Raw genomic sequence first — 55,357 nt, 5'->3', positions numbered from 1 at the left:
ATCGCTACTTCCCGACCGCACCGTTCGGTACGCGCTCAACCGACTCGAGGACGTTGGCCTCATCGGCTCGCGGTACAGTTTCCGCGATGCACGCAAACAGGTCTACTTCCTCAAGCGCTGACCGGCCCGGCTCGCACGCGTGACGATCATAGACGGTCCTGTGCGAGAGCGCTAACCGGCCGACGATAGATCCTTTTTCGCTCGCTCACACTGTCGAGATATGCACGTCACGCGGTGTCCAATCCCGGTCGCGACGCGCGCACCGGGTGGGGAGACCAACGCCTACCTCGTCAGCGCAACCGAGACACGACGCGACGAGGCCGGCCACGAGCCCGCGATACTCGTTGACCCCGCGGCGAAAACCGACGCGCTCGACCGACTGCTCGAGGCACACACCGTCGACCACATCCTCGTTACGCACACCCATCCCGACCACGTCGGCGGCGTCGAGCCGTACGCGGCCGCAACTGACGCGACGGTGTGGGCTCGCGACGGTCGCACCGATCGATTTCGGGACGCGACTGGCCAGGAGCCCGATCGCACGTTCACGCCCGGCGCGACGATCCCGGTGGGCGACGAGCGCGTCCGGGTTCTGGACGCGCCGGGACACGCTCCCGACCACGTCGCGCTCGAGGCCGGTCGCGGCGGCCCGATCTGCTGTGGCGACTGCGCCGTCCGCGAGGGCAGCGTCGTCGTCGGCACGCCAGAGGGGGATATGCGTGCGTACATGACGACGCTGCGTCGACTCCGGGCGATCGACCCACCGACGTTGTATCCCGGTCATGGTCCCGAGATCAACGCTCCTCGTGCAATCCTCGAGCGCCTGCTTTCCCACCGGGCCGAGCGCGAGCAGCGAGTGCATGCGGCAGCCACAACTGGTGCCGATACGATCGCGGAAATCATCGAAACGGCATACGACAAAAACCTCGCGGGCGTACGTGACCTCGCGCGGGCAACCGTCGCCGCCCACCTCGAGAAACTCGCCGTCGAGGGTCACGTCACGTGGGATGACCGGCCGGTATCGCCGTTCGCGGACGACTGACTTTTCCCCGTCGACACCGACCATCAGGTGTGCAATCGCTCGAGGACGAACTCGACACCGCTCGCCAGCTCGCCGTTGCCGATCTCGCAGACGCGATCGAGTCGATCGGCTTCGAGTGTACCCGCTGTGGAGCCTGCTGTACGGCCGATGACGAAGACGACCACACCGCGACGGTATTTCCCGACGAAGTGCGTGACCTCCAGCAGGCAGCCGCGACCGGCGACGAGGAGCGCGAGTGGCGCGACGTCGCCCGCCCGATGCCCTACGGGCTTGCCGAGTCCGAGGACGGCGACCTCGAGGGCGAGACCTTCGAGTGGGCGCTCCAGACGGACGGCTGTGGCGACTGTGTCTTCTACGAGGAAGACGACGCGGGACGTGGTTCCTGTGTCGCTCACGACGACCGCCCACTCATCTGCCAGACGTATCCATTCAGCATCGCGCTCGCGGGCACCAGCCAGCCGATGGGCGAGGCTGTCAGCGAGGAAGGCATCGTCCGTGCCCACGAATGCGAGGGGCTCGGCCGCGATATCTCCCGCGACGACGCCGAGGAGTTGGCGCGAGCGCTCAAAGAACGCGCGATCCGGGAACTCGAGGAAGCAATCGCCGTCCGAGATCGCTACCGGCCTGCCGATCCCGGCCCCGGCGAGGTCGTCGTCCACGATTCGGAAGGAGCGAAACGGATGGATGGAACGCCGCTCGAGGACTGAGACGAGTCTGATAGCTCTGTTGAAACCCAATTATTTAGATAGTATTTGTGGTAGAATAGCCGTCAGGTAGCTTTGCGTATCTATCACGGGGCCGTTCTCCAGAAAGACTACAATCCGCGTACATGGATAATTAGGTATGTCTCCTCTCTATCCTCCTGTCCCTGGTATAGATGCCCTTGTCCCGCCGATAGCGCTGGGTATTGGTGTACTTGCAGGGTTTTTGGTGTATCGACACTCTACCCACCATCAGGTACAGTCTCCGCTTCTGTGGGGTGGATTCGTGGGTGTCACCTTCTTCCTCGCCCCAATCATCCTTATGCCGTTCCTCATCCCGATTTACTACTCGCTGTTCATCCCACCCGGCCCTGGTCTTCTCGTCAGACCACTCCACGCACTCGCTACAGTTCTCGGTGGAGGGACACTTGCCGCGATGGGGGCTGTTCTTGTCTATTTCGGACAGTTGGCGCTTACCCGCCGACAAAGTACTGGTTCACCGTAATCCGAAAAGCACCGCCGCTGTAGCTATCAATTAGAGTGATCGGTCGATGTTATGAGTGACACAGGGAATAGTGAGTGCTCGAAACTGTTTCCACCACCTATGAGACGGGCTGCGATAGGTCGGTCACGTACACCAGTTCCACGAAGACGTGCATGAGTGACCACCTCCCCGTCGTTCACGGGAGATTCTCTCGCCTAAGAAAGATCGTCAGGACTCGAGTGGCAAAACCGGATAAGAACTGGTGACTTTACTGTAGTGGCAGCCACTGTACGGCGCGCTCTGCGCGCCGTTTCACCGAGCGCGCCGGCGGCGCGCTCGATCTTTCCCGTGAACGAAGTGAACGGGAGCTCGGGAGAGTTCTGCTCTGCCGGTGTTTTTGGTCGAGATTTTTTGCCCGGGTTCGAGCGCGGCCGATGGCCGCGCGAGGACTCGGGTAAAAAAGGTCGTTGTTAGAACGTCTCCTCGATGATCTCGCCGACAGCGAAGTTCGACTTGACCTCGGTGACTTCGATCTTGACGCGTTCGCCGACGTCTGCTCCGGGAACGATGATGACGTAGCCGCGTTCGACGCGGGCAATGCCGTCGCCCTGTTTGCCGATGTCTTCGATCTCGACGTAGCGCGTTTCGCCGACATCGACCGGCGGCTGGGGCTCCGATGGCGCACTTTTGGGAGTCGTAGTCGTCGTCCCCTCGTCGCCGCTCGTTTCGTCTTCGCGCGAGATGAGCGCGACACGATAGACCTCGCCGGGATCGATGTCGCCGGTCTCGACTTCCTGCCGCGGTACCTCGATGACGTAGCGATCCTCCTCTTCCGATACGTCCGTACTGAACAGACACAACAATTTTTCAGAGATCTCCACAGGTAGACCCTCTATTTCACCTCTGATTCCCATCCATAATAGAACTACCGACACAGAACTGCCAATTGACGGAAAAAGCGTCCGTTCATGGGCCGAATCAGACGCGATTGCGGTCAGTTCACGCGTTCGAGCGGCCGGGTTGTAACGAACTGGGAGAGATCGACCGTCGTGTCGACCCTGGCGTCGGCGACCGACTCGTAGGGGCGATCGACGACGATATCACCGGCGGTACTGGAGCCGATACCAGGGATGGCAGTGAGTTCGTCCATCGACGCCGCATTGAGATCGAGCGGATAGGGGACGGCCGTCACCGAGCGGTAGCCGTGATCGACGACCGCGACGTCGATCGTCTGGCCGAGCGCGCGCTCGCCCGGTACGCCGACGAGCAACGGATAGGTACCGAGCTGACGGCCGAAGGTCGTTCCGTCCTGATGGTACTCGAGATGAACGTCCGGCAAGACGGTGCCGGGGGGAGCAACCCGCTCGAGCATCGGGTTGTCGATCTCCTCGCGAACCTGCGTCTTGTAGCGTTTGAACAGCTTTTTGTGTTCGTTGGCGATCTCGGCTCCTGTGTCGGACATGTCGGTGCCGTCGAAGGCCATCACCTGCCGGATGTTGATCCGCCGGAGCATGTAGCCCTCGTCGTAGACCCGCCGGAGGAACGCCATGTTGCGCTCGTAGGTCTCCTCACGTTCACCCTTGAGGCCGTGCAAGAGGTTGATCCCGGGGAGCAGTTTGGGCAGCCGTCGTGGGGCGTCGTCACCGAACGTTGGCGCATCTGTCGGTTCCTCACCGGGTCGCCAGCCGCCTTCTTCGTTGACGATCCGGACCGCTTCAAAGCACTCCTCGGCGGAAACGTTCAGGTTGTTCTCCTCCTGGACCACTGGATCAGCCGACTCGAGTCCGAACGCGGCCGTGTCGCCGGGCGTGTTGTGCTCGGCGATGATCCGGATCCCCTCGCGGCTCTTTTCGGGCCACTCGACGATCGTGATGGGGTTCATATTGTCCAGATGTAGCGTCTCGAGGTCCGGGGCAACCTCGCGGATCCCGCTGTAGAGTTGGCGCAGGGCGTCAGGGTTGGGCGCTTCGCCGTCGCCGCCGTAGGCGAGGATGTCGGCCTGTCGGCCGATCCGGAAGTGTTTCACGCCGTAATCGGAAAGCGCGTCGACCTCGCCGACGACAGTCGGTGGCGGCCGAAACGAGGGATTGCCATAGAGGGGTTCGGTACAGAACGAACATCGGTAAGCACAGCCCCGCGAGGTCTCGAGTTCGGCGATGAGGTGATTGGGATGGTTCGGGTGTTGGTCGACCACGAACGCACCCTCTTGGGCCCACCGCGAGACTTCATCGACATCGCGCATGCGGTTGTTGAATCCCTCGAGACCGCTTTCGACGAGATCGAAGACGGCAGCCTCGACGTCGCCTTTGGCGACGAAATCGAAGTCTAAGTCCTGCCGTTCAGTCTCGGTCGCGCCGGCGTTTTCGTCGCCGACGCCGAACTTGACGGGGCCACCCATCAGGCTCGTGCCGCTTGCGGTCCAGGCGAGCTTGCGAACCTCGTCGGGCTCGGCCGGCGTGCCGCCGACGTACTTTCCGGGGACGGTCATGCCCCCCAGATAGATCATGAGATCGGCCTCGTCGACATCCCGCCAGCGGTTGGTGTCGTCGCGAAGCCCATCGATCGTGTGGTACGTGATCTGCTCGCGGGGAACCCCCGCATCGACGAGCGCCCCGGCCGTATACCTAGGGTACGTCGAGATATATGGCGGCACCCCGAAGTGAGCGGGCTCGTCGACGTAGCCGTCGACGATCGTCACCGACAGCGTCTCGGGGTCAGTCATGGCTCCCGATAGCGCCTCGAGTGGTAAAACGGTGACTACACGCGCGAGCACAACCATCGCCAGTTTTCCGCCAACCACGGTGTTGATAGGCGTCGTGGCGCTAGTCCTCGCTATGCCAGCGACAGAAGAGTTCGTTTGTACCAACGAGGACTGTTTTCTCGATCTGTTCGAGAATCATTACACCTACGACGTGCCTGACGACTTCGAGATTTCGGCGCTGTCGTGCCCGGTCTGTGGCGGCACTGACTGCCTCGAGCGGGTCGAGCTGTAAGTGAACTATCCACATGTCAGACGTTTCTTTTGTACGGAACAAAAGGGATATCTACGGGGCGATCATAACCGTTCACACGGTCATGTCTGCCATGTACTGTCAGGCCCTTCTCTCGGTCTCCGTAACCGCCGCCCACGCCGCACGCACCGTCCGAGGTGACACCCTGTGAGGTTCAAAGACCTCGGAAAATCGGTCGGCAACACCCTCTACCGTCAGGTCGGCCGTGCGAGCGGTCGCGTACAGAACCACCGATCGCTCCCCGTCGATATTCTCGAGAACGACACCGCCTATCGCGTCGTCTTCGATGCGCCCGGTGCCGAATCGGACGACGTACAGGTCCGCTATCTCGACGGCACCGTCAGGATTCATATCGACCGATTCCGGCAGTTTCACGAGGGCTACGAGATGCAGTTTCCCGGACGGGGGATGTCGCTGTCCGGCGACGCCGAGTTACCGGCCGACGCGGTCGTCGATCCGGACGCCGGAACGGCGCGCCTCTCCGAAACCGGGACACTGAGCGTCGAAATTCCGAAGGCGTCTGCGATCGGGGACACAACCGAAACGGAGGCAGGGCTCGACACATCTGACGACGCCGACACGGATCCGAACGCGGAGCCGGTCGCCGTCGACAAGGAGTGAGACTGGCAATACGAAGTCGACCGCGAAAGTCGGCCGAATTCGGGCGACCGGTCCCCAGCTGGTTCTAGTTCGGATTGAGCGACATCCCATCGACGACGTCGAACGCCTCGTCACCGTCGAACCGCGTCGGGTCGAAAGCGTCGACCCCTGACCCACCACAGATTTCTCTTGCGAGTCGCTGTCCGATCGCCGGCGCACGCATGAAGCCGTGCCCCTGGAAACCGGTCGCGACGTACACCCCATCACGGACCGCGCCGACGAGCGGATCTCGATCCGGGGTCGCCGTACAGAGGCCAGCCCACGCCCGCTCGAGGCCGCCGTCTGCGAGACCTGGAATCCGGTGGGCAACTCGATCACGGATGTCGGCAGTGAACGTCGAATCGGCGTTGCGGTCGTAGCTGTCAGGGTCCGCCTCGCGATTCTCAGTGCCGTCGCCCACGAGCACGCCGTTCGCGTGGGGTCGCAGATAGAAGCCGCCCGTCGCGTCGTAACACATCGGCTCCGCGAGATCGCCGTCAGCGATCAGTGCCTGCACGCGGTAGGGTTTGACAGCAAGGGAGATGTCCGCATCCGCGAGCAGCGCCTTCGTGCGTGCACCTGCTGTAACGACCACTGCGTCGACTTCGTGGACTGTCCCATCCGGACGGATGACACGCGCTGGATCGGTTCGAACGTCGACCGGCGTGTCGGTCTCGAGAGTCGCCCCGGCACCGGTAGCCGCAGCCGCGAGACAGGCGGTGTACGCGCCCGGATCGGCATACCCCGCCGCGCCGGCGATTCCAGCAACTGCGACGTCGTCCGTCCGCAGGGCCGGGAACCGATCGGCGAGTGCGTCGCCGTCCATCTCGAGGGCAATGACACCGTTGTCCTGCATCCGCTGTATCTGATCGCGGATCGCGTCGGCCCGGTCGATGTCGCCCTTGCGGGCAAGCCAGACGTACGGACACTCGACGAACGGGAAGGTATCGTCGCCTGAGAGTGTACGAAAGCGTTCGATCGCCTCGCCCGCGAGTTCAGCGTCGAGTCCGTCCGCGAAGGCATCGTAGCAGATCCCTGCGGCCCGGCCCGTCGCGCCGCTTGCGACGCGACCGCTGTCGTAGAGCGTGACGGCTGCACCCTCGCGTGCGAGATCGTAGGCCGTCGTCGCACCGATGGCACCCGCGCCGACGACCGCGACCTCGAGCCCGGCACCCTGGTCCGTGAACGCGTCGGCTCCGACGGCCAGGTCCGGGTCGTCGGCGTCGTTCATGGCCGATCACTCGTCGAGAGGCGTCGATACAGACAACTCGAAACACGTCCCCACGTCGTTGTTACGTAGACGGGATCGCCGCTCATACCCATCACTCGTGATGCTGTCTACTTACGTCTGGGTGGTTACGGCAGGTTCGCGACCAGCTGGGCCGCCCCGGATGCTGCTCGGCCGTCGACGATCATATCGGGAAGTGCGTCGGAAAGGTGGGGGTACGACGGCAGGGCGGAGCGCCATGGTTCATACGGTTTCCTGTCACTGGGCACCGGTAGGACCCCCAAGACGGTCGCGGCCGGCCGACACTGACCGATAGAAGCCCTGTCAGTGCCCGCTAGTTCCAACTGTATCGATTACACCGATCGCACAGCGGTCGTGCGAGAAGGTGTGCAGTAACGTTCAGTTGTTACTATATCTCCCTGCCGTGTGTCGACGTATTATCCGATCACGGATACGAGTGATCCCAAAACAGTTTGGGTTCGTATACTGCCGGACACCAGTCCATGAGGGATCGATCGCGTCTCGCGTTCGATCGACGTGCGATACAGGTATCAGGTGACGTACAGCGAATGCGCGATCACGAGAAAGCCGGCCAGAACCAGCAGGCTCTCAAAGAGGATGCCTGTCATCAACGGAACAGTGAGCAACTCATATAGCATGCCGGCGAGCACCAGCCCGAGGGTGACGAGTCCGAACCCGAGTGTGAGATAGCCAAGCGCCGGCTGCCGGGTTCGCCGATAGGCCTTGTACGCAAACGACGTGATAACGCCGCCGACGATGAGGACGAGCGTTTTGACGACCGCGAGTGCGACCGCCGTCGGCATTGCCGCAGAGGACGACATAGCTGTGGGTACCCCGATATTCGAGAGCCATACCAAGAACCTTGCCGTTCCCGGAATCCGTGTGGTGTGACAGCAACAACCGTAGTCATCCGCTCAATCCCCAATGCGAGCGAAAGGTTTTGTCGCCAGCGATCCGAGACAAGATCATGTCACGACTTGTCAAACTCGAGGCGACGGGGCCACGAAAACTCGAGCCGTCCGATATCGACGACGAAAACGGTGATATCGCGGTCTGTCAGTGCGGCCTGTCGGGGTCGTTTCCCTTCTGTGACGGCAGTCATCGACGGACACGCGACGAGGACGATGAGACGACCTACGTCTACGAAAACGGCGAGCGCCGGGAACTCGAGCGCATCGTGGCAACCGACGGCGACACAGACGAATGACGACGCGTCGAGCCGACGCGTCGGCTACATCGATCGCGAGGAATTGAGGACGACCAGCGCGCTACTGGCAGCCATCGCGACGGCGGCAAACAGCGGATTCAGCAGGCCGAGCACCGCCAACGGGATCGCGACCGCGTTGTAGGCAAAGGCCCAGCCGAGGTTCTGCCGGATTCGCCGGTGGGTGCTCGTCGCGATATCGAACGTCTCGGAGACGGCACCGAGGTCGTCGCCGACGATCACCGCGTCGGCCGCGTCGGTCGCAAGTTTCGTCCCGCTGCCCATCGCGATGCCGACGTCTGCGGTCGCCAGCGCGGGCGCGTCGTTGCTCCCGTCGCCGACCATCGCGACCGTCCCTCGACTCCGCAACCGGTCGACGGTCTCGGCTTTTGCCTCCGGCGGGACGCCGGCGAAAACCTCGTCGACGCCCTCGAGCGCGCGGAACCGGTCGGCCGCCGCGCCCTCGTCACCCGTGAGAACGACGACTTCGCGACCCGCCGAGAGCGTCTCGAGCGCGTCACCCAGTTCCTCACGCGGCGAGTCACCGACGACGATCACGCCACGAGCCCGCCTATCCCAGCCGACGACGACCGGTACGTCACCCGCGTCACGGGTTTCGCTGATTCGAGACTCGAGCGCGTCGGGAACGGCGAGCCCGTGCTCGCGGAGGTAGTCGGGGTGGCCAACGACGACGCGGTCGTCGTCGACGAGCCCGCTGACGCCGCGGTCGGCCCGCTCGAACTCGTCGACGGCGGTCGTTGCGTCCTCGGTCGCGGATTCGGGAGCCGCGTCCGCAATGGCGGCTGCGATCGGATGCTCGGAGAGTGCCTCGACGGTGCCAGCCCGCCGGAGGAGTTCGTCGGCATCGACGTCATCGACGGCGTGAACGTCCTCGACGGCCATCGTCCCGGTCGTGAGCGTCCCCGTCTTGTCGAGGACGACGACATCGACGTCTCTGGCGTCCTCGAAGATCGTCTCCGCGGCGACGACGATGCCCCGCTCGGCGGCGGACTGAATCCCTGCGGCGATCGCAAGCGGCGTCGCGAGCCCGAGCGCACACGGACAGGAGACGATCACGACTGTCAGCCCGATCAACAGCGCCTGCGAGACGCTCGAGCCGGTCGCGAGCAAGATGGCGGTCGTCCCGACCGCGAGGGTGACGACCAGCGGGACGAACACCGTCGCGAGCTTGTCAGCCAACCGCTGGACGCCCGGACGGGCACTTTGGATCGACCAGAGCAGAGAGACGAGCCGGTCGAGCGTGCTTTCGGCCTCGTCGCCGACCGTGACGACGAGCGGGGCGTCGGTAACGACGGTCCCGCCCCGAACCGGATCACCCGACGTCTTGCCGACGGGCAGCGATTCGCCGGTGACGAGCGACTCGTCGACGGCAGCCGAGCCCTCCGCGACGGTGCCATCGAGGGGGATCCGCTCGCCGGGACGGACGAGCAGGCGGTCGCCGGGATCGACGTCCTCGAGGGGGACCGTCTCGCCGCTCTCGCGGCGGGCCTCGTCGACCTGCTGTTCGGTCAGTTCGGAGAGGAGGCCGGTCGCACGGCGTTTGACTGCCTGCTCGTAGTGGGTCCCTGCGGTGACGACGATAATGATCGCGACGGTCACATCGAAGTAGACGTGGGTCCGCCCTAGTAGAGTCGCGATCGCGCTGTAGCTATACGAGCCGAGTGCGGCGAGCGCAACGAGCAGATCCATGTTCGGCCGACCTGCCCGGAGGCTGACGTACGCCCCGCGGAGGGTCGGATAGCCGGTATAAAAGAGGACGAACGACGTAAACACCCAGATGTTCGCCGTCAGAAACATGCCGTCATAGCCGCCGAAGTCGGCGATCGGGTCGAAGCCGAAGTAGGTCGGGTACAGAAACAGGATGTACCACGTCATGACCATCATGCCGAAAAAGGCCCCGAACAGGAGCGCACCGAGCCGATTATCGGCGTCTTCGTCGTCGGCACTCGAGCGGTCTGATGCAGTATAGCCGTAGCCGGAAACGATGTCGGGAAGTTCGTCGGACGCGAGCTCGTCGGGATCGTAGACGATTCGGATCGTGTCCGTCGCGTAACTGGCCGTCACGCCGCGGACGCCCGCTTCGCGTTCGGCGGTCGTCTCGAGGAACGCCTCACACGTCGAACAGTGCATCCCATCGACCGCGAGGAAGGCGTCCTCGCCCTCGAGATCATCGAGATCGGGACCGTCATCGCCGTCCAGTCGTGACTGGAGCTCCGCCTCGTCGGGGCCGTCGGTTCGGTCGAGCGTTCGAGCGACCTCGAGACAGCCCTGACAACAAAACGAGCCGTCCACGTCGGACTCGGTGATCGGGGTCGGCGGAGTCGGCAGATCACAGAGGTCGCAGGTATCGGTGTCGGCCTCGGGCTCGGCCGGTGACCCGTTGCCGGTCGGGTTCGCAGTTCCTGCATTGGCTGCCGCCGCGGGCGACTGCGCGGACTGCCGTGGATTCTCACCCATCGTTAGAACAGGTTAATGTACGGGAGCGGGACGTGTGGCAGATGGATGCCGTACAGCATCAGCCCGTGTGAGAGGGGAATGTAGCCGAGGACGACGAACGCAGCCCCCAGTCCACGATGGAGTCGCACGCGCGTGTCGGGCCCGATGGTATTCAAAACGGTCCCGTAGGCGAACAGCGTGGGAATCGTCCCCAACCCGAGAGCGGCGAGCGAGAGCGCTCCGCGCGTCGGTGAGCCGAGCGCGAACGCGTAGAGATACGCCGGATAGATGATCGGACACGGCATGAGGCCATGAACCGCACCGAGTGCGAAAATCCCCGGCGACGTCGCGTAGCGGTCGATCCGACTCGAGAGGAGATCCGAGAGTCGGCGGAAGATCGTTCCGATGATCGGCAGCCCGTGGCCGGGAACGGCGGTTTGCCCCCGGAGATAGTACAGGCCGCTCGTGACGATCGCGATCCCGACGAGGATCCCCGTCACGCCCCTGACGCTGTCACCGATGGCGGCGACGGCCTCGCTCGAGGCGATCGTGATCGCCCCAAGCAGGCCGAACAGGCCGCCAACCGCAGCGTAGCTGGCCGTCCGACCGAGGTTAAACAGCGCATGCTGGCGCACCTCGTAGCCGGTGAGCGTGTCGTCGCGGCGTTTACTGCTCGCCGCACCGATCCGGTCGGCATACGCCGTCACCAGTGGGCCACACATCCCCAAACAGTGTGCGCCGGCCAGCAGCCCGACGACGAAGAGCAAAAGCAGGTTCACGCGCTCGAGGACGGCACCCGACGGTACCGACGCACCCATCAGCGGTACGATCAGTGAGTGGACGCCGGACTCAAGCGGAAGAGCGGTCGAGAGCGGGCTCGATACGGATGAAACGAGGGTCATCTGAACTGAAAGCGTTAGCCGAGGGTGCTGCTGCCGTCACCATGGTGGCCGTGGGACGTCTCGACCGGTGACATGGCGAGATACAGCGAGCCGTAGATGAGGCACGTGTTGAGCACGCTGACGCCACCGGCGAATACCGAGTCCGTGATTGCATAGACGATAAGCGGGATTAACGCAAGCAACCCGACAGCTGCCGCGTGCCGGGGTTGGAGTGTCTCGAGGCTCATACACATGCATTTGGCGGTCGATAGCTTAATTCCCCAACCCATTCCCAGTGGCCGGGAACGATGACTGGCAGTAAGTCATCCCCTTTCCCTACCACTCCGTATGAGTTCGGCTATCGAAAAAGGGGTGGATGGGAAGCATCCCACGGATGAGACCGATCAGGTTCGTGAACTCGATCACGACGAGTACGATCCGATCGGAACAGCGATCCTAGTTGGGATTTACTTTCTCATACTGGTGGCGCTGTGGATATTCATGTACTTCATCGAGTTCCTCGGTAACGGACCGACCGTCACCGGGGTGCTGTTGACGGTGGTGGGGCTTGCATGAACATTCACACCTACGAAAAGACCTGGCTGGCCGTGTCGATGGTGTTAATCGTTGGTTTCATCGCGACGGTCACGTACGGGGCAGTCGGTCCTGGCATCGCGATGATCGACGACGATGGTGGGTCCATCGATCCGGACACGATCAACGACGACGAGCGGTTCAGCGACCCCGGTGTCACACACGTCGGTGGCAACGAATACGAGGCGGCCGTCGTCGCTCAGGCGTGGACGTACACGCCAAGCGAGATCACGGTGCCGGCGAACAGCACCGTGACGTTTTACGTGACGAGCCGAGACGTGACACACAGCTACACTGTCGCCGGGACGAACATGAACACGATGGTCGTCCCTGGACAGATCTCAGAGATGACCGTCGAGTTCGACGAACCCGGCGAGTACGGCATTCTCTGCAACGAGTACTGTGGTGCATACCACCACACGATGGAAGGGAAACTGAACGTTGTTCCGCAAGACGAGTTCGATCTGACCGAGCTGTCGACCGAGGCCCCCGGCGAAGCCCAGCTCGGCAACCAGACGACGATCAACACCACTGTCAGCAACGATATGAACTACGACCTCGAAACGACCGCAACCCTCGATATCGGCGATCAGCAGTCACTCGAGCAAGACGTCACAGTGCCCGCACACGGCAGCGAAACCGTCGAGTTCGCGGTCGACACGACTGACCTTGGAACAGGCGATCACGACTGGACGGTGACCGTCGACGGCCACGAGGAAAGCGATACCCTCACGGTCACCAACGCGACCGAAGGAGGTGATGGCGATGCGTAACGCCTACATCGACCAGTTCCCGAAGGAGGCACGCGTAATCAGAGCTATACTCTGGAGTTCCTTCCTCGCGCTGACGATCGGCGGGACGCTCGGGCTCATCCAGGGCCTGCACCGAACGAACGTCTTGCGGTTCATCCCATCGCAGGACTACTACACCGTGTTGACAGCCCACGGCGTCTTGCTGGTGATCACGTTCACGATCTTCTTCCTCGTGGGGATCTTCACCTGGGCAGTAACGACTAGCCTCGATCGCGGTGTCAAAAACATCCGCTTTACGTGGGGCTGGTACGCCCTGATGATGATCGGAACGCTCCTAGTCGGCGTCTCGATCCTCGGCGGCGTCGTCGACCAGATTCCGATGAACGCCGACGTCCTGTATACGTTTTATTCGCCGTTTCAGGCCCATCCGGCGTTTTATGTGGGCTTAGTCCTGTTCGTCGTCGGGTCCTGGCTCGCCGGCTTCGACTGGTTCCGGACATGGTGGGCCTGGAAGAAGGACAACCCCGACGAGCGGATCCCGCTGCCGACGTTCATGGCGTTGACGACGATGCTGTTCTGGTATCTCAGCTCGATCGGTGTCGCCATCTCGATCCTCGCGTTCCTGCTCCCGTGGTCGCTGGGCATCATCGACTCCGTTAACCCGCTGTTGACCCGGACGCTGTTCTGGTTCTTCGGCCACCCAGTCGTGTACTTCTGGCTGATGCCGGCGTACATGCTGTGGTACACCATGCTGCCGAAGCTCTCCGGTGGCAAGCTGTTCAGCGATCCGCTCGCACGTGTCGTCTTCGTGCTGTTCCTGATCCTGTCGACGCCAGTCGGGATCCACCACCAGTATCTGGACCCCGGCATCGCGGAAGGGTTCAAGTTCATCGCGATGACGAACACGATGTTCCTGCTGTTGCCGAGCCTGCTGACCGCGTTTACCGTCGTCGCCAGTATGGAACACGGTGCGCGCCAGCGCGGCGGTGAAGGTTACCTCAGCTGGCTCAAGGCACTTCCATGGCGCGACCCGGCGTTTACCGGGATGGCGCTTGCAGGGCTGATGTTCGCCGCAGGTGGCTTCTCCGGCATGATCAACGCCGGCCTGAACATCAACTACCTCGTCCACAACTCCTGGTGGGTCGTCGGTCACTTCCACCTCACCGTCGGCACCGCCGTCGCGTTGACCTTCATGGCGGCGTCCTACTGGTTCATGCCGCAACTGACCGGCAAAGAGATCTGGAACCGCTCGCTCGGGTTGGTCCAGGTCGTGCTGTGGTTTATCGGCATGACCTTCATGTCGAACGCGATGCACCGGGCCGGGCTGTTCGGGATGCCTCGCCGGACTGCCGAGCCGCAGTATCAGGGCTTTAGCTTCGATCCCGCCGTCGGGACCGTCGCTGAGATCGACGCACAGGTCGCTCTGGGCGCGGCGTTGCTGACCCTCTCGGTGTACCTGTTCATCACGAACATGGTCCTGACCACCATCGGTGGCTCCACCAGCGATTCGATTCCGGACAACACCTATGCTGGCACGCTCTCGGGCCCCGAGGACGCGCCGGTGATCATCGATAACCTCAAGCTCTGGACCTCGATCGCCGTCGTCCTCGTGATCATCGCCTACTCGCTCCCGCTTGCGAGCATCATCGACGCCGGTGGGCTGTTCGGCCCCGGCATCGACCCCTGGAAGCCAAGCGTCGTTGCCGACCCGAGCCTCGTCCTCGAGTCCGTGCGTGGGGTGATGCTCTAGTATGCGTATCTCGAAGGGCGGACTCCTCGTCATCATGGCGTTTTTGACGCCACTGATCGTCGAGTTGCGAACGGTGCTCTCGTGGTTCGGTGTCAGGCTGTCCGTCGTGGAGACGGGCGTACTGGGACTGGCACTCATCGTTGCGGTCCTCATCTGGGCGCTGTGGCCGTCAAACGGTGACACCGAGGCCAAGCTAGCCTAATAACCGCGAACGAATTCTGAATTCGATTTTTTATTGCCAAACAGCAGTCAGTGAAACTACTCGAGCGTAGCCGGCGTGTGACAGGTTGTCAGACGTGTTAGAAGGCGTCCCGATGGCGCAAGCGATCAACCACATCGCGCACTCGCTGCGATGCGTCCCGCGGAGCGATAAGGATTCGATTCTCGAACGCCGTCACGATGAGATCGTCGACCTCGAGCAGCGAGACGTGGGCGTCGGGTGCAGCGACGACGTTTTCCGTAGCGTCGATCGCAAGAACCCTGCCTGCGACGACGTCGTTCGACTCGTCGCCCGCTCGCTCGAGGATCCGGCCAACCGCGTCCCACGTCCCGAGGTCGTCCCAGTCGACCGATAGCGGCGTCACGAAGACGTTCGTCGCGCGCTCCATGATCGCGCAATCCACGCTGCTGGCTTCGACAGCCTCGAAGCCACCGCGAGGGTCGCCAGCTGCGAGTGACTCGGCCAGCGGCGCGAGCGGTGAGTTTCGCGCCGCGGCCAACAGGGCACTGGGCGTCCAGGCGAAGACGCCAGCGTTCCAGTACGCGCCGGCCTCGATGAGTTCGCGTGCGTGTTCGCGGTCGGGTTTCTCGGTGAACTGCGCGACGGCTGCGTAGTCGTCGGTGTCGGTGTCGGTGTCGGCCTCGAGTCCGTCGGTGGGGACGATGTATCCATAGCCCGGCGACGGCCGCGTCGGTTCGACGCCGACCGTGACCAGCCCGCCTGTTTCGACGGCGATTTCGGCGGCGCGCTCGAGCCGTGTTGTGAACGCCGCGTCGTCGGCAACGTAGTGGTCACTGGGGAGACAGACCAAGACCGGCTCTGTGTCGAACTGCTTGCGGAGCCGCCAGGCCGCATAGACCAGCGCCGGCCCGGTATCTTTCCCGGCCGGTTCGACCAGCACGCCCGCTTTTGGTGCGTGCTCGGAGACTATGTCGGCAACCGACTCGCGGGTCAGGACGTACTGTTCGTCGGCAAACGCCGTTCGGTCCATCGTCCGTGCAAGCAACGAGCGCTCGCCGACGAGCGACCGCAACTGCTTGGGTCGGTCACGTCGGCTCGCAGGATAGAGTCGACTCCCGATCCCGCCGGCCAGCACGCAGGCGACGACGGGACGGTCCATCTCACCAGGTCTCGATTCGGCCGTTGCGGACGTCTTCTGCACACCCCTCACAGTCAGGGTGGCCCGCCTCATAACAGGCCGGTCGGTACTCGTCGTCGAGCTTCGCCGCCCGCTGTTGGGCGTAGCGCCGACAGACGATTTTCGCCCGTCCCGCCTCATCGGTCGGCAACTGACGTGCGTGTTTCGCCATTTCGTATGCCTCGCGGGCCTCCTCGAGTTGCTCGTCGGTCGATCTGCGAAGCTCCTCGAACTGCTCGCCTGCGCCCTGCAGCGTCGAGCGCACGAATCGCTCGAGCCGACGCCGATCCGCCATATGCGTTCGTTCGACTGCCGGACACATATACTGTCGGACGGATCGACGCGGCGGTCACACCACAGCTCCCCGTCGTGGTCGTGGGTCACCGATGGCAACGGTTTTGGCGTGGTCGCACGTCGCACACGGACATGGCACTTCGCGACGCGCTGCAGGGGATTACCTGTCCAATGGTGACGCCGTTCGACGCCGGATCGATCGACGAATCGGCACTCGTCGACGTGCTTGCACACCTCCAGGACGGCGGCATCGACGCCGTCTTTCCCTGTGGGACGACCGGCGAGTATCCGAGTTTGACGGCCGACGAGCACCGCCGCGTCGTCGAAACGACCGTCGACCACGCCGAGGTTCCGGTTATTGCGGGTGCCGGCGCGACGAGCGTCGGTGAGACGGTTGCGGCGATCGACCGCGCTGCCGACGCGGGTGCCGACGCCGCCGCGATCGTCGCGCCGTACTTCACGACCGCGAACGCGCCCGCGGGCAACCAGCGGTTCTTCGAGGCCATCATCGACGAGGCATCGCTGCCCGTCCTGTTGTATAACATCCCGCAGTGTACGGGCCAGCGTATCGAACCTGAGACCGTCGCCGCCGTCGCCGAACGTGACAGGGTCGTCGGAATCAAAGACTCGAGCGGCGACCTCGAATATTTCCTCTCGGTGCTCGAAAGGACACCCGAGGAATTCCTGTGTCTGCAGGGGTATGACGCCCTGTTAGTCCCGGCGCTCCGGATGGGTGCCGATGGCGGAATCAACGCCCTGTCGAACGTCGTCCCCGAGGTACTGCGGGCGGCATTCGAACGCGCTGACGACGAGCGCGGTCGGGAACTTCAGCGGGACGCGATCGCACCGCTGTTCGACGCGTGTACGACCCACGATTTCGCCCCGGCGACGAAGACGGCACTGGCCGAACGCGGCGTCATTCCTTCCGACGAGGTCCGCCCGCCGCTGGTCGCCGTCGACGACGCTGGCACGGAGACGATCGGCAATGCGCTCGAGGCCGCACTCGTGGTCACAGAGCAGTAGGACGAATCGGTGTCTCGACGGGTGACGATCACCGTCTCGAGACGCCCCGCGACGCCCGCTGGCGGTTTCTTTCGCTACAGTTCACTTTCACTCCGCTCCCCTCAGTTTAAATACGATGGGGCGCGAACAGCGGTATGCCTCCCAGTGAAACCAAAGAGGAGGCGAGACACTATGAGCGACGTACGACAGCACGCGGACGACATACACGCGCAGTTTTCGGACCACATAGACGTCGACATCGAGGACGTCGAAGAACGTCTGACGACGCTCGTCGACGAGTACAAAGTGCCGATAGACGAGGCACGCCGGAGCGTCACGAATCACTACCTCGAGGAAGCTGGCTTAGAGCGTGAGGACATCTCGGGTGGCGACAGCGAGGCGGCCAACATCGAGGACGTCGACGAGCCCGAGGAATGGATCGACCTCACCGCGAAGGTCATCGAACTCTGGGACCCACGGAGTGACTCGGTCGCACAGGTCGGCCTGCTGGGCGACCCGACAGGGACGATCAAGTTCACCAAGTGGGCGAAATCAGAACTCCCGGCGCTCGAGGAAGGCGGCGTCTACGAACTCCGCAACGTCGTCACCGACGAGTACCAGGGCCGGTACTCGGTCAAACTCAACTCGACGACGGTAATCGAGGAACTCGACGAGGACATAGAGGTCGGCAACGACACCAGCGAGGTCGAAGGCGCACTGGTCGACATGCAACGCGGCAGCGGCCTCATCAAGCGCTGCCCGGAAGAGGACTGCACCCGCGTCCTCCAGAACGGGCGCTGTAACGAACACGGCGAGGTCGAAGGCGAGTTCGACCTCCGGATCAAGGCCGTCGTCGACGACGGCATCGACGCCCACGAAGTCATCTTCGACAAGGACGCCACCGAGGAGTTGACCGGGCTCAGTCTCGAGGAAGCAAAAGAGATGGCGATGGACGCGCTGGACACGACCATCGTCGCCGATGAGATCCGCGAGGACATCGTCGGCACCTACTACCGCATCGAGGGGCCGACGTTCGGTCGGTACGTCTTAGCTGACGACGTCGAGGAACTCGGCGGGCCAGCGGATCCAGAGGAACTGCTGATCAAAGCGAGGTCGATGTAACATGAGCCAGTCTGAACTCACCCGCGAAGTCGCCCGCCGCGTCTTCGCATCGGAATTCAACGATTCGACGTACGCCTTCAAAGAGAGCGACGACGAGCGCGCGCCAAACTACGCGTTGCTCCCAACGGGCGATCGCGCGAACCGCGTGTTCGTTTCCGGGACCTTGACCGAAACCGAAGACGTCGGCGAGGAAAGCGAATACTGGCGTGGCCGAGTCGTCGACCCGACAGGGACGTTCTTCGTCTACGCCGGCCAGTACCAGCCCGAGGCCGCCTCGGTGCTGCGAGAGACGGAGCCGCCGGCGTACGTCTCCATTGTCGGCAAACCCCGCACCTACGAGACCGACGACGGCACCATCAACGTCTCGCTGCGACCCGAATCGATCTCGGTCGTCGACGACGAGACGCGCGACCGCTGGGTCGTCGAAACCGCAGAACGCACGCTCGACCGCATCGAGGCGTTCGAAGCGTGGGAGAGCGAACAGGAGGCACCCGAAAGCGCCTCGACCGCTCCGACAAACGAGTACGCCCAGATGGCCCGCGAGCAGTACGACTCGCCGGTCGTCAACTACCGCAACGACGTGATTCAGGCACTCGAGAGCTTAGAGACCGTCGGCGACGTCGACGACACGGAAGCGACGGTCTAACGCGGCTACCACCGGACTCGAGTCGCCCCGTTTTCCACCGTCTGACAAATGGTTAAGTGTCGTGAACGACGACTAGGGACATCGATGGGGAACAAGAACAAGACCATCTCGTTTCGGGTCAACGAGGACGCGTTCGAGGCACTACAAGAGATCGCCGCCGAGCGTGACATCTCGCTGTCTGCGGTCTTCCGAGACTACGTCGACCAGCTCGTCGAACACGACGGCCAGGTCGAAGTCGTCCCCGAAGCCGATCTCGAGGCCCGCACGAGCGATGACGACGAGGTCTCGTTCCCGCCAACCGTCGAAGTGCCAAAGCGGTTCATCCGCGAACACGAGCGGCTGGAACTCGAGGCCGAGCACCTTCGGGAACAACTCGACGAGTACAAAGGCTACGTCACCGAGCTCCAGGACCGACTCGAGGACGAGGAAGACGAAGTGCTCCTCCTGGATGAGTTAGACGACAAGAGCGACTCGTACCAGCTTCGGTAGCGACCCCACCCGTATCCCACCCGTCCTTCTGTTCTCCAAAACTCGTCAGGTTCGAGCGTGTCAATCCTGCCGACTACGAACTCGTGAGATCCCCGATTGCGTCACGATGGCGCAAGCCTTATGTACATATGAGTACGTCGATGTACAATAATGAACTCCGATACGGAGCTCGCTCCCGCGGTGCAGTCGATTCTCGAGGCGGCACGGGAGCGGTCGGGTGGTGAGGGCGTCGTTTCTGTCGACGCACGCTCGGTGCCCGACGCGCTGGCCGACGCCGAGGCCGCGGGGCGAGTCCCAGTGATCGCGGAGGTAAAACCGACGAGCCCGACGGCCGACGGGACGCGAGACGACGACCCAGTCGAGTTGGCGCAGGCGATGGTCGATGGTGGCGCGACGGCGCTGTCGGTGCTCACCGAGCCGACACATTTCGGCGGCTCGCCCGAGGCACTGGCACGGATTCGGGAAGCCGTCGATGTCCCCGTCTTGCGCAAGGACTTCGTTCTCGACGAAGCCGGGATGGACGTCGTCGAGGCCGACCTTCTGTTGCTAATCGCGCGATTCGTCGACGACCTCGAGGGACTCGTCGCTGCCGCCCGCGAGCGCGGGTTTCAGCCGCTGGTCGAGGTCCACGACCGCGATGAACTCGAGACCGCCCTCGAGGCAGGGGCCGAAATTATCGGCGTGAACAACCGCGATCTGGCCCGACTCGAGGTGGACCTCGAAACCTTCGAGTCAGTGGCACCCGAGGTACCGGATGACGTGACACTGATCGCCGAGAGCGGAATCTCGTCGCCGGCCGACGTGCGACGGATGCGCGAGGCGGGTGCCGACGCGTTGCTCGTCGGCAGCGCCATCATGGACCACGGCGCGGGCGACAGCGACGTGACCGAGAACACGCGGCGACTGGTGCGGGCAGAATCGGACGCTGCGACCGAGACGGAGACGACATGAGCGACTACGACGGAGACACCCAGATATGAGCACGGAACGCGAACGCGACGGAGAGAACAGTCGAACGGGAACGTTCGGCGACTACGGCGGCCAGTACGTCCCCGAGGCGCTGATGCCAGCCGTTCAAGAACTCGAGGACGCCTACGAACGCTACGTCCTCGAAAACGAGGACGGCTTCATGGACGAATTCCGCGAGCGAATGCGTGAGTTCGGCGGGCGACCGACCCCGCTCCAGCGTGCGGATCGGCTGAGCGAGCGCTACGACCGCGAGATCTACCTCAAGCGCGAGGACCTGCTCCACGGCGGGGCTCACAAGCTGAACAACGCGCTCGGACAGGTGCTGCTCGCGAAGTACATGGGCAAAGAACGGATCATCGCCGAAACCGGTGCGGGCCAACATGGCACCGCGACGGCGATGGCCGCCGCCCACCTCGACATGCCCTGTGAGATCTACATGGGCCGGACCGACGTCAATCGCCAGCGGCCCAACGTCTACCGGATGCGGATGAACGGGGCCGAGGTGAATCCGGTCGAGGCCGGCAGCGGCACCTTGAAAGAAGCGATCAACGAGACGATGCGCGACTGGGCCACCACCGTCGAGCGAACGCACTACGTGATCGGCTCGGTCGTCGGTCCACACCCGTTCCCGAAGATGGTCCGGGACTTCCAGTCGGTCATCGGCACGGAAGCCCGGAAACAGGTTCAAGAGCAGGCCGGCCGCCTGCCAGACAGCGTCGTCGCCTGCGCCGGTGGCGGCTCGAACACGATGGGAACCTTCCACGCGTTCGTCCCCGACGACGATGTGGACCTGTACGCCGTTGAGGCTGGCGGTTCGAGCCTCGAGATCGACGAAGCCGAAGGCCTCGCGCCCAACTCCGCGACGCTGTCGACGGGTACCGACGGCGTCCTCCACGGCGCGATGACGAAGCTCCTCCAGAGTACGGAGGGACAGATCATGGAGTCCCACAGCGTCAGCGCGGGACTCGATTATGCCGGCGTCGGTCCGGAACTGTCCCATTTGGTCGAGACGGGTCGCGTCACGCCGGCCAGCGTCGACGACGAGGACGCGCTCAACGGCTTCCACCGGCTCTCGCGACTCGAGGGAATCATCCCCGCACTCGAGTCGAGTCACGCCCTCGGATTCCTTGAAGAGGCCCACGAAGACCTCGGCGATCTCGTCGTCGTCAACGTCTCCGGCCGTGGTGACAAGGACCTAGAGACGGTGCTCGAGGAAACTGAGAAACGTGACCTCGCGGCCGCGCCCGAAGTGGAGGTGTTCGACCAGTGAGCGACGAGACATCGATCGAGAGCGACATTGAAGCCGCCATCCGCGAGAACCATCCTGCCCTCATTACCTACATTACTGCAGGCGATCCGTCGCTCGAGGCCACCAAGGAGTACGTCGAAGCGCTCGATCGCGGCGGCGCTGATCTGATCGAACTCGGCCTGCCGTTTTCGGAGCCGATCGCCGAGGGACCGACGATTCAGGCCGCGATCAACCGCGCGCTCGATGCCGGCACGACCCCCGCGGGCTTTTTCGAGCTGGTCGACGACCTCGAAACCGAGGCACCGCTGCTGGTGATGACCTACTACAACATGATCCTCCAATATGGCTCCGAGCCAGATGTCAGGCCGTTCGTGGAGCGAGCCGCCGAAGCTGGCCTCTCGGGGATCATCGTCCCCGACCTGCCTGCCGAGGAATCCGAGCCACTCCGTGCGGCCTGTGACGAGCACGGGCTCGATCTCGTCTTCATCGTCGCGCCGACGACCGAGGGCGAGCGCCTCGAGACGATCATGTCCCAGGTGTCGGGCTTTGCCTACGTGCAGGCCCGGCTCGGAACGACGGGTGCGCGCGCGAACGTGTCAGGGGAAACCCACGACAGCCTCTCTCGGCTCTCGGCGTACGATGTCCCCAAGGCGGTCGGTTTCGGTGTCAGCGAGGGCGACCACGCCGCCGAGATCATCGAGGCCGGCGCGGACGGCGTCATCGTCGGCAGCGCACTCATCGATCTGATCGCCTCGAGCGACGATCCGGGCGACGCAGCCGACGCGCTCGAGGCCAAAGCCGCGGAGCTCAAACGCGGCGCACGCCGCGGCGCTGAGACCGACGAAGTGGCACCGGAACCAGAACAGCCATAACTGCAAGCTTGCTACACTCCCGCAATGACTGTCGGAACTGACGCACGACTCGATCGAATCGGGACAGACGGATCGTACGTAATCGTCCCAATGGACCACGGCATCACAATCGGTGCCGTTCAGGGACTGAAGGATATCGAATCGACAATCGATGGCGTCACCAGCGGTGGTGCCGACGCGGTTCTCACACAGAAAGGGATCGCGCCGCGCGTCCACGACAACAAGAACGGCAAGGGCTACATCGTCCATCTCAATGGCTCGACGACGATCGGCCCCGACGAGAACGACAAGCGTATGACCGGCACCGTCGAGGAGGCGATCCGTGCCGGTGCCGATGCCGTCTCCTTCCACATCAACGTTGGCTCGGATCACGAACCCGACCAGCTCACCCAGCTCTCGGAGGTCACCGAGAAAGCAGACCGCTTCGGCATGCCGGTCCTCGCGATGGCCTACGCTCGCGGCCCGGGCGTCGACCCCGAAGACCCCGAAGCGCTCGGCCACGCTGTTCGTCTCGCCGAAGAACTGGGTGCCGACATCGTCAAAACGGGCTACAGCGGCGACGCCGACAGCTTCCAGCACGTCGTCGAGTCGACCCGGCTGCCGGTGGTCATCGCCGGCGGCTCGAAAGGGTCCGACCGCGAGACCATCGAGATGGTCCGCGGCGTGATGGACGCCGGCGGTGCTGGTGTCTCGATGGGCCGCTCGATCTTCCAGCACGAAGACCCCGAAGCGATCGCCCGCGCAGTCGCCGGCGTCGTCCACGACGATCTCTCGACTGAGGACGCGCTGGCCGAAGCTGGACTCGCACTCGAGGCCTGAGCAACTGATTTTCCCGTCAGGCTCTCTACTCGGTCCGTTTTGGACCGCCGTTCATACTGCCGGACAGAACGACGTGAAGATCGGTCGCGCTGCTGCAGCCGTCTCCACCGGTGACGGCCGCGAATCCGCGACCGACTTCGTATTGACTTCTATCCGACAGTATCAGTAACGTGGATAGTGCGCCGTCCACGGCCGCGCCCGCTCGAGGGCCGCAGCAACCGCGAGCACGTCCGCCTCCGCGTACCGGCGACCGACGATCTGCAGCCCGACCGGCAGGCCATCGTCTGTAAGGCCTGCGGGGACCGACGCGACCGGATGGCCGGTCAGGTTGAACACCCAGGTGAGCATCGCGTCGGTCGGGATTCCGTCGACGGCCTGCCCGTCGATCGTCGTCGGATACCGGTCGGCCAGCCGCTTCCCGTAGGGAGGTACCGTCAGCGTCGGCGTCACGAGCGCGTCGTGGCCGGCTAGCGCGTCCTCGATCGCGTCGTAGACCTGCGTTCGAGGGCCGTTCGCGAGCCGTTCGTCGACCGCGCTCGTGTCGTCTGCCAGCGCGATCGTCGACAGAAGGGTCTCTTCGACGTCGGCAGTCTCGAGGTCGATCCCGAACCGCTCCTCGACTCGAGCCGCGAGCGCGGCGAAGTAGCCACCGACCTGCGTGTAGTACGCCGAGCGGAGCGTCTCGGAGGCCGGAAGCGAAACGTCGACGTGGTCGACGGCCACGCCCGCAGCTGCGAGGTCGTCGACGGCGTCACTGACGATCGTGCGGACAATTGGATCGACGGGCTGTAAGTCCAGATTCGGACTGTACCCGACGGAGAGGTCGTCTGCCGGCCGATCCGTCGCCGGGAGCACGTCGTCACCGTCCGGCACGCTGAGCGGATCACGGTCGTCCTGTCCCGAGAGGATATCGAACGCAAGCGCGACGTCTTCGGTCGACCGCCCGATCGGACCGCCAACCATGAACGGCGTGTGTGTGCCAAAAGAATCGAGCCGGGAATCGGCCGGTACGCGCCCCAAGGTGGGTTTGAGGCCAATGACGTGACAGCACGAGGCCGGCACCCGGAGAGAGCCGCCGATGTCCGAGCCGGTAGCAAACGTCGTGAGGCCGGCCGCGACAGCCGCCGCGGAGCCACCGGAGGAGCCGCCGGCCGACCGCTCGAGATCGAACGGCGTCGCCGTCGCGCCGACGAGACGGTTGTCGGTCTTGATCGTGTGGGCGAGCGCCGGCGTGTTGGTGGTGCCGACGATCACCGCACCGGCCGCCTCGAGTCGCTCGACGGTGATCGAGTCCGTGGTGGCGACGTGATCGGACAGCGGAGCCAGCCCCATCGTGTTCCGAACGCCCGCTTTTCGATCCCGGAGGTCCTTAATCGCGACCGGAACCCCATGCAGTGGGCCGAGATCCTTGCCGGCCGCTGCCGCGCGGTCGGCTTCGCGGGCGCGCTCTCGGGCAGACTCCGCGATGACTGTCACGTAGGCGTTCAGGTCGCGAGTCGTCTCGATCCGCTCGAGGACGGTTTCGACGAGTTCCAGCGAGGATCGCTCGCCGCGTCGGATCGCGTCCGCGAGCTTCCGTGCGGACGACATGGTGTCAGTTGCCATGAACTATCGAACTGGTTCGAGACGATAAAAGTCGGGGTGACTGATCACTCGAGACGTGCTGTCGCCCGACCACCGGATCGCTCAGTGACAGTGCGTATCCAGATGAACGTCGCGGTCGTCGTAGTGCGGCGAGAGTTCGACGGTGGCGTGATCGACGCCGTGGCCGGCGAGTTCGTCGTGGACCCGGCGTGTGACCGACTCCGCTTCGAGCATCGTCTCGACGTCCGTTTCGACGTGGACCGTCGCAACCGTGATCTGACTGCAGATCTGCCAGGCATGGAAATCGTCGACCGCCTCGACGCCGTCGATCTTGCGGATATGCGACCGAATCTCGTCGCTCTCGAGGGGCGTTTTGAGGAAGAAGATCTCGCCGCTGCCGCGCAACACCGTGGCTGCCGACCAGGCCACGACGACGGCGATCAGCGCTGCGGTGATCGGATCGATGACACGGATCCCGGTCAGTTCGATCGCCACTACGGAGACGATGACGGCGACCGAGCCGCCGGCGTCGCCCAGCAGATGGTAGAACGCACCCTTCTCGTTGAGGCTCATCGCGTCACCGTGGAGCACGTAGACCGAGCCGATGTTGACCAGCAGTCCACCCGCCGCGATGGCGATCGTCGGCCCAGTCCCGATGGCGATGGGTTCGAAGAATCGCTGAGAGGACTCCCAGAGGATGAAGGCGACCATTGGCAGGAGCAACAGGCCGTTGAGGAAGGCAGCAAACGGCTCGAGGCGGTGGAGGCCGTACGACCAGCGCTCATCTTCGCCGTAGTGTTCGGCGACGTAGGAGGCGGCGAAAGCCATCACGTACGCGAGCGCGTCGAACAGCATGTGGACGGCGTCGCTGATGAGCGCAACCGATCCAAACGCCAGTCCGCCGGCGAGTTCAACGAGGAAGCCGACGACGTTGATCAGTGAGACGGCGGCGAGTTTGCGACTGCTGGTCGACTCGCCACCGTGGCCGTGTCCGTGCCCGTGTCCACCGTGGTCGTGATCGTGACCGTCGTGTGAGTCGTCGTGGGTGTGCGCCGACTCATTGTGACTCATCGTAGTTCGAACTCAGAGTGTTCCGTTTATTAATTCAGCTGCTATTAGGCGGCGTTTAGACTAGCAATCTTAACAAAATAACTCGGCCAAGTTACTAACTTGTCGACGGCTGGGCCATCGACCGTCCGGAGTGGTCGACCTACCGGAAGAATTTCGGAACCAGTCTCCCTTCTCGAGTCCGTGACCGACGGCGAGGAACACACGCTTGCAGACGAAATCGTCGCCCGTGCGCGGATTCACGCCCGCGAGGTCGTGGGCGAACACGAGCTGGCGGTCGACCTCGGAGCCCTCGAGTGGGAGGTATCAGCGCGAGCGCGCCGCCGAGCTGGTGTGTGTCAGTGGCATGCCGATCGCGAGGTGGCGACGATCGTCCTTGCGCGACGGGCCTACGAGCGCTACGAGTGGCCCGCGTTCGCAGGGGTTGTTCGCCACGAACTCGTCCACGCCTGGGAGTTCCAGCAGTTCGGCGAGTCCGGGCACGGGTCGCGGTTTCGCGAGCGCGCCGCGGCGCTCGCGGCCCCACGCTATTGCGATGCGTTCGCGGAGCCGCGGTACGTCCTTCGGTGTCTCGCGGGTAGCTGTGACTGGTGTGCGAAGCGCCACCGGGCATCGAAGCCGGTGAAAGCGCCCGACCAGTACCGTTGTGGTGGCTGCGGCGGAGCCTACGAGGTCGAACACACCAAAAGCGGCCGGACGTGGACGACTGCAAGCGGCTACGGCGGCGCGAAGGCGGCACTCGGCGACGACTGGTAGCACGATGGCACGAGCCAGCCCGTTTCGATCGTCGACAGCACCTCGAGTTCCCACCGAAGACTGATCATAATCGAAGACGTATCGAGTTGACCGCGGAACACTTATTCGCCTCACGACACCTGTTTCGGGTATGGGAATACTCGATCTAATGCTGGGAAAGACGAGCCCTGGGGAGCAGGGCATCGAAGGGCAATCGTACACGCTCCCGAAGGAGACACACGACTTCGTCTATCCCGTCGCGGTCCGGCGCGATGAAGTGGCGGCGTTCGCCGAGCTTGTTGAGGCCGAAGCGGATGCGCCGCTTGCAGACGCTAGCAACGACCTCCAGTCGGTCTTCGACGGACTGGTCGGTGAGGGCGGCGTCGATGCGACGGAACTGGCCGAGCAACTGCGCAAACCCCGGCAGGCGGTCGAACCGATTATCGAGACCTGGCAGGAGGCGGTCGACCAAGACATCGGCGTCGTCTACGCCCGCATCGGTGCCCACGAGAACCTGCTGGCGTTCGTCCAGTTCTGTAAACAACGCGACGAAGACGACAGTGACCCGTTCGAACTCCCCGAGAGCTTCACGGATGCGGCGGCGCTGCTCAAGCGTCTCGAGGAGGGAACCGATACGCAGTACCGCGCGCTGGTCCATACGGATCTCTTGCCCGAAAACTAACCCAGGCCAGTCGCTCAGACGATCGTCTCGAGCCCCTCGAGCGACGCGAGTTCGTAGGTCGGCGCGTGATCGCCGGGGCCGTCGTTGCGGCCGAGATCGAGCCAGGCCGAATCGAGCCCCATCGCGTTTGCGCCCGCGATGTCGGCGTGGAGTGAGTCACCGACGTGGATCGCCGCGTCGGGGGCGACCTCGAGTTCGGTTAGCGCGTGTTCGAACGGTGCCGTGCTTGGTTTGGGATGGATGCCGGCGCTTGGCTCCGTAAAGACCCGCACGTCGAAGGCGTCCTCGATGCCGAGCGTCCGGAGCTTCTGTGTCTGTGTCGGCCGACCACCGTTCGTGATGAGGCCGACCTGTCCTCGATCGCGGGCATGCTCGAGTGCGGTTTGTGCGCCGGGGCGGAACTCGACAGCGGTTGGATCCCGAACCTCGAGATACTCCGCGGCGAGTGTCGGTGCGATCTCTGTCTCGACACCAGATCGGGCTGCGACTTCGGCGAAGAGGTGTTCGTAGAACTCGCGATCCGTCTCGGCGGTCGGCAGGTCGGGGACTGCAGCCCGAAGCGCTGCCGGCGTACAGAACTGCTCGTGACCGGCCCGCTCGAACGTCGACTCGAGCACGGCGGCGGCATCCTGGGTCGGCTCACAGAGCGTACTGTCGAGATCGAAACAGATCGCGTCGTAGGCGGCCATCTATGCTGGTGTAGGGGAGCGAGCACTCTCAACGTTTCGCCGACTCTGTGAACGCGTCGCTACTACCGCCACACTATCGAGACCATCTTGAACGCCTCGTAGAGAGGAGGGATGGCCGAACCGTGCCAGTGATCGGTCGGGGCCGACTCGAGTTACATCGGCGATTCCGGAGCCGTTATTTTTCCTGACACGCCTCTCGGAGTATGGAAGTCGTCAAGCGCGTCCACGTCGTCCCGCTTGGCTACGAGTTCGATCGGATCCTCGAGCCGATTCGCGACCAGCGAGCGGATCTGGTCTACCTGCTCGAGGACGAGGGCGCGAGTCACGGGGGCACAGCGGACGACCGACGAGAAGAGCACAGCGACGGCCACGCCGAGCGGAATGCGACGGCGACGGCGGAGTATCACGACGCGTTGTACGAGGAACTCGAGTCGATCGTCCCCGAGGTTCGGACCTGGAAATGCGATCTGACGGACGTCTATGCGGTCCTCGGAGACGTGACGACGATCGCCGCGAAACACGCCGAGGATCAGGTGTACGTCAACGTCTCCGGCGCGGGGACGATCCCAGCGATCGGCGCGACGATCGCGTGTATGGACGTCTCGACGGACGCTCACGCCTATTACGTCGATCCATCGACGTATGCCCACGACGGGACGACCGAACCCAGCTCCTTCGGGGTCGACGAAATCGAAGGCATTCCGACCTACCCGATCGAGTCGCCGACGCGCGATCAGGTCGCAATCATGGAGTTTCTCGCCGATCCCGACGCGTGGGAGGGGTACCACGACGACCGGACGACCCCACCCAAGAAGAAAGACCTCATCGAGTATGCGCGAGCGCAAAACCTCTCGTTTATGGCCGACCGTCGCGCACCCGACGAGCGCGCCGGCGAGGACAAGGGCGCGTTCCGCGTGCTCGATACCCACGTCCTCGAGCCGCTGGTCGAAGACGGCTACGTCACGATCGAGTCCGTCGGCCGTCGGCGCGTCGTCGAGTTGACCGAGCGCGGCGAAAACGCCTACCGGGCGTTCCGACACAAACTCGGCGACGAGGCCAACTACATCCGATAAGCGGCCCGCTTAGTTCTCAGTATAGACAAGTCCGTAGAGTTTCGTGCCCAGCCGAGCGAGCTCGAGGTCGGCCTCGAGTCGGTCGATGTGGTCACGAAGTGCCGCCGCGTCGAGCCCCGGGTACTCGCAGTCGGTGCGGGAGTCGAGGTGGCTGCTCGCGCGGGCGAGCAGGAAGGGCGCGGCGTCAGCGAGGTGCGAGCCCGGAAGCTCGGGGCCAGCGCTGCGGCCACGCTCGACCGCGGCCAGGACCTCCTGGGCCACGATGAGCGTCCGCCGGAGCGAGCGGATCTCGTCGGCATCGGCAGGCGGGCTCAAATACGTCGCCAACAACTCGTCGGCGTGGACGACACGCTCCGGATCGACATCGAACGTCGCCGCGATCCGGTCGCGGTCGGGTTCACCGACGCCGGTGCGACGGGCGGCGAGTCGGACGGCACCCAGGACGGCAGCCGAACGTCCGTACTCGAGGGTTGCCATCTCGCCTGCATGCTCGAAGGCTGCTCGCGCGACTGTGGCCGCAGCATCCACCTCGAGTCGGTGGGCGGCACAGTCGATCGTCAGTTCGGTGGGCATCTCGAGGTGGCGCTGACCCATATCGTATCGGTCGACCGATCAGATATTATCAACTTTGGAGAAAGTATCGGTACTTTCGTTACTATCTGAAATAGTGTCAGTTTCCGCTCGGCTGTGACGGAGCGACTGTGTCGACCGCAGTGTGCCTGCTGGCGTGTCTTGCATCCCTGGTCCCGGGCGGGTACCCATCGCACCTGCCCGATTCGCCACGTTCAAGCCGGTCCCCTTCGAGGGTCGATTTATGACGCGAACTGTTTGGGTAAAAGCCGACGACACCGTCGGCGACTGGGACGACCGCCGGGCACGGATTACCGCCGCGCTCGAGGCGGGTGCAGACTGGGTACTGGTCGACGAAGACGATGTCGAGCGCGTCCGCGAACTCGGCGACATCAACGTCGCGGCGTTCCGAACCGACGGCGACGTAACGCTGGTCGACGACATCGACGACGCCGAGAGCGACGACGACAACCCGTCCACACAGGCCGACGCCATCGTCGTCGGCAAAGACGGCGAGGGTGACGCGACGATCGACCTGCCGGAGGACTTTTCGGGCTCAGCGGACCTCTCGACGCTGCGCCGCGACGGCGACCTCGATCGCGGCGCGTACGTCCGAATTCTCGGCAAGGAGTACGAGCACTTCGCCGAGACCGCCGCCGAGGAAGCCGACTACACGATCGTCGTCGGCGAGGACTGGACGATCATCCCACTCGAGAACTTGATCGCCCGTATCGGCGAGGAGACCGACCTCGTCGCGGGCGTCACCAGCGCCGAGGAAGCGAAGACGGCCTTCGAAACCCTCGAGATCGGCTCCGACGCCGTCTTGCTCGACTCGGACGACCCCGACGAGATCCGCAAGACGGTCGAGGTCCGCGACGAGGCCGCCCGCGAGAGTCTCGACCTCGAGTACGCCGAAGTCCTCGACGTCGAGCGCGCGGGCAGCGCCGACCGGGTCTGTGTCGACACCGGCAACCTCCTCGAGCACGACGAGGGGATGCTCGTCGGCTCGATGAGCCGCGGGCTGGTCTTCGTTCACGCGGAAACGGCCGAATCGCCGTACGTCGCCTCGCGTCCCTTCCGGGTCAACGCGGGTGCGGTTCACGCCTACATCCGCACGCCCGACGGCGGGACGAAATACCTCGCGGGACTGCAAAGCGGTGACGAGGTACAGGTCGTTGACACCAACGGCAACACCCGCGAGGCCATCGTCGGTCGCGTCAAGATCGAACAGCGGCCGATGTTCCGGGTCGCCCTCGAGACCGAAAACGGCGACCGGGTCGAGACGCTACTCCAGAACGCCGAGACGATCAAAGTCGCCGCTAAAGAGGGTCGCAAGGCAGTGACGGAGCTGGAAGCCGGCGACGAGATACTGCTGTACTACGAGGATACGGCCCGGCACTTCGGCGAGGCCGTCGACGAGAGTATTATCGAGAAGTAACGGTTCGACTCTCCCTCATACGGTCTGCTGTCAGTCAGTTCCGGTGTACCCGCGACCCGTCCTGCGGTCCCACCGTGACATCGGGACACCAGACCGTATCAGTTGTCTGTCTCCGACTCGGGCGCGTCGGACTCGAGTCGCGTCGTACACCAGTGACAGAACTCGAGGTCCGGATCGACGTCTTTCCCACATTCGGGACAGGTCGTCCCGTCTGCGTTGTCGTCGCCGCCGGACGGATAGCCGAGTGCCCGAAAGGCCGCGTCGATCGTGGCAAACAGGGCGATAAACGAGAGGGAAAACTGTGCCATTGGATCGACGTCCTCGGCCATGGCGGTCGCCTGTGCGATGGCCTCGTCGTAACTCGCCGGCTCGGCGGCCGCGAGTTGCTCGATCGGGAGCAGGAAGGCACTCGCAGCGAGGAACAGGCCAGCGAAAGCGGCAGCGCGAAGCCAGTCACGAGAGAGGACGTGACCTGCACCGGGCAGGATCACCGACAGACCGGCAGCGAGGATCGCGCGGAGCCATGTCATTGTCGGCTAGTGGGGGACCGCTGCCCTTAACATTCCGATTTCGGCTGTTTTTCAGATCACTCGAGGTGTGCCACGAGCTCCGCGAGTGTCTCGAGGTCGTACTGCCCCGGCGCAGTGGCGTCTGCAGGATCAACAGGTGCATACCCAATCTTCGATCCGTACACCGGCGCGACCGCACGTGTGTGACTCCCCACTTCGCCCATCGCCATTGTCGCGACGGTGTCTCCATGCGAGGTCAACTGCTCGGTCGCCGACAGCAACGCGAGCGTATCGGCCTTCGATTCCGCAGTCACCGCCAGCTTCGCCACGTCGGCGTACTTGCCCGCCTCCGTCAGCGTCCGCACTAGCTCCTTCCGGGGCGGCGTCCCCTCGAAGTCGTGGGCCGACGCGACGATCGACACGTCGCGCTCGCGAGCCGTCTCGAGCAACTCATCAGCGTCCCCATCCAAAATCGACTCGAGTTCGACGTCGATCGCTGCGACAGCCTCAAACGCGGTCGCGTCGGCCAGCGCCTCGAGTCGGCCCTCATTACTTGCTTCCCCACCTTCCCATTCGGCCCGATTCGTCGCGAGGATCGGCAACTCGCCGTCGTAGGCCTCGAGCGCTACGAGCGGCTCGTCAGCGAGGTCCATTCGGAATTCGACCGCATCGGCGTGCTCGCGGGCCGCCGGTTCGTCCGAGAGGTCTGCCGTCGCTGCTGTGAGTACAAACGAGTCGAAATCAAGTCCCATTGCTACCGACTGGGACCGAGCGCGATAAAAACGGTATCGTTCCGGCGACGTGTCGTTCGATGGCCGCGATTACGCCATCCCGATGGTCTCCTCGGCCTCGAGGAGCTCGTGATACCGGTTGCGGATGGTGACTTCGGAGATGTCTGCAACGTCGGAGACGGCAGCCTGCGTGGTCTTTTCGTTGGTCAACAGCGCGGCGGCGTAGACCGCGGCGGCCGCGAGTCCGACCGGCGATTTACCCGAGTGAACGCCCTTCTCCTTGGCGTTCTGGAGAAGCGAGCGCGCGCGGTGTTCGGCTTCGTCCGAGAGTTCGAGACCCGAGGCAAAGCGAGGGACGTAGCTCTCGGGGTCGGCCGGCTGGACCTCAAGCCCGAGTTCGCGGACCACGTATCGGTAGGTGCGCGCGATCTCGTTTTTCTCGACGCGGGAGACGTCGGCAATCTCGTCGAGGCTCCGGGGGACGCCGGCCTGTCGGGCGGCGGCGTAGACACAGGCCGTCGAGACGCCCTCGATCGAGCGTCCCGGCAGCAGGTCCTCGTCGAGTGCGCGCCGGTAGATGACAGACGCCGTCTCGCGGACGTTCGTGGGGAGGCCGAGTGCGGAGGCCATCCGGTCGATCTCACCGAGTGCCTGTTTCAGGTTGCGTTCCTTGGAGTCACGCGTGCGGAAGCGCTCGTTCCACTTGCGCAGGCGCTGCATCTTCTCGCGCTGGCGCGAGCCAAGCGAGTTGCCGTAGGCGTCTTTGTTGCGCCAGTCGATGTTCGTGGAGAGTCCCTTGTCGTGCATCGTGTTGGTCGTGGGCGCACCCACGCGGGACTTCTCGTTTTTCTCGGCGGCGTCGAACGCACGCCACTCTGGACCGCGGTCGACCGAGTCCTCCTCGACGACCAGCCCACAGTCTTCACAGACCGTCTCGCCGTGTTCGTCGTCGACGACGAGCTGGCCGGCACATTCGGGACAGACCAGGTCCTCGTCCTCGGTTTCGGTCTCCTGTTCGTTCGTTTTGGGTTCGCTACGTCGTACTCTCGTGTTCGATGGTGCGTTAGTCATACGATGGCGAGTGCTGCCCGGCCGAACCGATCGCAAAAGCCCGGACGGATCCGTTACCTCCCACGTTCAGACACTCGAGGGATAAGGGTTTCGAAATCTCAGCCAGATACCCCTCGAAAAGGGGTAATTCGGGCAAAAGAGTATGATAAATAGAAACATTAAAGCATAGTATCGGTTCGAACCGGAGCCACCAACTGCCCGCCGTCCAAACGGCCGCTATGAAGCTTGCAGTCGGGAGTACGAACCCGGTCAAGATCGATGCAGTCGAGCGAACCCTCGAGTCATACGAGCCGACCGTCATCGCCGTCGACGTCGACTCCGGGGTACGCGAACAGCCGTGGTCGATCGAAGAAACCGTCACCGGTGCCGAAACCCGCGCCCGGCGAGCGCTCGCAGCGACCGACGCCGACTACGGAGTTGGGCTCGAGGGAGGGGTTACGCGACTCGAGGGCGTCCCTGGACTCTCGTTGATCATGTGGGGAGCCGTCACCGACGGCACGCGAACGGAGCGCGGTAGTGGTCCGACGCTTCGGCTCCCCGACGGTGTCGCCGAGCAGGTCGAAGCCGGTGCGGAACTGGGACCAGTGATGGACGATCTGCTCGGAACTGACGGCCTCGCCGAATCCGAAGGGGCCGCAGGTGCGCTGACGGCTGGACTGACCGACCGAACGCAGGCGCTCGGCGAGGCAGTTGCGTGTTCGATCGGTCCCTTCCTGACGGCGTATTACGACAGCGACGACTGATGTCGCGTGACGGTCGTGATATCGATTCGCTCACCGGCCGGGAACTATCACGACCAGCTGAGTGTCAGCGTTGCGAATGGTTTAACCGGCCGTACCAACGAAAGCTTTCCGACCGATTATTCGTCTCTTACTCGGTGGTGAAATCGCACGACGGCGGCCAGTTAACTGTGCGTACCAAACCCCCTAAGACCGTTCCTGGTATTCATCTGTGTATGAGCACTGCAATGGCCCCTGACCTCACGAGCAAACAACAGCGGATTCTGGAGTACCTCCGGAACAATGCGGCGACGAAGACGTACTTCAAATCCCGCCTCATCGGCAAGGAACTCGGGATGACGGCGAAAGAGGTCGGGTCGAACATCACCGCCCTGCAGGAGGGCGACTACGACGTCGAAATCGAGAAGTGGGGGTATTCCTCGAGTACCACCTGGAAAGTCGACGTTTAACGCCACCCCGGCACCCGGTGCCATTTCAGCTCGTTTTTACCGATCGTTTCGGTCGCGAACGTCTAGCGACCAGCAACGCCAAACCCTCTTTTCGCTACACCTCATCTCTCCGGATAGATGACGACGGTACTGTTCGACATGGACGGGGTTCTCCTCGAGGGACCACGGACCGATCCGCAGGTGTACGCTGACGCTTCCGACGCGGCTCTCGCCGAACTCGACGCCGAGCCGACGCCGTCACAGCGCCGCGATTTCAGAAATCACGACGTCGAACGGATTCGGACACACTGCGAGGACCTCGGGATCGATCCGGCGCGGTTCTGGAAACTGAAGGAGACACACGCCTCGAGTGGCACCCACGACCGCCTTCGGTCAGGTGAGCGTGGGATCTACGATGACGTAGACGCGATTCGTGACCTAAGCGACCGAACCACGACCGGACTCGTTACCAACAATCGCTACGAGACCGCCGAATTCGTCGCCGAGTACGTCGGAATCGACTTCGACATCGTCCGCGGGCGCGAGCCCACGCTCAAGGGCTACGAACGTCGCAAGCCGGATCCCTACTATCTCGAGGATGCACTTGCCGAGCTTGGTGTCTCGGATGGGCTCTACGTCGGCGACTCCCCGAAAGACATCGTCGCCGGACAGGCAGCGGGCCTCGAGACCGCGTTCCTCCGGCGATCACACAACCGCGGGCGCGAGTGTCCACCGAACGCGACCTACGAACTCGAGTCGGTGACCGAGGTGCTGTCGGTCATCGACGAGCCAGTGTTGTAAGTCGATCTTACCGGCTGCTAACAACGGCTTACCCACGGTAGTCGAGTAACTGATCCGCGTTGCGGGCGAGGGATCGTGCCCGATCACCAAAGGAGTCGGCGTGGCCGACGACCAGTATCAACACCGTCTCCGGGCGCTCGACGGCGTAACCGTCGTCCCGCGAGAGGAGGCCGGCGTCCTCGAGTTGGCCGGCGTACTTGCTCACCGTCGGGGCCGACACGTCCAGCGCCTCGGCGAGGTCGCCGGCGGTGGCGTCGGGATTCGACAGGAGTTCGATCAGCATACCGCGCGGGGTCTCCCGTCGGAGATAGCCAAGCGCTCGTTTCTCGAACTCGTCGAATCGGCCGGCCGTGACGAATCGCTTGTAGTCGCCGTCGCGATAGCGCTCGATGACGCCCGCGTCCTCGAGTTGGCGCAGATGATGTTGCGTTTCGCCGGTGCCAAGTTGCAGATCGTCACGGATCTTCGAGAAGTGTGCCCCGGGTGTCGTCGAGAGATAGCCCGCGATCGCATCGCGGGCCTCGCTTTCCCCCATCTTCGCCGTCGATGAACTCGAGCGGCCAATCAGCGGCGAGGCAGCACCGATAGCGGCAAACCGGCGCAGGGTCGCTCGTTTCTCGTCGTCGACCCCATCGGGCGATGTCATTTCGATACCTATAGTCCAGCACGGGCCGCCGCGTAAAACCGGTTTCGCTCCGCTTTGTTCACTGAAAGTGACTGATTTCGTCGCATGGACGTTTCGGTAAGAGATGTTGAACCGCCGATCGGATCGGGAGCCAGCGTCTCCGCACCGGCGTTAGACACGGACAACGTTGGGGAGGGAGGGCAGACTCTCGAGTCGGGCATACACCGTCACTACTGGCGGTAATCCACTGTAGAGGATCAACGAGAGCACGAGACAGCGGCGAGAACGGAGCAGTGCGAACCGATCCAAGCGAGGGGAGACGCACGGACCGGGAACACGGGACAGCTGGTCACGGCGTGACGTGGTCGATCACTCGCTCGCGTCGTCCGCGTCGTCAACCGGACCGTCGGTCCCGCCATCGGTCTGACCCGGGAACTCCTGATCCATCTCCTCGATGACCTCGTCAGGATCGGAGATCTCCGCGGGATCTTTCCCTTCTTTGATGGCCTGGGCCTCCTGTTCCATCGCCTCGACGTCCATATCCGCCTCCTGATCGATCTCGCCGATGATCTCGGCGATGTCGTCGAGTCCGATCAGTTCACGCGTCTCCTCGTCGAACTCGCGGCTCTCGAGTTCCGCGCCGTCTCCTTCGACGTCGCTGCCAGAGAGGTGTTTGCCGTAGCGGCCGACCAGTGAGGTGAGTTCCTGGGGCATGACGAACGTCGTCGATTCGCCCTGCCCGATGTCGGCCAGCGTCTCCATGCCCTTGTCGATGACGGCGCGTTCGCCCATCGACTCGGCCGAGCGCGCACGCAGAACGGTCGAAATCGCGTCACCCTGGGCCTCGAGGATCTGGCTCTGTTTCTCACCCTGGGCGCGGATGATCTCGCTCTGTTTGTCACCTTCCGCTTTCTCGACGGCACTGCGGCGTTCACCCTGTGCCTCGAGAATCATGGCACGGCGTTTCCGCTCGGCGGAGGTCTGTTGTTCCATCGCGCGCTGGACGTCCTTCGAGGGGTTGACCTCGCGGACCTCGACGGACTCGACGCGGATGCCCCACTCGTCGGTGGGTTCGTCGAGTTCCTGGCGGATGCGGGCGTTGATTTCTTGACGCTTGTTCAGCGTGTCGTCGAGTTCCATGTCACCCAGCACAGCACGCAGCGTGGTCTGGGCGAGATTCGAGACAGCGCGTTTGTAGTCGTCGACCTGCAAAAAGGCCTTCTTGGCGTCCATCACCTTGATGTAGACGACGGCGTCGGCGGTCACCGGCGAGTTGTCCCGCGTGATCGCTTCCTGTCGGGGGACGTCTAACGTCTGTGTTCGCATGTCGAATCGGTAGGTGTTCGAGACGAACGGCGGGACGAAGTTGATCCCCGGCTCCAGGAGCTTGCGGTACTCACCGAAGACTGTGAGGGCGCGTTTCTCGTAGGCGTCGACGATCTCGATCGCGCTCAACAGCGCAGCAACGACGAGAACGAGGACGAGAGCACCGACGAGCAACAGGGCAGTGCCGGCGGTTTGCAGTGGAACCAATGGTATCTCCATATTTCGAAGTTACGACGGCGGGGAGAAAAGCGTTCCCTTGTTTCAGCAACATATGCACGAGAATGTCACTCAATTACCCGACCGTTCCGTTTCGGTTTCGGGCTCTCGCTCGTCGTCACCATCGTCGGGTCGCTCACTATCGAGTTGGTCGGCGGAATCGTGTTCGGACTCGGACGACTCGTCCATGCGTGCGAGCGCCCGATCGATCTCGTCTTCACCGAGTGCCTCGAGCGATTCGACCGTCAGTACGTTCCCACCGCCTGGGTCGAGGACGATGACCTCCTTTCCTTCCGCGATCGTGCCGTCGGTCGTCCGCGCGCTGTAGTAGGGGGCGAAGCCGCCGCCGTCGAGTTTGACCTCGCCGTCGCGGGCCGTGACGGGCTCGGTGACGTAGCCTGTTCGGCCGGCAAGCGAGTCCGAGTCCGTCGTCCGGGCCGTCCCTTTCCCGCCGTAGAAGTCGAACTCCCGGTAGACGTAGGCCGCAGCGAGCCCGATCACGAGCGTCAGTGCAGCCAAAATGAACGGGCTCGCTGCGGGCGGGAAGACCATGCCAACGAGACCGGCACCGACCAGCGCGATCCCGATGACGATGAGGTGGGCACCGGGCGAGATGGCCTCGAGGACCATCAACACGAGCCCCACAACGAGCAACAGCAGTGGGATGTTCCCGACGAGGGATTCGACCATATGCGTGGGTTAGGCCTTGTGCCGATTAAATGTTTACCGCACGAAAGAAATGAGATAATCGGTCGAGTGCCGAACGGCCACGAGTGTGTGATTGCCCGTTCCTCGGACGATTCATACGGACTCCTCCCAGTCAGTTTCGGCGCACCCGCGACCCGTCATGCGGATGCGCCGGGACACAGTGGTAGCAGACCGTATCAGCCGAGCGGCAGCATCAACAATCGAGCGATGACAAGCACCATCATGATCGCACCCAGCAGGACGAACAGCGCGTTCTCGAGGTCCGGATCGCCGGGTTCGATCGGCGCCGAGCTGGCTTCGGGTGTATAGCCGTCCGACGCGGTCGCAGCCGCGTCATCGTCCTCGTCGTCGCTTGCAGAGAGATCGAGCGGGATCCGATCGTCGTCCTCGTCGGCTCGCTCGAGGTGATCGGCTGGGCTCGAGTCGCCTGCCGGTCCGCTGTCCGGGTTCGCCGTCGACGACTCGTTCCATCGATCGGCGGCGTCGTCGCCGGGTCCGGACGGCTCGTTTGCCATACGCGGCTATACTGGCCGGGGCGTCAAAAACCCGCGGTCCGAGCCGGCAACGAGTGAGCACAGGGAGTCGGTACAGCAGCGGTATCAAGCCCGCTCGTGTCGGTCCCCAATATCGCCGCCGTAGACGACGCCGTGTTCGGCATCAAGAGTCACCGGTTCGCCATCGGTGAGTGCCGAGACCTCGGCATCGCTGACCATCGGGATCCCCAGTTCGCGTGCGACCAGCGCCGGATACCCGGTCATCCCTCGCTCGGCGTTGACGATGCCGCCGAGCCGGCTCGTCTCGCCCGAAAACTCCTCGTCGAAGTCGGCCGGCAGTGCGACGATAGCCCCATCGGGCACCGCCGAGAGGTCGCCATCCGACAGGTGGACGACGGGACCGGTCGCCCGCCCCTCGACGACGACCTGGCCGGTCGTCAGCGTGTCGGCTGCGACGTGGACTTTCAGCATGTTCGTCGTGTTCGCCCCCTCGAGTTCGGTCATCATTCCACAGAGGACGACGACGGTATCGCCGCTTTCGGCGACGCCAGCATCAAGGGCGGCCTGGACGGCGTTTTCGACGACTGCGTCGGCCCCCTGTCCCGAGACGTCGGCGTACAGCGGCGTCACACCCCAGCTCAGCGCGAGCTGGCGGCGGACCGTCTGGGTCGGCGTCGAAGCGACGACCGGGACGCCGGGGCGGTACTTCGCCGTCTTCAGCGCCGTGTAGCCGGACTCGGTCGCGGCCACGACGGCGTCCGCGTCGATGTCCCGCGCCAAAAAGCGCGCCGAACGGGCCAGCGCGTCCGTCCGCGCCTCGCCCGAGGCCGGAACGCGTTGCTCGAGCAACTCGTCGTACTCGTCGGACTCTTCGACCTGTCGGACAATACTGTCCATTGCGTCGACGACGGCCACAGGGTGGTCGCCGACCGCCGTCTCGGCCGAAAGCATGACCCCGTCGGTGCCGTCGAGGACGGCGTTAGCGACGTCCGACGCCTCCGCGCGCGTCGGCCGACGAGCCGTGACCATCGAGTCGAGCATCTCCGTCGCCGTAATGACCGGCCGCCCCGTCTCGCGGCACTTGCGGATGATCCGTTTCTGGATCATCGGGACGTCCTCCATCGGGCACTCGACGCCGAGGTCGCCACGGGCAACCATCACGCCGTAGGCAGCGTCGATGATCTCGTCCATGTTCTCGACCGCCCCGGCGCGTTCGATCTTCGCGATGATCGGGATGTCCGCACCCAGGTCCTCGAGCACTTCACCGACCTCGTAGACGTCCTCGGCGTCCCGAACGAAACTCGCCGCGACGAAGTCGACGCCCTTCTCGGCTGCGAGCTCGAGATCTTTCCGATCGGACTCCGTGACGACGTCTAATCCGAGTTCGACGCCGGGAACGTTGACCCCCTTTCGGCCGCCCAGTTCGCCGCCGGTGTCGACGCGGGCGCGAACCCCGTCGCCGTCGGTCTCGAGGACGGTCGTCTCGATCAGCCCGTCGTCCAGCAGGACGCGATCGCCCGGCTCGACAGCATCGATCGGCAACGAGAGTCCGACCGTCTCCGGGGTCGCCTCATCGCCGTCGACGAACCGGATTTCGGAGCCGGTCTCGAGCGTCACCGTCTCGCCCTCGGGCAGCGGCGCGGTCCGAATCTCCGGGCCCTGCGTGTCGAGCATGACCGCGACGGGTTCGGCTCGCTCCTCGTCGACCGCGCGGACGTGGTCGATCAGTGCCGCGCGATCCTCGCGGGTTCCGTGGCTTGCGTTCAGGCGTGCGACGGACATCCCGGCAGCGGCGAGGTTCCGGATCGTCTCACGGTCGTTCGACGCTGGACCCAGCGTACAGACGATTTTCGCGTTTCTCATGTCGAGGGCTACCGCCAGCACTCCCTAAAAGATGGTCACTTACTCGCGTTCGAGTTGCTGTCCGCGTCCCGCCGACCATCGTCCCGTCACCTGCCACGCCAACCGTTTTTTGCGGATCGCCCCTCCGACTCGACATGCCAACCTACACGACGCTCGTCACCCTCGACGACCGCGAGATCCAGAACGCACAGGAACTCGCCTCGATCTGGGGCGAAATTCGGACGGAGTTCGAAACACACGGGGCAGACCTGCGAGACGCCTACGCCGCCCTCGGCGAGTACGACTTCCTCATCGTCTTCGAAACCGATGACAACGAGGCGGCGTTCAAGTCGGCACTGACATTGCACCGCCACGGCCTCGAGGGGAAGACCATGGAGGTCGTCCCGACCGAGGACTTCTCACAGATCGTTGACGAGGTGTGATTCATACGGTCTGCTGTCAGTCAGTACCGGTGCATCCGCAGGACGATCGTGGGTGTACCGGTAAACAGCGACAGGAAACCGTATCAGTCCGCTGGCGGCTCGAGCAGTCGGGTCACGCGCTCGCCACTGACGACTTCGGGGATGATGACTGCGTCGGCACCGGCTTCCTTCGCGACTGACTCGTACATCTCCTCGCCGACGCGAACGATGATTTCGGGCGCGTCGGCCGCCGTCCCGCTGACGACCGCGATCTGGATGTTGATGTTCGAGTCGTCGATCGCGGCGACGAGTTTCGTCGCTCGCTCGACGCCCGCGGCTCGCAGCGTCTGTTCCTGTCTAGCGTCGCCCTCGACGAGGAGATGGCCGTCCGTTCGGACGCGTTCCGCGATGTCTTCGTCGCTCTCGATGACGACGACCGTTCGGCCGGCCGCGGCGAGCCGGTTGGCGATCGTTCGTCCGAACATGCCGTATCCACAGACGATAACGTGTTCGTCGCTGTCGTCGATTCGTCGTTGCATTGTTGCTCGTGAGACCTCCGTTGGAATCCGCCCGCCGAACATCTCGGTGACGACCGTTTCGCCGATCCACAGCCCCGAGAGGACGAGTCCGGCCGTCACCACGATGGCGTAAGCCTTCGTCGCTCGCTCTGCACCGGCGTGCTCCTGGAAGTGCAGTTCAATGCTCGTCAGATCGACCAGCCAGAACGCCGCTTCGAGGAGACCGACACCGCCGAGAACCGAGAAGCCGACGATGCCGGCGACGACGACCGTGATGAAACAGCCGATCGGGACCAGCACCCGTCGCAGGACCGGCCGCCCTGCGAGGTGCAAAACGAATCCTCGGTGCACAACAGAGCCATGGTAGCAACCCACATAGACCTATCTATTAGTGCAAGCGTTAGTCGATCCGCACAGCTAAACCGATTCGCCGCCCAAAGCCGGCAAAAATCCGACGAACAGTGCGCTGTTACTGAATCTTCTCGCCGAGCGCAGCGTCGCCGTGGGTCGTCAGCAGGTCCGCCTCGTCACCCGCCGCGAGGATCATCCCGTTGGATTCGACGCCGAACAGCTCCGCCGGCTCCATGTTTGCCAGCAGCACGCACCGCGTTCCCGGTAGTTCCTCGAGGTCGTGGAGTTGCTTGATCCCGGCGACGACCTGGCGGGTCTCGAAACCGATGTCGACCTCGAGTCGCGCGAGGTCGTCGGCACCTTCGATGCCCTCGGCGGCGACGATCTCGCCGACGCGGATGTCCAGTTCCTGGAAGTCCTCGAATCCGATCCGGTCCTCGAGCAGGGGCTCGAGGTCGTCGGTGTCTGTCATAGCGTCGGCTTCGTCCCCGTCGGTGTCGTCGCTTTCGGTTTCGTCCTCGTCGTCATCGTCGGCAGCGGCGGCTGCGACGCGTTCCTCGAGTTTGGCGGTCAGTTCTTCGACGCGTTCGTCTTCGATCTTTTCGAAGAGTTCACCGGGTTCCTCGAAGGTTGCCGGTGGGGCCGCGAGTGCCGCCTCGAGATTGGCGTCGGCGATCTCGCCGTCCTCGCCGATCTGTGTCCACAGGGCCTGGGCCTTGTCGGGGGTGATCGGCTCGAGGATGACGGCGACGGCCTTGGCGATCTGGACGCAGTCGCGGATGACCTGTGCGGCCGCCTCGGGGTCGTCGTCGGTGAGCTTCCAGGGCTCGTTGCGCTGGATGTACTCGTTGCCGAACTGGGCAAGCTGGGTCGCGACCTGACCGACCCCGCGCATGGAGTAGTCGTTGACGTGCTCGCGGACGTCGGCGATCGCCTCCTCGATGCGCTCCTCGACCTCCGCAGAGACTGCAGTGTCGGGGGTGCCCTCGTAGTTGCGGTAGGCAAACAGCAGCGAGCGGTACCAGAAGTTACCCACGGTGCCGACGAGTTCGCCGTTGACTTTCTCCTGGAAGGCTTCCCACGAGAAGTCGACGTCCTGCTGGAGGCCGCCGGTCGTCGTCAGGTAGTAGCGCAACAGGTCGGGGTGGAACCCTTCTTCGAGGTACTCCTTCGCCCAGATCGCGCGATTCCGGCTGGTCGAGAGGCCCTTCCCGTTGATCGTGATAAAGCCAGTCGCGGCGATCCCGCGTGGTTTGTTGTAGCCTGCGCCCTCGAGCATCGCCGGCCAGAAGATCGTGTGGTGCTGGATGATGTCCCGGCCGATGACGTGCATGATCTCGCCGTCGCCCTTCCAGACTTGTTCCCAGTCGAAGTCGTCGGCGCGCTCGGCGTACTGTTTCGAACTCGAGATGTACTCGATCGGCGCGTCGACCCAGACGTAGAGGACGAGGTCGTCGCCCTCGGTGTCACCCTCCCCGTTCGGGTAATCGATCCCCCAGTCCATGTCGCGGGTGATACACCAGTCCTGCAGGCCGTCTTCGATCCACTGGCGGGGCTGGTTGCGTGCGTTCGAGGTCCCCTCGAGGTCGTCTAAGAAGTCGGTGAGGAAGTCGGCGAACTCCGAGACCTCGAAAAACTTGTGGGTGCGCTCGCGGTACTCCGCGGGGTTGCCCGTGATCGTACTCGTCGGATTTTCGACCTCGCCGGGCTCTAAGTGACGCTGACAGCCCTCGTCACACTCGTCGCCGCGGGCCTTCGCGCCACAGTAGGGACAGGTGCCCTCGACGTAGCGGTCTGGGAGGTACTGGTCGGCATCCGGGTCGTAGGCGACCTGAATCTCTTTCTCGTAGATGTAGCCCTCCTCGTCTAACGTGTGGACGATCTCCTGGGTCGTCTCGACGTTCGTCTCGTCGTGGGTGTGGCCGTAGTTGTCGAAGTCGACGTTGAACTGCGGGAACGTCTCCTCGTACTGGTGGTGCCACTCGAGTGCGAAGTCTTCGGGGTCGACGCCCTCCTGTTCGGCGTTGACGGCGACCGGCGTGCCGTGCATGTCCGACCCGCAGACGTAGATCGAGTCCTGGCCAAGCGTCTGCAGCGCACGATTGAACGCGTCGGCACCGATGTACCCCCGCAGGTGACCGATGTGCAGGTCGCCGTTGGCGTAGGGCAACCCGCAGGTCACGACGGCGGGTTCGTCCGTCGGAAACTCGTCGTTGCTCATGATCGTCACGATGGGACGGCGGGCGTAAAACCCGCCGGTTTCGATCGTCCGGCTGCGGTTGCACTCATTTGGTCTGCCGAGCAGCGGTCGTGTCGCCACTGCGTGTCCACCCTTGGTGTCAGTATGAGCAGCCGCTGTGCCCACTCTCGAGACCACCCATTCCTAAAAGCTGAACCCGGCGACTCGTGTGACGTCTCTCTGATCAATCGTCGCTCGCGACGGGCACGCTCGCACGCACCTCGAGCCGGTCGAGATCGCCGACGAACGACGCCAGCATCTCGCGGCTGACGTGGGGCATACAGACGACACGTAGCTCACCGGTGGCGGTCCGCGAGATTCGCCAGCCCTTCGCTCGCAGCGCGTCGAACGTCGACCGGGGCACGTCGGCCGCGACCAGCGGCAAGGTCGGATCGGCGACCCGGTAGCCGCGTTTCTCGAGGGCGTCGGCGAGCCACTCGGCGTTGTTCTGTGACCGGATGTACTGGCTGCGATAGCCGGTGGGCCAGAGTTCTTCGATCGCCGCGACGGCGCTTGCGACCCCAGCACCCGAGCGGGTGCCCGTCAGCGTCGCCTGCGAGGTCGACTCGAGATAGGGCGTGTCGACGGCGAGTTCGTCGAGTAGGTCCGGCGAACGCACGAGCAACCCGCCCGAGGGCACCGCGGCCTGGCCCATCTTGTGGGGATCGATGGTCATGGTATCGACCGCGGCGTGGCCGAAGTGCCACTCGTAGTCGGTAAACGGCAGGACGAACCCACCCCACGCGGCGTCGACGTGGAGCATGGCGTCGGCCGAGTGGGCGATCTCGCCGAGGGCCGGAATCGGGTCGACGCGGCCGTACTCGGTCGTCCCCGCGACGCCGACCACCAGCGCCGTATTCTCGTCGACACTGGCGCGGACCGCCTCGAGGTCGGCTCGATGCCGGTCGTCAGTCGGGACGATCCGGAGTTCGACGCCGAGCAGATCGGCAGCCTTCTGGAAGCTGAAGTGGCCGGACTCCGGCATGACGACGTTTGGCGTCCGACTGTCGGTCCGCTCACGGGCGATGCGGACGGCCTGAATGTTCGCTTCCGTGCCGCCGCTGGTAATGTAGCCAGCCGGGTCGTCGAGACCTGCGATCTCGCCCAGTAGGGCAACGGCATCGTCCTCGAGCGCCGAGACGTTGGGATACGTGCCTGGATCACCGGGATTCGTCGCGAGAAACCGCTCGGCCGCGTCGCGCGCCGCCGGGTGGGGTTCCGTACACATCGACGAGAGAACCCGGTCGAACGCTTGCGGCTCGATTTGCATATCACGTATGTAAACGGTCGTCGGTTTATTTGTTGCGTTTGACGACGTTTCACGGGGACCGCGTTGACACCGCCGACGACTGGACGGTCGGTGAGTCGGCCGAGTGGCTCCGACGGTGAGAGGTCACGCCGGCCGAAAGCGTGCCTTCAAGTCCGCCGCCGCGCAACGCCTCCCTATGAACCCAGGCGACCGCGTCCGCGTCGACCGCGCGGATCGCACGTACGAAGGCGTGTTGCTCCCCTCGAGTACGGACGACCACCTCGTGGTGAAACTCGAGGGCGGCTACAACGTCGGCGTCGATCGCGACGGTGCCGACGTCGAAGTCCTCGCCGAAGACGTCTACGAGATCGACGGGACGGACTCGACGGGTCCCGACGAGGAGGGCAGTTCCGAAATCGAGTTCGACGACGACTTGCCGACGATCTCGCTGATCTCGACTGGCGGGACGATCGCCTCGACGGTCGACTACCGTACCGGCGCAGTGACGGCACAGTTCGACGCCGAAGACGTCCTGCGCGCCGTTCCCGACCTTGCGGGCCGGGCGAACTACCGCGGCCGCGTCGTCGCCAACATCCTCTCGGAGAACATGGAACCGCCGCTATGGCAGGACCTCGCACAGGCCGTCTACGAGGAAATCGAGGCCGGCGCGGACGGCGTCGTCGTCATGCACGGCACCGACACGATGCAGTACTCCGCGTCGGCGCTTTCGTTCATGCTCGAGACGCCGGTCCCGATCGTCTTTACGGGCTCGCAGCGCTCGGCCGACCGGCCCTCGTCGGACAACGTCATGAACGCCGTCTCGGCCGTCGAGGCAGCCAAAAGAGACTGTGCGGAGGTCATGGTCTGTATGCACGCCTCCGAATCGGACGATATCTGTGCGCTTCATCGCGGGACGCGCGTGCGAAAGAACCACACGTCGCGCCGGGACGCCTTCGAGACCATCGGCGCGAAGCCGCTCGGCGAAGTCGACTACGAGAACGAGGCAATCACCTTCCGACGCGACTACCAGCAGCGTGGCGCTGTCGATCTCGCGATCGAATCCGAACTCGAGGCCGATATCGAACTCGTCAAGTTTACGCCCGGAATGGACCCCGCGTTCCTCGACGTCGTCGAGGGCAGCGAGGGGCTGATCGTCGAGGGCACCGGTCTCGGCCACGTTCACACCGACCTCATCCCGCGGCTCGAGGAACTGATCGCGGACGGCACGACGGTCGTCATGACCAGCCAGTGTCTCGAGGGCCGGGTCTGCGATCGGGTCTACGACACGGGGCGTGACCTGCTCGAGGCCGGCGTCATCGAAGCGGGCGACACGTTGCCGGGAACGGCCAAGGTCAAGCTGATGTGGGCGCTCGAAAACAGCGAGAACGTCGAGGAAGCGATGGGCACGTCGCTTGCGGGCGAGCTTCAGGAACGATCAGTTCCCTGGGAGTGAGATCGGCTGCCGGCTGACCGGGCGGACAGTTGAGAACCATATTCGGAGCTACACTTTTGGGCGTGGCCGCTGAGTGTCCGCGTATGATTCGCAGTGTGCTCTCGCGCCTCCGTGAGTGGATTTCCGTCGAGGACCCCGAAGAACGAATCGAGGGATCCGGAGCGGCGATCGTCTCGCCGCAACATCGACGGTCGCTCGAGGCAGAACGGGAACTCGACCGGCTCGATAACGTCACCGATACCGATCGGCACAGGGAGCGATAATGGACCCGTTCCGAGCGACTGCGTGAGGTGTTTCGACCGTCATGCCGACAGATTCAGACGCCGACGTCACCATCGAGATCCGCCGTGCAACCCACGACGATTACGACGCCGTCACCGCCTTCACGAGCGACATCTGGGCCGACCGCGGCGGGGACTACATTCCGCGGATCTATCACGAGTGGCTCGAGGACGCACCCGGACAGGGCAAGAAAACCTTCCTCGCAGAGGTCGACGGCGAGACCGCGGGGATCGTGCAGGCCGTGATGCTCTCACCCGACGAGGCCTGGTTTCAGGGAATGCGCGTCGCGGCCGACTACCGCCGGCAGGGCGTCAGCCGCCGGCTGAACGAGGCGACCTTCGCGTGGGCCCGCAAGCAGGGGGCGACCGTCGGTCGGGTCATGATTTTCTCGTGGAACGCCACCTCGCTCGGCGCGGCACGCGCAAGCGGCTTCGAGCCGATCACCGAGTTCCGATTCGCCCATCCGGAACCCGACCCGGAGGCCGACGGGCCGTTTCACGTCTCCCACGATCCCACCGCAGCCTGGCGCTACTGGACCCACAGCGACGCTCGCGAGCATCTGTCCGGACTCGGCCTCGCGCCCGGGGAGTCGTGGGCTGTTCGGGAGCTCACGCGTGCCGACTTCGAGCGGCTGGCCGACGAGACAGCTGTCTTCGCAGTCGAAGGCACCGATGGACTCGCCGGAACGGCTTACCGGTCGCGAACGTACGACAGCGCGATCGGAGCTGACGACTCGAGCGAGTCGGAGTCCGAATCCAAGACATGGGCCGAGTACGGCGTCGCCGCATGGGACGACATCGACGCCGCTCGCTCGCTGTTCGCTGCGATCGCCCGCGACGGCGCCGCCTGCGGTGCCGACGCCACGCGGGTGTTGATTCCCGAAACCGCCCGCTACGTCACCGACGTGCCGTTTGCAGGGGCCGATATCGCCGAGGAACCCGACTTCGTGCTCGGGATCGATCTCACGGAATAGCGCCGACTTACGCCGATTCGAGCCGTCGTATTCGCTCGAGTCGAGCGTCACCCACCACTGACCGGCGGGAACAGCGCCAGCTCGTCGTCACCCTCGAGTTCCGTGTCCAGTCCCTCTTCTTCGACCAGAACGTTCGTGCCGTTGCGAAGCACGTTGATCTGCGAGCGCAACTCGCCGTTTTCGAGTACGCGATCCTCGAGGGCCGGCTTCGCCGCGAGCAGCGCATCGAAGGCGTCACCGACGGTGTCGCCGGCCGCGGCATCGACGGTTACGTGTTTGTCCCCCGCACGTTCCGCGAGGTCTGCGAACAGTTTCCACTCCGTTGGCATACGTGGCGCTATCGCTGCCGGCGGCAAGTAGCTACCGCTCCCCCGACTGTTCGGGCTCCGGCTCGCGCTCGCTGGCTGCATTCGCGGGGCTAGCACGGGTTGTGGCTCGGTCTTGCTCGGCTGTGTCGCCAGCTGCTGAGTCGACCAGCGTTCGGTCGGTTACCCGCCGGAGCGCCTCGGGTCGGCCGAGCACGTAGGCGACGTCACCGGCTGCGAGTCGAACGTCGTCGGTCGGCAGCGGCAGGGCTGTCTCGGCGTCATCGCCCGCGCGCTCGAGGGCAACGACGAGAAGCGGCAACGCGCCGATTGGGTGGCCGATCAACGGATCGTCCGGCGCGACGGAAATCGCCGTCACCGTCTCGTCGGCCGCCCGGAGCAGAGAGACGAGTTGCCGTTCGGCACCAGGGCTGCCCGGCAGCGTCGTGAGGCGATAGGCTCGGTCTGACTCGAGGTCGCGGGCGTCGGCGGCGTCGACGGCAACCGTCGCGACGTCATCGACGGCGGCTCGCAGTTCGCCGCCGGCGACCCGTCGAGCGGGGCCACCCTCGTCGCGGGCCCAGATACTGACTGCATCGCCGGGACTGGCGTCGGCTGCGGGATCGGCCTCGAGCGCGACGGCGACCGTTCCGGGTGCGAGCGTCGGGCCGATTCCCGCCGGTCGGCTCCCGACCGCGAGGTAGTCGACCGTGCCATCGGCAGCCAGTTCGACGTCGACATGACCGACGCCGAAGTCACGCTCGAGGCGGGCAACCAGTCGCTCCCGAAGCTGGTCGATTGAGAGCCGGCGTGGGAAGAGCAAGGTCTGGCCAGTGAGTTCGTCTTTTACCGACTCATCGACGGGGTCGTAGCCGTCGATGTCCGCGATTTCGTCTGGGAGGTCGACGGTGACGACGCGACCAGCCGACCGAACGAGTTGGGTGACGTCGGTGATCGTCCGCGGCGTGGCCGTCAGGAATACGTCTCGAGCGAGGGAATCACCGAGTCGGCGGCCGCCGTCGGCAGCGATCGCACTGGCGACGAACACCGCGACGGTGTAGATGGCAGTACCAGGTTCGGTCAGTCCGGTGTTCCCGATGATCGCCTGTTGCAGTGCGGTCTGGGTGTTGAGCCAGAGCGCGACGATCGTGACGCCGACGAGGACGGCGACGCCGTCGGGGATTCGCTCCGCACTGTACCATCGGTAGGTCGCCGCCACCATGGCCGTCGTCCCAGCCGACAGTACGGCGAACCCGACGATTCGGAGGACTGCGGTCAGCAGCGTCTCCGTCGGAATCATCTGTGCAGGGACTGGATCGATCACGGGCACGGATGGGCACCTCCTCGAGCGTCGCCGAAAACCCGGCTCATCGCACGATCGCCTCCACGAACGCGTCGACCGCAGCGTCCGGGCCCGCGACGAACGCTTCGTCGCCGGCCGCGAGTCGGCGTTCGATCCCGGGAGCGAACACCCAGCCGTGGCGACGACTGTCAGTTTCGATCCCCTGGCGTCGGACGGCGAGGATCGTCACGTCCGGCATCGAGGCGGGTTCAGTGTCGGTTTCCGCCTCGCCGTCTGCACCGACTGTCAGCCGACGGATAACGTAGCCCTCGCCTTTGAGGAGTGCAAACGCCTCGAACTCCCGGCTCGTCCCTCGAGAGCGGACGACGAGGCGGACCGACTCGGCCTCGAGAAGGGGTTTTACGTCTCGGCTGGCGATAGCGATGGTCACGCGGCCGGGTCCGCCGGCGGTCGCCGTGGTCGGTCTCGCTGTGGAGACGACCGACTCGCTTGCGTCGCTTCTGTCGGCGTCGCCTCCATCGGTCGCCACGTCGTCTGCGGGTTCGTCCGGAGCAGGGGCCGTAACGCGATCGTCGTCGCGGTCGGTTCGGACGCTCAGCACCGTTCCAGTGATCGACCGATCGTCGGCGCTGACGGTGACCTCATCGCCGCGGGCGAGGCCCGTCGGGACGAGCGTCGCGATCGAGACGGCACGTTTTCCCGCCGATATCCGCCGCGAGAGGCTGCCGGAGGGCGGTGCTGCTGCGATCGTCGCCCGCGCCCGTTCGTCGATCGCGACCTCGACGGCCGCGAGGTCGTGGTCCGTTCGGAGTCGTTCCTCGAGCCGGGCCTCGAGTTCCGAGAGGGGGAGATCGGCGGGGAGTCGCCACGAGCCGGCTTTGAGCCGCCGACGGAGGTCGGGCGACAGCGGCGGGTAGCCCTCCATGTCACGGATCTCACTGGTCGGACGGACCGTGACCTGACCGACCGAACCGACGAGTTCGACCACGTCAGCCGAGAGGGTGCGCTGTCGCAGGGACGTCAGGGAGAGCCGGCGCGGGAGTTCGGCCCCGAGTTTGTCACCCTGATTGTGGGCATAGAGTGCGAGCATGAGCACGACCAGCACGGCAACGAGTAGCCGCGGCGACTGGGCGATCGTCGGTTCGACGAGACCGAGCAGGCCACCCTGCACGCTGGCGATCGACAGCGCCAGGACGACGACACCGAACCCGGGCAGCGTGACGCCGGTAAAATACCGGACGAGAAAGCCAAGCGAGCCGGCGACGAACGCCGGGACGATGCCAGTCAGGAGCCCGAGATAGAGGCCGAGCAGAATTTCGACCGGAAGGGATGGCATTGTGGGCAGGTGGCGCGGAACGGGTAAAGGAGCATCGGCGAACGGGGTTTCTAGGTCGGCCATGCTCATCGCGCGTTCTCGTTCGGACGGGGCCGAGCGGTCGAGTTCGCGCTCGAAAATCAGTTCGGCGCTGGTGCAGTTTGGTCGCCACCGATTCGGCCGGTCTGAACCGCCTCGAGACGGAGACGTTTAACTAACACCATCGCTGAGCGATGTGTATGGTCGACGACCGGTCGTTGCGGGCGCGCCTGCCGGAGAACTGGCGGCGTGTGCTCACGACGCGGGCAGCCGTGGTGCTCGTCTTGCTCGTCGCGTTGCTCTCGGTCGCGACCGCCGTCGTCAACATCGGGACCAACGCCGTCGGCGGCCCGCTCGAGGAATACGTCCCCGACGCCGTCCGAAACGCCGCGGCCTTCACCGGCGCGCTCACCGGCTTTTTAATGGTCGGCAGCGCGCTGTCGCTTCGACGCGGGCTCCGAGCGGGCTGGTGGGCGACGCTGCTGTTGCTCCCGCTGACCGCAGCACAAGGACTTCTCCAGTTGAGTCCGTACTCGTTCCCGCTGGTCGTCTTCTCGATCGTGTCGATCCCGGTTCTCCTGCTCACTCGCGAGCGATTCGACAAGCCGCTCTCGCTGTCGACAACCCAGCTCGCGGCCGGTGCTGCACTGGTCGGAGTTCAAGTGTACGGGACCATCGGCGGGTACACTCTCCGCGAGCACTTCGACGGGATCAGCAACATCCTCGACGCCTTCTACTTCACGCTGATCACCTCGAGTACGGTCGGCTACGGCGACGTGACACCGAACACGGGGTCGGTACAGGCGATGCTGTTTACGATGTCCGTGCTCATCCTCGGCGTCGCGAGCTTCGGTATCGCCATCGGGGCGCTCGTCGGCCCCTTGATCCAAGACCGTATCTCGAGAACACTCGGAATGATGACCGACTCACAGCTCCAACTCTTAGACGAGCACCTCCTCGTGCTCGGCTACGGCGAACTGACGGAACCGATCGTCGACGAACTCGCAGACACCGGCCATGAATTCGTCGTCGTCACCAACGATCAGGAGGCTGCAACAGCACTCACGAACCGAGATCTGCCGGTCGTCACCGGCGATCCGAGTGATGAGGACCCGCTTCAACGCGCGAAGATCGATCGTGCGACCGCGGCTCTCGTCGCCACGAATCACGACGCCGAGGACGCACTGACCGTCCTCACCGCGCGCCAACTCGCCCCCGGGGCACGGATCGTCGCCGCTGCGACCGACCGCGAGAACGTCGAGAAACTCGAGCGTGCCGGCGCGGACGCGGTGATTAGTCCCGCACAACTGGGTGGCCACCTGCTCGTGCGATCCGCACTCGGCAGCGACGAAAGCGGTCTGATCGATCGGATCCTCGAGAGGTAATCACAGACGACGAAGAGTGGTTCAGAGGACCGTTCTCAGACCGTCGTATAAACTCCTGATTCGATCAGGACAGCAACCTCTTTTACCGGGGACATCGGCTGACGTCGTAGACGCCAGCCTCCATCTCCGGCAAAACCCGTTGATGTTGTCAGAACGCAGCGCGTTCTGACTGCTAATCAGAACTGTAACACAGTTCTAATGATGCCAAACGGCCGCCGTCGCGGGGTTTCATCCCGCCCCGCCGGTGAACCGCTCGCGAAGCGAGCGGATGCGAATTACGACCCGCAGCAGTACGTTCGCACACCTACGTATCTTCTAGTTCGATGTGAGATTAGATATAATCAATCCATGAACAATACTTGTGAAATCATCTCTGTCATCCTCGTCACTGGTAGAGCGAGCCAGCCACCCCTCGCACCGAGTGAGTGAGACGGACTGCTGTACCGATATCTCGGTGGGGCCGCAGGACAGTCGCGGCCCCACCGGCACTGACCGCCAGTAGTCCTCTGAGACGCTGGTTCTGTGACTGTCGCTCCAGCAAAGGCCCACTCGCATTTCAGAGGAGTATCAAGGACCGCGATCAGCGTTGAGGGCATTGAACACGATATCCGGATCACGCATCAGCCGATGAACGAGATAACTCCCCTCTCGATCACCTCCACCAGTATGCTCGCTTTCAGTAATCCCGAGGAACGCTTGTTCTTTGAGGAGTCGCCTAACTCGATCATGTGACAAGGGGTCCGATCCCTCCTGAGTCGCGATCGTCGTGTAGAGATCGTATATTTTCGCTGTCCGGAACTGTTTTTTCTCCTCTGACGCGGTCAGTGCAGCAAGCGCTCGTAAGATGAACTTCACGTGCGGTGTCTGTCCACTCACGAGGCGATGGAATCGATTGACCTCTGCTTGGGTAATCGCTTCATCAACGTGCGCTTCAGTTACCTGCCCGTCGCCGTTCTTCTCTGCAAGACGGCCTGCTTCGTAGAACGTCTCGACAGCTTTGCGTGCATCACCATGTTCTCGAGCTGCAAGCGCTGCCGTCTTCGGAATGACTTCGTCCGAGAGGACACCAGGTTTGAACGCGTCTTTCCGGTTTTCAAGGATCGCGCGTAATTGTTTTGCGCCGTATGGATCGAACACGAGCTCGTTATCCTGCAAACTCGAATCCACGCGCTCGTTCAACCGTTCTCGATATTCGATCTTATTACTGATACAGATAACGCCGATGAACGTGTCTGATTTCCCACTCTCGCGCGCTCTCGAGAGGCTCCGAAGCAAATCTTCGTTCTCGAGCTTATCGATTTCGTCGAGGATGACAACAAGTGAGTCGACATCGTAATCAGAAAGCAGGTCCCACGTGATGTCACGATAATCCACGGCACTCAATCCTGTTTGGGGGATGGACTCCCCTGCTTCGAGATGCTCGTTCAATTCCCGGGCTAATTCACGGCTTGCTTGTGTTTCTGTCTGATAATCAGAACAATCGACGTATGCATATTTGAGCGCCGCTCCATTGGTCGCGGCTCGTCTGGACGCTTGACGCGTGACACATCTCGAGACGAGCGATTTTCCGGTCCCTGTTTTTCCGTAGATGATCGTCGTTTCTGGCGGCCCACCTTCGGTTGCAGCGGCAAGCGCACTCCCAACCGATCGGATTTCCTCGTCACGGCCCACAACGCGGTCAAGCTCAGGAACGTGACCGACTCGAACCAGCTCTCGGTTTGCGAAGATATCACCAGTATCAAATATATCAGTCAGTTCCCCATCCTCTGCCATGAACCGAGATTACGTTCCAGGAAATTAAACGCACCGAACCAGATGCTGACTGAGACATGAAATTCGAGTGCAAGAGCACCTGTTAACGGTATTCAATAGTCCTTAATAAGAATCGTCGAGAACAGTCCCACCCCTCATACCGAGTGAGTTGCGAATCTACTTGGTATCTAATTCGCACAGCCTATATAAACACTCCGTAGATCGATAGGCCGGCTTCAAAAAACGACTACTGTACTGTAATAACTAACATTAATATAGTAAGATACAATACTAACTATTAAATTCATTTTACTGAAGGGAGTACAAAACCTCCTTGAAGGACTGTGGCGGGCGTTCCACGGAAAGACACGGTTCTAGTTGAGACGATCTCACTCGGTACGAGGGGGGTGTCCGGAGGAGTATCACGACACTGACTCACTCGGTACGAGGGGTCACAACAATAACTGATAATCATACAGATACAGCGCGGAACTCCTCTCCTTTCTGTCACTACGATTCTTCTTCTAGAAATATCGTTGTCTAGCAACGGCTAGTAATACTAGCTGTTTATATAATAAAGACCGATGGACAGGGACAACCGGAACCATCAGCGATGCCGTCCCCGGTGAACGATCGCCACGTCGGCCTCGAGGTCGCTGAGTTTGCGAAACGTCGGCGGCGAGACGAACCGCGAGGCGGCCGATCGGTCGGTGCTCGAGCCGACGAAGCAGACGTCGTACCGGGGTGCGACACGGGAGAGATAGGTCTCGACCGGCGCGGTCACGACGTGTGTTTCGAATCGGCCCGAGAACGCATCGACGAGATCGGCGAGCGTGTTTTCGGCCGGTCGGCGACGC

At 63.7% G+C, this 55,357-nt stretch carries 59 protein-coding genes (2 of these 59 cut by a window edge); 30 read left to right on the top strand and 29 right to left on the bottom strand.

Features of this window, described 5'->3' with window-relative positions; translation table 11 throughout:
* The 3 genes from BDK88_RS06375 to BDK88_RS06365 all read left to right on the top strand — a co-directional run.
* Nucleotides 1–121 carry the 3' portion of a MarR family transcriptional regulator gene (locus BDK88_RS06375; protein WP_130499655.1) on the top strand. It extends 161 nt beyond the left edge of the window, so the window shows 121 of its 282 coding nt (coding positions 162–282); the start codon falls outside the window, past its left edge; the stop codon is at nt 119–121.
* Nucleotides 122–220: 99 nt separating this feature from the next.
* Nucleotides 221–1,042 carry an MBL fold metallo-hydrolase gene (locus tag BDK88_RS06370; protein WP_130499654.1) on the top strand — a complete coding sequence of 274 codons (822 nt, stop codon included), beginning with the start codon at nt 221–223 and terminating at the stop codon, nt 1,040–1,042.
* Nucleotides 1,043–1,071: 29 nt separating this feature from the next.
* Nucleotides 1,072–1,749 (top strand): YkgJ family cysteine cluster protein, encoded by a 678-nt coding sequence (locus BDK88_RS06365; protein WP_130499653.1) that lies wholly within the window; start codon nt 1,072–1,074, stop codon nt 1,747–1,749.
* Nucleotides 1,750–2,697: 948 nt separating this feature from the next.
* On the opposite strand, the gene BDK88_RS06360 is transcribed toward BDK88_RS06365, so the two are convergent.
* Complete coding sequence (locus tag BDK88_RS06360; protein WP_008009056.1) at nt 2,698–3,108, bottom strand: TRAM domain-containing protein; 411 nt, start codon at nt 3,106–3,108, stop codon at nt 2,698–2,700.
* Between the two features lie 113 nt (nt 3,109–3,221).
* Nucleotides 3,222–4,949 carry a radical SAM protein gene (locus tag BDK88_RS06355; RefSeq protein ID WP_130499652.1) on the bottom strand — a complete coding sequence of 576 codons (1,728 nt, stop codon included), beginning with the start codon at nt 4,947–4,949 and terminating at the stop codon, nt 3,222–3,224.
* A gap of 112 nt (nt 4,950–5,061) precedes the next feature.
* Here BDK88_RS06355 and BDK88_RS21085 point away from each other — a divergent pair, with 112 nt between their 5' ends.
* Both BDK88_RS21085 and BDK88_RS06350 read left to right on the top strand, forming a co-directional pair.
* Nucleotides 5,062–5,220, top strand: coding sequence for a DUF7559 family protein (locus BDK88_RS21085; RefSeq protein ID WP_165396915.1), 159 nt, complete (start codon nt 5,062–5,064; stop codon nt 5,218–5,220).
* A gap of 165 nt (nt 5,221–5,385) precedes the next feature.
* Nucleotides 5,386–5,859 (top strand): Hsp20/alpha crystallin family protein, encoded by a 474-nt coding sequence (locus BDK88_RS06350; protein WP_130499651.1) that lies wholly within the window; start codon nt 5,386–5,388, stop codon nt 5,857–5,859.
* A 64-nt stretch (nt 5,860–5,923) separates the two neighbouring features.
* On the opposite strand, the gene BDK88_RS06345 is transcribed toward BDK88_RS06350, so the two are convergent.
* Both BDK88_RS06345 and BDK88_RS06340 read right to left on the bottom strand, forming a co-directional pair.
* Complete coding sequence (locus BDK88_RS06345) at nt 5,924–7,108, bottom strand: NAD(P)/FAD-dependent oxidoreductase (protein WP_130499650.1); 1,185 nt, start codon at nt 7,106–7,108, stop codon at nt 5,924–5,926.
* Nucleotides 7,109–7,656: 548 nt separating this feature from the next.
* Complete coding sequence (locus tag BDK88_RS06340; protein WP_049911528.1) at nt 7,657–7,947, bottom strand: DUF7521 family protein; 291 nt, start codon at nt 7,945–7,947, stop codon at nt 7,657–7,659.
* 146 nt (nt 7,948–8,093) lie between these two features.
* Between BDK88_RS06340 and BDK88_RS06335 the strand changes: the two genes are divergently transcribed.
* Nucleotides 8,094–8,333 carry a CDGSH iron-sulfur domain-containing protein gene (locus BDK88_RS06335; protein ID WP_130499649.1) on the top strand — a complete coding sequence of 80 codons (240 nt, stop codon included), beginning with the start codon at nt 8,094–8,096 and terminating at the stop codon, nt 8,331–8,333.
* 24 nt (nt 8,334–8,357) lie between these two features.
* On the opposite strand, the gene BDK88_RS06330 is transcribed toward BDK88_RS06335, so the two are convergent.
* The 3 genes from BDK88_RS06330 to BDK88_RS06320 are packed head-to-tail and all read right to left on the bottom strand — an operon-like array spanning nt 8,358 to nt 11,916.
* The gene (locus tag BDK88_RS06330; RefSeq protein ID WP_130499648.1) at nt 8,358–10,808 is read right to left on the bottom strand and encodes a heavy metal translocating P-type ATPase; all 2,451 of its coding nucleotides are present in this window, start codon (nt 10,806–10,808) and stop codon (nt 8,358–8,360) included.
* A 2-nt stretch (nt 10,809–10,810) separates the two neighbouring features.
* Entirely contained in the window at nt 10,811–11,689 is an 879-nt protein-coding gene (locus BDK88_RS06325) for a sulfite exporter TauE/SafE family protein (protein ID WP_130499647.1), read from the bottom strand.
* 14 nt (nt 11,690–11,703) lie between these two features.
* Complete coding sequence (locus tag BDK88_RS06320) at nt 11,704–11,916, bottom strand: cytochrome-ba3 oxidase subunit (RefSeq protein ID WP_130499646.1); 213 nt, start codon at nt 11,914–11,916, stop codon at nt 11,704–11,706.
* 100 nt (nt 11,917–12,016) lie between these two features.
* Between BDK88_RS06320 and BDK88_RS06315 the strand changes: the two genes are divergently transcribed.
* The 4 genes from BDK88_RS06315 to BDK88_RS06300 are packed head-to-tail and all read left to right on the top strand — an operon-like array spanning nt 12,017 to nt 14,966.
* A complete protein-coding gene (locus BDK88_RS06315) occupies nt 12,017–12,244 on the top strand; it encodes a hypothetical protein (RefSeq protein WP_092934137.1) in 228 nt (75 codons plus the stop codon).
* Nucleotides 12,241–13,035 carry a cytochrome c oxidase subunit II gene (locus BDK88_RS06310; protein WP_130499645.1) on the top strand — a complete coding sequence of 265 codons (795 nt, stop codon included), beginning with the start codon at nt 12,241–12,243 and terminating at the stop codon, nt 13,033–13,035. The genes BDK88_RS06315 and BDK88_RS06310 overlap by 4 nt, the downstream gene beginning before the upstream one ends.
* Entirely contained in the window at nt 13,022–14,764 is a 1,743-nt protein-coding gene (locus tag BDK88_RS06305) for a b(o/a)3-type cytochrome-c oxidase subunit 1 (RefSeq protein WP_130499644.1), read from the top strand. The genes BDK88_RS06310 and BDK88_RS06305 overlap by 14 nt, the downstream gene beginning before the upstream one ends.
* A gap of 1 nt (nt 14,765) precedes the next feature.
* Nucleotides 14,766–14,966: a CbaC protein gene (locus BDK88_RS06300; protein ID WP_130499643.1), complete on the top strand. Its 201-nt coding sequence runs from the start codon at nt 14,766–14,768 to the stop codon at nt 14,964–14,966.
* 97 nt (nt 14,967–15,063) lie between these two features.
* On the opposite strand, the gene BDK88_RS06295 is transcribed toward BDK88_RS06300, so the two are convergent.
* Together BDK88_RS06295 and BDK88_RS06290 are read right to left on the bottom strand one after the other, a co-directional pair.
* A complete protein-coding gene (locus BDK88_RS06295; protein ID WP_130499642.1) occupies nt 15,064–16,104 on the bottom strand; it encodes a mannose-1-phosphate guanylyltransferase in 1,041 nt (346 codons plus the stop codon).
* Nucleotide 16,105: 1 nt separating this feature from the next.
* Complete coding sequence (locus BDK88_RS06290) at nt 16,106–16,417, bottom strand: DUF7091 family protein (protein ID WP_008009022.1); 312 nt, start codon at nt 16,415–16,417, stop codon at nt 16,106–16,108.
* Nucleotides 16,418–16,548: 131 nt separating this feature from the next.
* Between BDK88_RS06290 and BDK88_RS06285 the strand changes: the two genes are divergently transcribed.
* From BDK88_RS06285 to BDK88_RS06250, 8 genes are all read left to right on the top strand, one after another.
* Nucleotides 16,549–17,439, top strand: coding sequence for a dihydrodipicolinate synthase family protein (locus BDK88_RS06285; RefSeq protein ID WP_130499641.1), 891 nt, complete (start codon nt 16,549–16,551; stop codon nt 17,437–17,439).
* A gap of 171 nt (nt 17,440–17,610) precedes the next feature.
* The gene (locus tag BDK88_RS06280) at nt 17,611–18,540 is read left to right on the top strand and encodes a replication factor A (protein ID WP_130499640.1); all 930 of its coding nucleotides are present in this window, start codon (nt 17,611–17,613) and stop codon (nt 18,538–18,540) included.
* 1 nt (nt 18,541) lies between these two features.
* Complete coding sequence (locus BDK88_RS06275; RefSeq protein ID WP_130499639.1) at nt 18,542–19,186, top strand: RPA family protein; 645 nt, start codon at nt 18,542–18,544, stop codon at nt 19,184–19,186.
* Nucleotides 19,187–19,270: 84 nt separating this feature from the next.
* Complete coding sequence (locus tag BDK88_RS06270; RefSeq protein WP_130499638.1) at nt 19,271–19,675, top strand: ribbon-helix-helix protein, CopG family; 405 nt, start codon at nt 19,271–19,273, stop codon at nt 19,673–19,675.
* A 150-nt stretch (nt 19,676–19,825) separates the two neighbouring features.
* The gene (trpC, locus tag BDK88_RS06265) at nt 19,826–20,626 is read left to right on the top strand and encodes an indole-3-glycerol phosphate synthase (protein ID WP_130499637.1); all 801 of its coding nucleotides are present in this window, start codon (nt 19,826–19,828) and stop codon (nt 20,624–20,626) included.
* 25 nt (nt 20,627–20,651) lie between these two features.
* Complete coding sequence (gene trpB, locus BDK88_RS06260) at nt 20,652–21,914, top strand: tryptophan synthase subunit beta (RefSeq protein ID WP_130499636.1); 1,263 nt, start codon at nt 20,652–20,654, stop codon at nt 21,912–21,914.
* Entirely contained in the window at nt 21,911–22,765 is an 855-nt protein-coding gene (gene trpA / locus BDK88_RS06255) for a tryptophan synthase subunit alpha (RefSeq protein ID WP_130499635.1), read from the top strand. Before trpB ends, trpA begins: the two co-directional genes overlap by 4 nt.
* A 24-nt stretch (nt 22,766–22,789) precedes the next feature.
* Nucleotides 22,790–23,584: a 2-amino-3,7-dideoxy-D-threo-hept-6-ulosonate synthase gene (locus tag BDK88_RS06250; protein ID WP_130499634.1), complete on the top strand. Its 795-nt coding sequence runs from the start codon at nt 22,790–22,792 to the stop codon at nt 23,582–23,584.
* A gap of 162 nt (nt 23,585–23,746) precedes the next feature.
* Here the strand turns inward: BDK88_RS06250 and BDK88_RS06245 are convergent, their stop codons facing one another.
* Nucleotides 23,747–25,189 (bottom strand): amidase, encoded by a 1,443-nt coding sequence (locus BDK88_RS06245; RefSeq protein ID WP_130499633.1) that lies wholly within the window; start codon nt 25,187–25,189, stop codon nt 23,747–23,749.
* Nucleotides 25,190–25,270: 81 nt separating this feature from the next.
* Nucleotides 25,271–26,239, bottom strand: a complete 969-nt coding sequence (locus BDK88_RS06240) for a cation diffusion facilitator family transporter (protein ID WP_130499632.1) — start codon at nt 26,237–26,239, stop codon at nt 25,271–25,273.
* A 180-nt stretch (nt 26,240–26,419) separates the two neighbouring features.
* On the opposite strand from BDK88_RS06240, the gene BDK88_RS06235 reads away from it, so the two are divergent.
* Both BDK88_RS06235 and BDK88_RS06230 read left to right on the top strand, forming a co-directional pair.
* Nucleotides 26,420–26,992, top strand: coding sequence for a SprT family zinc-dependent metalloprotease (locus BDK88_RS06235; protein ID WP_130499631.1), 573 nt, complete (start codon nt 26,420–26,422; stop codon nt 26,990–26,992).
* Between the two features lie 130 nt (nt 26,993–27,122).
* Nucleotides 27,123–27,653 carry a hypothetical protein gene (locus BDK88_RS06230; RefSeq protein ID WP_130499630.1) on the top strand — a complete coding sequence of 177 codons (531 nt, stop codon included), beginning with the start codon at nt 27,123–27,125 and terminating at the stop codon, nt 27,651–27,653.
* Between the two features lie 14 nt (nt 27,654–27,667).
* On the opposite strand, the gene BDK88_RS06225 is transcribed toward BDK88_RS06230, so the two are convergent.
* Nucleotides 27,668–28,342, bottom strand: coding sequence for an HAD family hydrolase (locus BDK88_RS06225; protein WP_130499629.1), 675 nt, complete (start codon nt 28,340–28,342; stop codon nt 27,668–27,670).
* A 203-nt stretch (nt 28,343–28,545) separates the two neighbouring features.
* On the opposite strand from BDK88_RS06225, the gene BDK88_RS06220 reads away from it, so the two are divergent.
* Entirely contained in the window at nt 28,546–29,415 is an 870-nt protein-coding gene (locus BDK88_RS06220) for an HFX_2341 family transcriptional regulator domain-containing protein (RefSeq protein WP_130499628.1), read from the top strand.
* Between the two features lie 9 nt (nt 29,416–29,424).
* Here the strand turns inward: BDK88_RS06220 and BDK88_RS06215 are convergent, their stop codons facing one another.
* Nucleotides 29,425–30,009: a hypothetical protein gene (locus BDK88_RS06215; RefSeq protein WP_130499627.1), complete on the bottom strand. Its 585-nt coding sequence runs from the start codon at nt 30,007–30,009 to the stop codon at nt 29,425–29,427.
* A gap of 220 nt (nt 30,010–30,229) precedes the next feature.
* On the opposite strand from BDK88_RS06215, the gene BDK88_RS06210 reads away from it, so the two are divergent.
* On the top strand, nt 30,230–31,423 hold the full coding sequence (locus BDK88_RS06210; RefSeq protein ID WP_130499626.1) for a 3-dehydroquinate synthase II: 1,194 nt from the start codon (nt 30,230–30,232) through the stop codon (nt 31,421–31,423).
* A 98-nt stretch (nt 31,424–31,521) separates the two neighbouring features.
* On the opposite strand, the gene BDK88_RS06205 is transcribed toward BDK88_RS06210, so the two are convergent.
* From BDK88_RS06205 to BDK88_RS06195, 3 genes are all read right to left on the bottom strand, one after another.
* Complete coding sequence (locus tag BDK88_RS06205; RefSeq protein ID WP_130499625.1) at nt 31,522–31,953, bottom strand: zinc ribbon domain-containing protein; 432 nt, start codon at nt 31,951–31,953, stop codon at nt 31,522–31,524.
* Nucleotides 31,954–32,009: 56 nt separating this feature from the next.
* The gene (locus BDK88_RS06200) at nt 32,010–32,684 is read right to left on the bottom strand and encodes a type I 3-dehydroquinate dehydratase (protein ID WP_130499624.1); all 675 of its coding nucleotides are present in this window, start codon (nt 32,682–32,684) and stop codon (nt 32,010–32,012) included.
* A 69-nt stretch (nt 32,685–32,753) separates the two neighbouring features.
* Complete coding sequence (locus BDK88_RS06195; RefSeq protein WP_130499623.1) at nt 32,754–33,734, bottom strand: transcription initiation factor IIB; 981 nt, start codon at nt 33,732–33,734, stop codon at nt 32,754–32,756.
* Nucleotides 33,735–33,952: 218 nt separating this feature from the next.
* On the opposite strand from BDK88_RS06195, the gene yjjX reads away from it, so the two are divergent.
* The 3 genes from yjjX (at nt 33,953) to BDK88_RS06180 (ending at nt 35,703) form a co-directional block, all read left to right on the top strand.
* On the top strand, nt 33,953–34,477 hold the full coding sequence (yjjX, locus tag BDK88_RS06190; protein WP_130499622.1) for an inosine/xanthosine triphosphatase: 525 nt from the start codon (nt 33,953–33,955) through the stop codon (nt 34,475–34,477).
* A gap of 224 nt (nt 34,478–34,701) precedes the next feature.
* A complete protein-coding gene (locus BDK88_RS06185; RefSeq protein WP_049911526.1) occupies nt 34,702–34,923 on the top strand; it encodes a DUF7123 family protein in 222 nt (73 codons plus the stop codon).
* Nucleotides 34,924–35,040: 117 nt separating this feature from the next.
* Nucleotides 35,041–35,703 (top strand): HAD family hydrolase, encoded by a 663-nt coding sequence (locus BDK88_RS06180; RefSeq protein ID WP_130499621.1) that lies wholly within the window; start codon nt 35,041–35,043, stop codon nt 35,701–35,703.
* A gap of 28 nt (nt 35,704–35,731) precedes the next feature.
* Here BDK88_RS06180 and BDK88_RS06175 read toward each other — a convergent pair whose 3' ends face one another.
* The 5 genes from BDK88_RS06175 to pyk all read right to left on the bottom strand — a co-directional run bounded on the left by BDK88_RS06175 (nt 35,732) and on the right by pyk (nt 40,935).
* Nucleotides 35,732–36,349, bottom strand: a complete 618-nt coding sequence (locus BDK88_RS06175; RefSeq protein WP_008008983.1) for a winged helix-turn-helix transcriptional regulator — start codon at nt 36,347–36,349, stop codon at nt 35,732–35,734.
* Nucleotides 36,350–36,697: 348 nt separating this feature from the next.
* The gene (locus BDK88_RS06170) at nt 36,698–37,873 is read right to left on the bottom strand and encodes an SPFH domain-containing protein (RefSeq protein WP_130499620.1); all 1,176 of its coding nucleotides are present in this window, start codon (nt 37,871–37,873) and stop codon (nt 36,698–36,700) included.
* Nucleotides 37,874–37,942: 69 nt separating this feature from the next.
* Nucleotides 37,943–38,560, bottom strand: coding sequence for an NfeD family protein (locus BDK88_RS06165; RefSeq protein WP_130499619.1), 618 nt, complete (start codon nt 38,558–38,560; stop codon nt 37,943–37,945).
* A 194-nt stretch (nt 38,561–38,754) separates the two neighbouring features.
* Entirely contained in the window at nt 38,755–39,093 is a 339-nt protein-coding gene (locus tag BDK88_RS06160) for a DUF7312 domain-containing protein (protein WP_130499618.1), read from the bottom strand.
* Nucleotides 39,094–39,177: 84 nt separating this feature from the next.
* Entirely contained in the window at nt 39,178–40,935 is a 1,758-nt protein-coding gene (gene pyk / locus BDK88_RS06155; RefSeq protein ID WP_130499617.1) for a pyruvate kinase, read from the bottom strand.
* A 134-nt stretch (nt 40,936–41,069) separates the two neighbouring features.
* On the opposite strand from pyk, the gene BDK88_RS06150 reads away from it, so the two are divergent.
* Nucleotides 41,070–41,357 carry a GYD domain-containing protein gene (locus tag BDK88_RS06150; RefSeq protein ID WP_130499616.1) on the top strand — a complete coding sequence of 96 codons (288 nt, stop codon included), beginning with the start codon at nt 41,070–41,072 and terminating at the stop codon, nt 41,355–41,357.
* Nucleotides 41,358–41,440: 83 nt separating this feature from the next.
* Here the strand turns inward: BDK88_RS06150 and BDK88_RS06145 are convergent, their stop codons facing one another.
* The 3 genes from BDK88_RS06145 to mfnA all read right to left on the bottom strand — a co-directional run bounded on the left by BDK88_RS06145 (nt 41,441) and on the right by mfnA (nt 45,714).
* Nucleotides 41,441–42,205 (bottom strand): potassium channel family protein, encoded by a 765-nt coding sequence (locus BDK88_RS06145; RefSeq protein ID WP_130499615.1) that lies wholly within the window; start codon nt 42,203–42,205, stop codon nt 41,441–41,443.
* A 118-nt stretch (nt 42,206–42,323) separates the two neighbouring features.
* Complete coding sequence (gene metG / locus BDK88_RS06140) at nt 42,324–44,426, bottom strand: methionine--tRNA ligase (protein WP_130499813.1); 2,103 nt, start codon at nt 44,424–44,426, stop codon at nt 42,324–42,326.
* Between the two features lie 202 nt (nt 44,427–44,628).
* Entirely contained in the window at nt 44,629–45,714 is a 1,086-nt protein-coding gene (gene mfnA, locus BDK88_RS06135) for a tyrosine decarboxylase MfnA (RefSeq protein WP_130499614.1), read from the bottom strand.
* Between the two features lie 175 nt (nt 45,715–45,889).
* Between mfnA and gatD the strand changes: the two genes are divergently transcribed.
* From gatD to BDK88_RS06120, 3 genes are all read left to right on the top strand, one after another.
* Nucleotides 45,890–47,146: a Glu-tRNA(Gln) amidotransferase subunit GatD gene (gatD, locus tag BDK88_RS06130; protein WP_130499613.1), complete on the top strand. Its 1,257-nt coding sequence runs from the start codon at nt 45,890–45,892 to the stop codon at nt 47,144–47,146.
* Nucleotides 47,147–47,229: 83 nt separating this feature from the next.
* Nucleotides 47,230–47,409 (top strand): hypothetical protein, encoded by a 180-nt coding sequence (locus tag BDK88_RS06125; protein ID WP_008008963.1) that lies wholly within the window; start codon nt 47,230–47,232, stop codon nt 47,407–47,409.
* 41 nt (nt 47,410–47,450) lie between these two features.
* Nucleotides 47,451–48,401 carry a GNAT family N-acetyltransferase gene (locus BDK88_RS06120; RefSeq protein ID WP_130499612.1) on the top strand — a complete coding sequence of 317 codons (951 nt, stop codon included), beginning with the start codon at nt 47,451–47,453 and terminating at the stop codon, nt 48,399–48,401.
* A 47-nt stretch (nt 48,402–48,448) separates the two neighbouring features.
* Here BDK88_RS06120 and BDK88_RS06115 read toward each other — a convergent pair whose 3' ends face one another.
* The 3 genes from BDK88_RS06115 to BDK88_RS06105 form a co-directional block, all read right to left on the bottom strand.
* Entirely contained in the window at nt 48,449–48,730 is a 282-nt protein-coding gene (locus tag BDK88_RS06115; protein WP_130499611.1) for a ubiquitin-like small modifier protein 1, read from the bottom strand.
* A 31-nt stretch (nt 48,731–48,761) separates the two neighbouring features.
* A complete protein-coding gene (locus BDK88_RS06110; RefSeq protein ID WP_130499812.1) occupies nt 48,762–50,006 on the bottom strand; it encodes a TrkA C-terminal domain-containing protein in 1,245 nt (414 codons plus the stop codon).
* Between the two features lie 67 nt (nt 50,007–50,073).
* Nucleotides 50,074–51,345 carry a potassium transporter TrkA gene (locus tag BDK88_RS06105; protein ID WP_130499610.1) on the bottom strand — a complete coding sequence of 424 codons (1,272 nt, stop codon included), beginning with the start codon at nt 51,343–51,345 and terminating at the stop codon, nt 50,074–50,076.
* Between the two features lie 218 nt (nt 51,346–51,563).
* On the opposite strand from BDK88_RS06105, the gene BDK88_RS06100 reads away from it, so the two are divergent.
* Nucleotides 51,564–52,748 carry an NAD-binding protein gene (locus tag BDK88_RS06100; RefSeq protein ID WP_130499609.1) on the top strand — a complete coding sequence of 395 codons (1,185 nt, stop codon included), beginning with the start codon at nt 51,564–51,566 and terminating at the stop codon, nt 52,746–52,748.
* 567 nt (nt 52,749–53,315) lie between these two features.
* On the opposite strand, the gene BDK88_RS06095 is transcribed toward BDK88_RS06100, so the two are convergent.
* A complete protein-coding gene (locus BDK88_RS06095; RefSeq protein WP_130499608.1) occupies nt 53,316–54,521 on the bottom strand; it encodes a Cdc6/Cdc18 family protein in 1,206 nt (401 codons plus the stop codon).
* Between the two features lie 586 nt (nt 54,522–55,107).
* A protein-coding gene (locus BDK88_RS06090) for an HPP family protein (RefSeq protein WP_130499607.1) crosses the window boundary here: on the bottom strand, nt 55,108–55,357 show its 3' end. Its footprint extends 1,160 nt past the window's final position; the window shows 250 of its 1,410 coding nt (coding positions 1,161–1,410); its start codon lies beyond the right edge, outside the window; its stop codon occupies nt 55,108–55,110.

It is taken from the genome of Natrinema hispanicum (assembly GCF_004217335.1).
GTDB classification, from domain to species: Archaea; Halobacteriota; Halobacteria; order Halobacteriales; family Natrialbaceae; genus Natrinema; species Natrinema hispanicum.
Note: the sequence above shows the minus strand (reverse complement) of the source record. Positions and strands in the feature narration are given on the sequence as shown.

Coding starts and splice junctions, on each gene's coding strand:
- BDK88_RS06370 (WP_130499654.1), top strand. CDS start 221: ATGCACGTCACGCGGTGTCCAATCCCGGTCGCGACGCGCGCACCGGGT.
- BDK88_RS06355 (WP_130499652.1), bottom strand. CDS start 4,949: ATGACTGACCCCGAGACGCTGTCGGTGACGATCGTCGACGGCTACGTC.
- BDK88_RS21085 (WP_165396915.1), top strand. CDS start 5,062: ATGCCAGCGACAGAAGAGTTCGTTTGTACCAACGAGGACTGTTTTCTC.
- BDK88_RS06345 (WP_130499650.1), bottom strand. CDS start 7,108: ATGAACGACGCCGACGACCCGGACCTGGCCGTCGGAGCCGACGCGTTC.
- BDK88_RS06340 (WP_049911528.1), bottom strand. CDS start 7,947: ATGTCGTCCTCTGCGGCAATGCCGACGGCGGTCGCACTCGCGGTCGTC.
- BDK88_RS06335 (WP_130499649.1), top strand. CDS start 8,094: ATGTCACGACTTGTCAAACTCGAGGCGACGGGGCCACGAAAACTCGAG.
- BDK88_RS06330 (WP_130499648.1), bottom strand. CDS start 10,808: ATGGGTGAGAATCCACGGCAGTCCGCGCAGTCGCCCGCGGCGGCAGCC.
- BDK88_RS06325 (WP_130499647.1), bottom strand. CDS start 11,689: ATGACCCTCGTTTCATCCGTATCGAGCCCGCTCTCGACCGCTCTTCCG.
- BDK88_RS06320 (WP_130499646.1), bottom strand. CDS start 11,916: ATGAGCCTCGAGACACTCCAACCCCGGCACGCGGCAGCTGTCGGGTTG.
- BDK88_RS06315 (WP_092934137.1), top strand. CDS start 12,017: ATGAGTTCGGCTATCGAAAAAGGGGTGGATGGGAAGCATCCCACGGAT.
- BDK88_RS06310 (WP_130499645.1), top strand. CDS start 12,241: ATGAACATTCACACCTACGAAAAGACCTGGCTGGCCGTGTCGATGGTG.
- BDK88_RS06305 (WP_130499644.1), top strand. CDS start 13,022: ATGGCGATGCGTAACGCCTACATCGACCAGTTCCCGAAGGAGGCACGC.
- BDK88_RS06300 (WP_130499643.1), top strand. CDS start 14,766: ATGCGTATCTCGAAGGGCGGACTCCTCGTCATCATGGCGTTTTTGACG.
- BDK88_RS06295 (WP_130499642.1), bottom strand. CDS start 16,104: ATGGACCGTCCCGTCGTCGCCTGCGTGCTGGCCGGCGGGATCGGGAGT.
- BDK88_RS06290 (WP_008009022.1), bottom strand. CDS start 16,417: ATGGCGGATCGGCGTCGGCTCGAGCGATTCGTGCGCTCGACGCTGCAG.
- BDK88_RS06285 (WP_130499641.1), top strand. CDS start 16,549: ATGGCACTTCGCGACGCGCTGCAGGGGATTACCTGTCCAATGGTGACG.
- BDK88_RS06280 (WP_130499640.1), top strand. CDS start 17,611: ATGAGCGACGTACGACAGCACGCGGACGACATACACGCGCAGTTTTCG.
- BDK88_RS06275 (WP_130499639.1), top strand. CDS start 18,542: ATGAGCCAGTCTGAACTCACCCGCGAAGTCGCCCGCCGCGTCTTCGCA.
- BDK88_RS06270 (WP_130499638.1), top strand. CDS start 19,271: ATGGGGAACAAGAACAAGACCATCTCGTTTCGGGTCAACGAGGACGCG.
- trpC (WP_130499637.1), top strand. CDS start 19,826: ATGAACTCCGATACGGAGCTCGCTCCCGCGGTGCAGTCGATTCTCGAG.
- trpB (WP_130499636.1), top strand. CDS start 20,652: ATGAGCACGGAACGCGAACGCGACGGAGAGAACAGTCGAACGGGAACG.
- BDK88_RS06250 (WP_130499634.1), top strand. CDS start 22,790: ATGACTGTCGGAACTGACGCACGACTCGATCGAATCGGGACAGACGGA.
- BDK88_RS06245 (WP_130499633.1), bottom strand. CDS start 25,189: ATGGCAACTGACACCATGTCGTCCGCACGGAAGCTCGCGGACGCGATC.
- BDK88_RS06240 (WP_130499632.1), bottom strand. CDS start 26,239: ATGAGTCACAATGAGTCGGCGCACACCCACGACGACTCACACGACGGT.
- BDK88_RS06230 (WP_130499630.1), top strand. CDS start 27,123: ATGGGAATACTCGATCTAATGCTGGGAAAGACGAGCCCTGGGGAGCAG.
- BDK88_RS06225 (WP_130499629.1), bottom strand. CDS start 28,342: ATGGCCGCCTACGACGCGATCTGTTTCGATCTCGACAGTACGCTCTGT.
- BDK88_RS06220 (WP_130499628.1), top strand. CDS start 28,546: ATGGAAGTCGTCAAGCGCGTCCACGTCGTCCCGCTTGGCTACGAGTTC.
- BDK88_RS06215 (WP_130499627.1), bottom strand. CDS start 30,009: ATGGGTCAGCGCCACCTCGAGATGCCCACCGAACTGACGATCGACTGT.
- BDK88_RS06210 (WP_130499626.1), top strand. CDS start 30,230: ATGACGCGAACTGTTTGGGTAAAAGCCGACGACACCGTCGGCGACTGG.
- BDK88_RS06205 (WP_130499625.1), bottom strand. CDS start 31,953: ATGACATGGCTCCGCGCGATCCTCGCTGCCGGTCTGTCGGTGATCCTG.
- BDK88_RS06200 (WP_130499624.1), bottom strand. CDS start 32,684: ATGGGACTTGATTTCGACTCGTTTGTACTCACAGCAGCGACGGCAGAC.
- BDK88_RS06195 (WP_130499623.1), bottom strand. CDS start 33,734: ATGACTAACGCACCATCGAACACGAGAGTACGACGTAGCGAACCCAAA.
- yjjX (WP_130499622.1), top strand. CDS start 33,953: ATGAAGCTTGCAGTCGGGAGTACGAACCCGGTCAAGATCGATGCAGTC.
- BDK88_RS06185 (WP_049911526.1), top strand. CDS start 34,702: ATGGCCCCTGACCTCACGAGCAAACAACAGCGGATTCTGGAGTACCTC.
- BDK88_RS06180 (WP_130499621.1), top strand. CDS start 35,041: ATGACGACGGTACTGTTCGACATGGACGGGGTTCTCCTCGAGGGACCA.
- BDK88_RS06175 (WP_008008983.1), bottom strand. CDS start 36,349: ATGACATCGCCCGATGGGGTCGACGACGAGAAACGAGCGACCCTGCGC.
- BDK88_RS06170 (WP_130499620.1), bottom strand. CDS start 37,873: ATGGAGATACCATTGGTTCCACTGCAAACCGCCGGCACTGCCCTGTTG.
- BDK88_RS06165 (WP_130499619.1), bottom strand. CDS start 38,560: ATGGTCGAATCCCTCGTCGGGAACATCCCACTGCTGTTGCTCGTTGTG.
- BDK88_RS06160 (WP_130499618.1), bottom strand. CDS start 39,093: ATGGCAAACGAGCCGTCCGGACCCGGCGACGACGCCGCCGATCGATGG.
- pyk (WP_130499617.1), bottom strand. CDS start 40,935: ATGAGAAACGCGAAAATCGTCTGTACGCTGGGTCCAGCGTCGAACGAC.
- BDK88_RS06150 (WP_130499616.1), top strand. CDS start 41,070: ATGCCAACCTACACGACGCTCGTCACCCTCGACGACCGCGAGATCCAG.
- metG (WP_130499813.1), bottom strand. CDS start 44,426: ATGAGCAACGACGAGTTTCCGACGGACGAACCCGCCGTCGTGACCTGC.
- mfnA (WP_130499614.1), bottom strand. CDS start 45,714: ATGCAAATCGAGCCGCAAGCGTTCGACCGGGTTCTCTCGTCGATGTGT.
- gatD (WP_130499613.1), top strand. CDS start 45,890: ATGAACCCAGGCGACCGCGTCCGCGTCGACCGCGCGGATCGCACGTAC.
- BDK88_RS06125 (WP_008008963.1), top strand. CDS start 47,230: ATGATTCGCAGTGTGCTCTCGCGCCTCCGTGAGTGGATTTCCGTCGAG.
- BDK88_RS06120 (WP_130499612.1), top strand. CDS start 47,451: ATGCCGACAGATTCAGACGCCGACGTCACCATCGAGATCCGCCGTGCA.
- BDK88_RS06115 (WP_130499611.1), bottom strand. CDS start 48,730: ATGCCAACGGAGTGGAAACTGTTCGCAGACCTCGCGGAACGTGCGGGG.
- BDK88_RS06110 (WP_130499812.1), bottom strand. CDS start 50,006: ATGATTCCGACGGAGACGCTGCTGACCGCAGTCCTCCGAATCGTCGGG.
- BDK88_RS06105 (WP_130499610.1), bottom strand. CDS start 51,345: ATGCCATCCCTTCCGGTCGAAATTCTGCTCGGCCTCTATCTCGGGCTC.
- BDK88_RS06100 (WP_130499609.1), top strand. CDS start 51,564: ATGGTCGACGACCGGTCGTTGCGGGCGCGCCTGCCGGAGAACTGGCGG.
- BDK88_RS06095 (WP_130499608.1), bottom strand. CDS start 54,521: ATGGCAGAGGATGGGGAACTGACTGATATATTTGATACTGGTGATATC.